This is a genomic window from Pseudomonas sp. LABIM340, from assembly GCF_040017195.2.
Taxonomy (GTDB): Bacteria; Pseudomonadota; Gammaproteobacteria; order Pseudomonadales; family Pseudomonadaceae; genus Pseudomonas.
Map to the genome: position 1 here is coordinate 3266503 of NZ_CM200227.1, position 57671 is coordinate 3324173.

Here is a 57671-nt window from a genome sequence, read left to right on the forward strand (position 1 = left end):
CTATCTTGCGTACCAGCCGCGCGGCCTGCTGCTGACCGGCTTCGACCGCACCGAGAGCGCCCGGCGGATGATCGAGGCCAGCGGTGTGCCAGCGGTCTACATGATGGACCTGGACCCCGGCGCGGGGCTGCATTGCGTGGGCTTCTCGCAGATCCGCGCGGGGGAGGCGGCAGCCAGGCACCTGCTCAAGAGCGGACGCAAGCGCCTGGCGTACATCGGCGCGCAACTGGACCAGCGCACCCTGTTGCGCGGCGAGGGTTACCGCCGCGCGCTGCAGCAGGCCGGCTGCTACGACCCGGCGCTGGAAATCCTCACGCCGCGCCCGTCCTCGGTCGGCCTGGGCGGCGAGCTGTTCCGCCAGTTGCTGGCCAGCCATCCGCAGGTGGAAGGCATCTTCTTCGGCAACGACGACCTGGCCCACGGCGCCTTGCTTGAGGCCATGCGCCACGGCATCCGCATTCCCGAACAGGTGGCGGTACTGGGCTTCAACGACCTGCCCAGCTCCGAGTTCATGGTCCCGCGCCTCTCCAGCATCCGCACCCCGCGCAAGGCCATCGGCACCCATGCGGCCGAGCGCCTGCTCGACCTGATCAACGACAAACCGGTGAATGCGCCGGTGATGGACCTGGGGTTCGAGTTGATGGTGCGGGAGAGCAGCTGACACCCGTCGCAAGGATCGTAGGGCGCATAACGCGCCAGCGTTATCCGCCGTCGGAGGTGAGCGGCGGATAACCTGTTCCAGGTTATCCGCCCTACGGGGTTGGCTCCGGCATTCCCTTGTAGGAGCGGGCCACGCCCGCGATCGCGCGCATGGCGCGCTCCTACAGGTTGCACCGAGTCGCCGGGGGCCCCGTTGTAGGATGGCGTGGAGCGCAGCGATACCCATCGCTCCAGTGCGCAGACAGCATGGGTATCGCTGCGCTCCACCCATCCTACGAAAGCGCTTCCTGCAAACCCTTTGCGCATAAAAAAGCCCGCTGGAGCAGCGGGCGTAGTGCGGAGGCAAAGCTGTTTTCCGGCGGGCAGGCCACCGGAGCAATCACTCAGTACGCATCGCTCATCCCATCGGTGATGGTGATGCCCTGCTTGCGCATTTCCTGGATCAGCCCAGCGCGTGTGCCGGGCAGGTTGAGCAGGGCCTGGTAGCGCGTGGCTTTGACTTCCTCGGCGGTGTAGGGCTTGAACTCGGCGGGCATGCTGTTGCCAGCCATGCCCTCCTTGCGCAGCAGCCAGTTGAGCAGGTCGGCCAGTTGCGCGTCGTTCAGCGCGGACTGGGACATGCCCGGCACGCGCACGAGGAATTGCCGCCCACCCTCCACCTTCAGGAAGTTGCCGACGAAGCCGTGCAGGCGCGGCGTGTCGTTGGCCTTGCTGCCGCTGCCTTCGGTGAGATGGCAACCGGCGCATTGCAGCTGGTAGTTGGTAGCCGGGCTGTAGCTCTGCTGGGAGATCGGCTTCTGCACCTCCTCGTTGCCGGGCGCCGGCCGCTGGTGCGGATCGGGGATCGCACGGGCCTGGGCAATGGGGGCGACCAGACTGCAGAGCAGGGCGCCGACAACGAGACTGCGCATGGGCTTTTCTCCCGACTTCAGACCGCGACGCCGCGGATGATGGTGACGGTGCAGTTGTAGATGCGCGATTCCGCGCCCAGGCACCAGTTGACGTCGTTGTTGTTGAACGGACGGTACAGCGGTTCCTCGCTCTCGTTGCGGGTACAGGCGCACTGGGAGCAGCTGTGCTTACCGCAGCAGTCGTTGTAGGAAATGATGTAGTCCTTGCCGTCTGCCGGGTTGCGGCAGGTGCCGATCCAGGTCACTTGCGAGGCATCGGTGCCGGGCGGGCAGGAGGTGGTGGTGCCGCCGCAGCAGGTGCAGAGGAAACCGTCGATGGAGCAGTAGCGCCAGTAGTCGCAGCTGTTCGGGTCACCCGGATCGCCAGCCTTGGGCGCCTCGGCCGCCAGGGCCTTGGAGGTGCGGTCGATCGGCAGGATGATCGGCAGGGCTGCGCCGGCCACCAGCAGCGAGCCGAAGCGGCCCAGCAGCTTGCGCCGCGAAGTGACGTTGGCCACCTGGCGGGAGGAGCGCTCGAACAGGTTGTCGAGGAATTTCATTCTTGTTCTCTCCGTGATCAGTGGCTGTGGCCGTGGCTGGCGTCGTGGGTGTGCACGCCGTTGTGGCTGTGGCCATTCATGTACTGCTGCAGGGTGGCGCTGCCCAGGTGCTCGACCTCGAACAGGCTGTCCAGATGCTCGCGGGAGTTCACCAGGCCCTTGGCGCGCAGCACGCCCTTGCTGTCGATCAGCGCGGCGTAGGGCAGCTTGCCGATCTGGTAGGTCATGCCCACTTCCGGGCCGACCACGTAGGCGGATTTCTCCAGGCCGTGCTCGGCGATCAGCGCCTGCTGCGCGGCCATGTCGCCGTCGCTGACGTAGATCACTTCCAGCTCGCCGGCCTTGTCCTTGGCGATGGATTTGATCGCCGGCAGCAGCGATTTGCAGATCGGGCAGGTCGGCGAGAGGAAGAACAGCAGCTGGCCGCGCTCGCCTTCATAGCCGAAATTGACCGGACGACCATGGCGGTCGGCGGCGGTGACTTTTGGCGCGGGCTCGTTGACGGCCACGCCCTTGTCGACCATCAGCGCCCCGGCCGGCGCGACGCGGCCGTGGAGGACGCCGATCTGGCGAACCAGCGCCATAACGGTGAAGGCGAGGGCGATGAGCAGCACCCAGAGAAGAATGTTGGAAACGATCAGACCTTCCATTTGTTCACCTTCCGATGAGTTTGAGCAGGCGGGGATGATTGGCCAGCAGGCCATCGGCCGCGGCATACAGGAGCAGGGCGACAGCGCTGGCGGCGAGGATCACGAAGGCGTCGAACACGCCCATCTCGCGGGCCTGCGGAGCGCAGGAGGCGATCAGGGCGAGCGCGGCGATGATCGCGTTGCGCAGCAGCAGTACCGGGCGCAGCGGTTGCATCTGACCGGGGCCGGAACAGCCGCAGTCGATGTCGCGGCGCCCGCGCCAGAGGTTGATGCCGATGGCGCCGGCATAGAACAGGATCAGCGCCGTGGCCGCCAGGGCCGCGCCGTGGCGGCTCGCCGGCACCAGCAGGGCGAAGGCGACAACACCTTCGACCACCGGCAGCACGCGGGCCACCGGGCCGACCAGCGAGGCTGGCAGCAGGCCGTAGTCTTCGACCTGGCGGGCGAAGCGCATCGGCGCGCGCAGCTTGTGGCTGGCGGCGCTGGCGAGCAGCACCGCAACGGCCACCGCACTGGCGATGATCAGGATCGGATCGGAAAACATTTCCGTACCTCTCGGTTGGCTTTCTCGGAATGGATCAGTGGCTCAGGACCAGGATCGGCGTCTTGGCGATCTTGTCCATGGCGCCGTTGTACTTGCCGGTCTTCAGGTCGAAGATCTGCAGGCCACCTTCGATGTCGGTGCCCAGCAGCAGCGGCTTGTCGTCGGTGGTGGCGTGCAGGCTCCACACCGGCTTGGGCGCTTCCAGGGTGCCGATCTTCTTCTGCGTCTTGAGGTCGTAGACCCAGATGAACGGGCTCGGGTCTTCCCATTTGCCGGCGCTGTGCTCTTCATGCATCAGCACGTACATGCGGTTCAGCTTGGGCGCTACGGCCATCAGCTGCCAGCCGCCGGTGCCCCAGCCTTTCTTGCGCTCTTCGTCGGTGGTCAGCGACCAGCTCGGCAGCATCTTCGGCTTGTCGCCGGAGACGTCCACCGGCTTGACCATGCCGTCGGTGGTCACGAAGAAGTAGGTCTCGCCCACGGCCAGGCCGCGTTCGTTGAGCTTCTCCTTGTTCGGATCGAAGAACGGAGTCTGGCTGCGGCCGGTTTCCTTGCCGTCATCACCGATCTTGGTGATCTGCAGCTGGCCGTCACCGCACAGCGAGGCGAAGGCGCGCTTGCCCACCGGGTAGTTGAGCACGCAGCCGCTGATGGCGATTTCGCTGGCGACCTTGTGTTCCTGGGTGTCCACCACGGTGACCGAGGTGGACGGGGTGAAGTTGTAGACGTAGACGAAGCGGTCGTCGGAGCTGGTGCCCAGGGCGTACTTCTGGGTCAGGATCGAGGCGCGCTTGGCCGGGATTTCCACTTCCCACTTCGGACGCAGCTTCGAGGTGTCCCAGGCGGTCAGCACGTCGGTGCGCACGCCGCGGGTCCCGCGGGAGTAGAAGGTGTCGGCGGAGTACAGGGTCTTCGCGTCGTGGCTCAGGGTGGACGGAGCGACGAAGCCGGTGCTGACCATGCCGAGCATCTTCTTCTGCTCGGGGTCGACCACGGTGACGCGGCCGGCGATGAAGTTCTCGAACTCCACGTCGACGATGTAGGCGCGGTGCGGCGAGGGCGGGAACGGCAAGACTGTCTCACCGATGCTCTCGGTCGGCAGCTCGGCGTGGGCTGCGCCCATCGCGAGGCACGTGCTCAGCGCGAGGACCGATGGAGCGAGGAACCTGGCGACGCTCATTGGCGGGTACTCCCTTTTTCTTGTTGGCGGGCTATCTGTTGTTATCGGGCCGTCCACCCGGGGCGGACAGCGGACGGAACATTGAGGAGAGTCTGCCTGCGTCGGTTCGCGCCGGACTTGTTGTCCGTGCCATTTCCTTGTCTGGGGGTGACAGGGTGTCGCAGGGAGAAAGTGCAGACTGCCGTTGCGTTTGGAGGCGGGAAATCCGCCGAACGGCACAGACATGGATCAAGGCTTCGTCAGGTTTTGGTGCGAAAAAGCTGCATCGTGCCCCGAAAATCCGCACAATGCACATTTGAGCTATCTTGAAACGCCGTAACACCCACCGGAAGTGTGCATTGTGAACAGTTCACAATGTTCGACATGCTCAAAATTTCCGCGTCGTTCCTGATTGGCTTTTCCGGCCCGCTATTTGCGTTGTGCCGGGAGTCCTCAACCAATCCTCGCGGAGACATCTGATGAGTTCCCCCAGTGAATTCCCCCTGAGCGCCACGCCCAGGGAAGGGCGCAAAGGCCTGCTGCCCATCGCCATGGTCCTGTTCAGCTTCACCTTCTTCACCGGCACCATGTTCGCCGGCGGCAAGATCGGCATGGCCTTCGACTTCGTCGACATGCTCTGGGTCGCCTTCGTCGGCAACGTGCTGCTCGCCATCTACGCCGCCGCCCTGGGCCTGATCGCCTCGCGCAGCGGCCTGAATACCGTGCTGATGGGGCGCTTCTGCTTCGGCGAGCGCGGCAGCAAGCTGTCCGACTTCCTCCTCGGCTTCGCGGAACTGGGCTGGTACGCCTGGGGCACCGCCACCGTGGCCATCGTGCTGGTGAAGATGCTGTCCCTGCCGGAGTGGCTGAACATCCCGCTGATGGTGGTCTTCGGCCTGCTGTTCTCGATTACCGCGATCATCGGCTTCAAGGGTCTGGACATCATGTCCCGCGTGTCGGTGCCGCTGATGTTCATCCTGCTGGTGGCGTCGATGGTCATCGCTACCACTCATGCTGGAGGCTGGAGCGGCCTGCTGGCGAAGGAGCCGAGCCAGACCCTGACTTTCTCCGCCGCCGTGACCATGGTCTTCGGTACCTTCGCCAGCGGCGCGACCCAGGCCACCAACTGGACCCGCATGGCCCGCAGCGGGCGCATCGCGGTGATCGCCAGCGTGGTCGCCTTCCTCATCGGCAACGGCCTGATGATCGTCGCCGGCGCCTGGTGCGCCATCGTTTACCAGAACGCCGACATCGTCGAAGTGATGGTGCTGCAGGGCCTGTCCTTCGCCGCGGTGATCATGCTCTGCCTGAACCTGTGGACCATCCAGGGCCCGACCATCTACAACGTCTCCGCCGCCGCCTGCCACCTGGTGCGCAGCGAGCGTCGCCGCACCATGACCCTGCTGGCCGCCGGCATCGGCATCATCCTGGCCATCGGCGGCATGTACGAATGGCTGATCCCGTTCCTGGTGCTGCTGGGCTCGATCATCCCGCCGCTGGGTGGCGTGATCATGGCCGACTACTGGTACCGCAACCGCGGTGAGTACCCGGCGCTGGTGGGCAACCACATTCCGGCGTTCAACGTCACCGGTCTGGTGTCCTACGCGGTCGGCGCGGGCCTGGCCTACGCCTCGCCGTGGATCGCGCCGCTGGTGGGCATCGCCGCTTCGGCCATCTGCTACATCCTCCTCACCGAAGTCACCCGCGCCCGCGCGCCGGTGGCCGAGCCGCGCGCTTGAGCCTGAGCGTCGAGGAAATCCTCCGTCTGCCGGGGCTGGAAAGCCTCGCGCTGCGGGCCGGCGCGCGCAACGTGCATCGCAGCGTGCGCTGGTCCTACGTGGCGGAGAACGTCGGCATCGCCGACTGGGTGATGGGCGGCGAGCTGGTGTTCGTCACCGGCATCAACCACACCCGTGATGAAGCCAACCTGCTGCAGCTGGTGCGCGAAGGCGTCGCCAGCGGCATCGCCGGCATCGTCATCCTCACCGGCGACGAGTTCATCCAGCGCATCCCGCGATCCGTGGTTCATCTGGCCGAGACTCAAGGGCTGCCGCTGATCGAGCAGCCCTACGCGCTGAAGATGGTCATCGTCACCCACCTGATCGGCACGGCGCTGGTGCAGATGACCCAGGTGAAGACCTCGCGCCGCGACATCCTAGGCCAGTTGCTCAGCGGCGATTACCCGAGCCTGGAGATCGTCCGCCGCCGCGCCCAGCACCTTGAGTTGCCGTTGGAAACGCCGCGACGTCTGGTGGCGCTGCGGCTCTCCGGCGTCGACTCGCTGTTCCAGCAGCAGGAGCCGGAGGAGGCCGAACGCGCGCTGCAACTGACCCGCCAGCGCCTGCTCGACCACCTGGAGAACTGGCAGCAGGAACGCCCCGAGCGCTTGCCGGTGGTGATCCAGGGGGACCTGTTCGTCCTGCTGCTGGCAGATGCGGAGCGCGCCGAGTTGCATGCCCTGGCTGCCGGCTTGCAGCAGGAACTCGCGCCGTTGCGTGCTTATCTTGGCTTGTCTGCCCGCGCCGAGTCCTGCGCCGAGTTTCCCCGCGCGCTGCTCGAGGCCCGCCAGGCGCTGGACGTCGCCGAAGGCATGCAGGCGCCGGCCGGCTTCTGCGACTACCGTGAGCTGGGCGTGCTGCGCCTGCTGCGGGCGATCCCCGATCGCGCGGTGGTCGAGCAGTTCATGAAGGACACCCTCGGCCCGCTCAATGACGCGGGCCGTAAACAGCCGCACCTGCTGATCGAGACGCTCGACGCGCTCGTCCAGGAGGGCGGCAACGCGCTCCGGGCGGCACAGCGCCTGGGCATCCATCGCAATACCCTGAACCAGCGGATCGCGCGCATCGAGGCCCTCAGCGGCCAGTCCCTGGACGACGCGCAGTTCCGCCTGAATACCTCCGTGGCGCTGCTCATCTGGCGCATGTCCAATGCGCCGCGCCACGAATAGCCTGAAGAGGACCTCCGAGCCCATGAAAATCATCAACGCCTCGCTGCGCAAGCAGACCGGCCTGTTCACCATCCGCTGCGAAGGCGACGTCATCGCCGAGGTCGTGCAGCAAGCCGGCACCGTGGTCGCCAGCGGCGACGACATCGACGCCCGTGGCAACCTGGCCATCGCACCGCTGGTGGAGCCGCACATCCACCTCGACGCCACCCTGACCGCCGGCGAGCCGGAATGGAACATGAGCGGCACCCTGTTCGAGGGCATCGAGCGCTGGGCCCAGCGCAAGGAAACCATTACGCACGAGGACACCAAGTCCCGCGCCCATACCACCATCCGCATGCTGGCCGCCCACGGCATCCAACACGTGCGTACTCACGTCGACGTGACCGATCCGACCCTGGCGGCACTCAAGGCCATGGTGGAAGTGCGTGAAGAGGCGCGGCATCTGGTGGACCTGCAGGTCGTCGCCTTCCCGCAGGAGGGCATCGAGTCCTACGAGGGCGGCCGCGAGCTGATGGAAGAGGCGATCCGCCTGGGTGCGGACGTGGTCGGCGGCATCCCGCACTTCGAGAACACCCGCGAGCAGGGCGTCAGCTCGATCAAGTTCCTGATGGACCTGGCCGAACGCACCGGCTGCCTGGTGGACGTGCACTGCGACGAGACCGACGACCCGAACTCGCGCTTCCTCGAAGTGCTCGCTGAAGAAGCCCGCGTGCGCGGCATGGGCGGTCGCGTCACCGCTAGCCACACCACGGCCATGGGTTCCTACGACAACGCGTACTGCTCGAAGCTGTTCCGCCTGCTCAAGCGCTCGGGCATCAACTTCGTTTCCTGTCCGACCGAGAGCATCCACCTGCAGGGCCGCTTCGATACCTTCCCGAAACGCCGGGGCGTGACCCGCGTGGCCGAGATCGACCGCGCCGGCATGAACGTCTGCTTCGGCCAGGATTCGATCAAGGACCCGTGGTACCCGCTGGGCAACGGCAACATCCTGCGCGTGCTGGATGCCGGCCTGCACATCTGCCACATGATGGGCTTCGACGACCTGCAGCGTGCCCTGGACCTGGTCACCGACAACAGCGCCCGCGCACTGAACCTGGGCGCGCGCTACGGCATCGCCGCCGGCCGCCCGGCCAACCTGCTGGTGCTGGGTGTGGAGAGCGACTACGAAGCGGTACGCCAGCAGACCAAGGCGTTGTACTCGATCCGCAATGGCCGTGTGCTGATGAAGCGCGAGCCGGAGCAGGTGGAGTTGGTCGAGGGCTGATCCGCTGCGGATTCACCTGTAGGAGCGCCCCATGGGCGCGATCGCGGGCATGGCCCGCTCCTACAGGGGAAATGCCGTTCGCACCGCGCGATACGAGCGTGGAATCATCACGAATTCCTGCGCGGCGCCTGCCCTCACCCTAACCCTCTCCCACAGGGAGAGGGGACCGCCCGGTGCAGTGTGAGGCCATGGCGTCAGCCGGCACGGACAGCTCCCTCTCCCTCTGGGAGAGGGCGGGGGTGAGGGACAGCAGCGGCACGAACTTGCTCAGGGCACCATCGCCATGCCGACGCCGAAGCGGTTCCAGGCGTTGATGGTGGCGATCGCCAGGGTCAGGTTGACGATCTCGGCTTCGCTGAACTGCTCGCGCAGGGCGTCGAACTGGTCCTGCGGGGCGTGTTTTTCCGGCAGACGGGTGAGACTTTCCACCCAGGCCAGCGCGGCGCGCTCGCGCTCGGTGAAGAAGCGGGTTTCTTCCCAGACGCTCAGGGTCTGCAGCCGCGCCTCGGTCTCGCCGGCCTTGCGCGCGTCATTGGCGTGCATGTTCACGCAGTAGGCGCAGCCGTTGATTTGCGAGGCGCGCAGGCGCACCAGCTCCAGCAGCGAGGTTTCCAGCCCGGACTTGGCCAGGGCCTGTTCCAGGCCGAGCATGGCCTTGTAGGCGTCAGGGGCGGCCTTGGGCCATTCGATGCGTGCGCTCATGCTGTTCTCCAGTGGGGGCCCGCGGTAGTGCGGGAATGGAGCTAAGTTACTCCCCGAGCCGCCACCTCCGAATAGCCAATTCCCGGCAATACCGGCAGACCAATGGAGCCAATCCCGGCGACCTGCCGGCCATCAGTCCCAACCGCCCGGACAACCCTTGCATCCCACCATGTTGCTGCCCTGGAAGTTGCCGAAGCGCTGGCGGCTGCCACGCAGGTCGGCGTCTTCCAGGTTGGCTTCGCCGAGCTTTGCTTCCTGCAGGTTGGCGTCGCGCAGGTCGGCGCCCTTGAGGTCGGCGCGGGACAGCCAGGTCATCTCCAGGTCCGCCGCACGCAGCGTGGCCTGGTGCAGCTTGCCGCCGCTCAGGCGGGCGAACTCCAGGTAGGCGGCGGTGAGGTCCGCGCCTTGCCATTGCGCACCCTGGGCGAACAGGCCCCAGGCCTGGATGGCCACCAGCCGGGCGCCACTCAGGTCCGCGCCGCGCAGGTTGGCCTGCTGCAGGCTGGCGCGGGTGAGGTCGGCGCCGTTCAGGCGGGTCTGTTGCAGATTGGCCAGGTCGAGCCTGGCGTGACGCAGGTCGGCTCCGGCCAGATTGGCGCCGGAGAGGTTCATGCGCGTCAGGTCCTGGTTGCGCAGGTCGGCACCGCGCAGGTCAGCATTGGCGCACTGGCTGTCCGGTTCGATGCGGCAACCGGCGATGATGGTAACCGCATCGTCATCGGCCACTTCGGCCGGCTGGCTGGTGGCGAAGGCGAGGGCAGAAACGGGGAACAGAAGGCAGGCAAGCAGTCGCATGGCGATCTCCTGGCGAAAGGGAAAAGCCCGCACCGGATCAGGCGCGGGCCCGGGCATCAGCGGCTGGCGGTCTTGTTGTCCCAGCTGGGCAGCTTGAACACCCAGAAGGAACCGCCCTGGGCCACCGGCTTGGTCAGCTCGGCCATGTCGCCACCCCACAGCGGCACCGCGCCGCCGTAGCCGACGGTCACGCCGATGTACTGCTCGCCGTCCTGTTCCCAGGTGATGGGCGGGGAGACGATGCCGCTGCCGGTCTGGAACTGCCAAAGCTCCTTGCCGGTCTTGGCGTCGAAGGCCTTGAGGAAGCCCTCGCCGGTGCCGGTGAACACCAGGTTGCCGGCGGTGGCCAGCACGCCGGCCCACAGCGGCAGGTGGTCCTTGTATTCCCACTCGACCTTGCCGGTGGTGGGGTTCATGGCGCGCAGGGTGCCGACGTGGTCGTCATACATGCGCTTGATGCGGAAGCCCATGCCCAGGTAGGCGCTGCCCTTGGCGTAGTTCACTTCCTCGGTCCAGTAGTCCTCCTTCCAGTGGTTGGCGGGGACGTAGAACAGCCCGGTGTCCTGGCTGTAGGCCATGGGGTTCCAGTTCTTGCCACCGAGGAACGGCGGCGAGACTTCCACGGCCTTGCCCTGTTTCTGCCCGGGCTCCGGCAGCGGCGGGCGCTGGCCTTCGTTCTCCACCGGGCGGCCGCTCTTCAGGTCGATGTGGCTGGCCCAGGTGATGTTGTCAACGAAGGGGAAGGCGTTCTGCAGTTTTCCGTTGGTCCGGTCGACCACGTAGAAGAAGCCGTTGCGGTCGGCGTGGGCGGTGGCCTTGACGATCTTCCCGTCCTTGGCCTTGTAGTCGAACAGCACCAGTTCGTTGTTGCCGGAGAAGTCCCAGGCGTCGTTGGGCGTGTGCTGGTAGAACCATTTCACCTCGCCGGTGCTCGGGTCGACGCCGACCTGCCCGGAGGTGTAGAGGCTGTCGTAGTCGTGCGGATTGCCGCCCTTGGCGGTGCGCGCCCAGGTGTTCCACGGGCCGGGGTTGCCGGCGCCAACGATGATGGTGTTGGTCTCGGCGTCGAAGCTCGCGCTCTGCCATGGGGCGCCGCCGCCGTGGCTCCAGGCTTCCACCTTGCCGGTGGGCGAGTTCTTGTCTTCCGGCCAGGAGGGCGCCTTCACGTCGCCGGTGGGCGTGCTGTCCTTGCCGTTCAGGCGGCCCATGTGGCCTTCGACGAAGGGCCGCATCCACACCTCTTCGCCGGTGTCCGGGTCGCGGGCGAACAGGCGGCCGACCACACCGAACTCGTCGCCGGAGCTGCCGTGGATCAGCAGCACCTTGCCGCTCTTGCCGTCCTTCACGATGGTCGGCGCGCCGGTCATGGTGTAGCCCGCGCCGTGGTCGCCGAACTTCTTCTTCCACACCACCTTGCCGGTCTTCTTGTTCAGCGCCACGACGGAGGCGTCGAGGGTGCCGAAGTAGATCTTGTCGCCATAGATGGCGGCGCCACGGTTGACCACGTCACAGCACGGGCGGATGTCGTCGGGCAGGCGGTGGTTGTAGGTCCACAGGCGCTTGCCGGTCTTCGCGTCGAGGGCGAACAGGCGCGAGTAGGAGGCGGTCACGTAGACCACACCGTCGCTGACGATGGCCTGGGATTCCTGGCCGCGCTGTTTCTCGTCGCCGAAGGAGTAGGACCAGGCCGGGGTCAGCTTGAACACATTATCGGCGTTGACCTGCTTGAGCGGGCTCCAGCGCTGGGCATTGGTGCCCATGCCGTACTGCAGCACGTCGCCGGTGGTCTTGTGGTCGTTGGCGATGTCGTCCCAGGTCACGTCCTTGGCCAGCGCAGCGCCGCCGGCAGTGAGTGCGATGGCGCAGGCGAGGCTGCTGAGGGCGAGGCGCAGGGGAGCGGCGGCGGTGGGGATTGTTGTTCTCATTGGTTGGTTTCCCGTGGTGGATGACGGCAGGCCGCTGCACGTGCCGCGGCGAATCCATGGTGGGAGGAGGGCTGGCCCACGGGGAACGGAAATACTCCCGCAAAGACCGGGAAGACTTCCCGGTGCGGCCATGACTTGGACTTGCTGCCAAAGGGCGGGGAGTGGCCGTCCGCCGTTCTAGTACGAAGGGAGTAGACGGGAGCATCCAAAGCAGGATTCGGCCGCCGGCCGTGCGTTCTTACCATCGTCATCACTGGCGTCGTTCCGGGCGCCGTGCCTTGCCAAGCATCTCGATGAGAGGATGAAGTGATGAACAACAAGAACGTGCTGTGTGGCCTGCTGTTAGTGGCCGGCCTGGGTGTCTCGGGTCTGGCCCTGTCCCACGGCAATGTGACGCCCCAGGCAGTGGATACCACGGGGCTGGAACCGCTGGGCAAGGAATGGCGCGACACCAACCCCTACCGCGAGCCTTACGCCAACCACGCCAAGGCGGTGGAGATCGGCGCCTCGGCGTACAACCAGAACTGTGCGCGCTGCCATGGCCTGGAAGCCAAGTCCGGCGGCATCGCCCCTGACCTGCGCATGCTCGACGTGGGCGCCGAGGGTGACGAGTGGTTCAAGGAGCGCGTGATCAACGGCGCGGTACGCGACGGCGCGGTGTACATGCCGAAGATGGCTGACTTCATCAGCCAGGAAGGCCTCTGGGCGATCCGCACCTACCTGGACAGCGTGCACGTGGAAGAGTGACCGCCATGCGCCTGCCCAGACAGCTGATCGGCGTGCTCCTGAGTCTGGCCCTGTGCCTGCTGGGGCAGGCGCAGGCCGGGGTGCGCCCCTACGAGGACATGGTCTCCAGCGGCGTGCTGCGGGTGGCCGTGTACGAGAACTTCCCGCCCTACAGCTTCATGCAGGGCGGGCAGCCGCGCGGAGTCGACATCGATCTCGCTCAGCGCCTGGCCAGCGGCCTGGGCCTGCGCGTGGAGTTCCTCTGGGTCACGCCCGGCGAACGTCTCGATGACGACCTGCGCAACTTCATCTGGAAAGGCCACTACCTGCGCCCCGGCGTGGTCGCCGACGTAATGCTGCGCGTGCCCTACGACCGCCAGTACGCTAACCGGCGCAACGATGTCGGCGAGTTCGCCAATGAGCAGGTGGTGATGTTCGGCCCGTACCAGCGCGAACGCTGGCAGGTAGTCAGCGACGACCGCCGGCTGCCCGAGGTGGACACCATCGCTGCCTTCCGCGAGCACCCCATCGGGGTCGAGCTGGACAGCGTGCCGTCGTTCTACCTGACCTCGGTGCTGGGCGGCCAGCTCAGCCGCATGACCGTGCACTTCCCCAGTACCCAGGCGGCTTTCGACGGCATGCGCGCGGGCAAGGTGGACGCAGTGATGGCCCTGCGCGGCGAGTTGGACTGGATGCGCGCGCAAGCTGCCGACGAGCACCTGAAGAACGCCGAGAACACCTATCCCAACCTCGGCCAGCCCGAGTGGGACATCGGCATGGCGGTGCATGAAAGCAATCGCCAGCTCTCCAACGCCCTGGACGGCGAGCTGGAAGAGCTGGTGCGCAGTGGCGAGATGGAAAAGCTCTACGCGGTCTACGGCGTGCGCTACGAACTGCCGGGGCTCTATCAGGACGTGCAGTGAGGGAGAAATGATGCACAGGCGCGAACTGCTGCTGGGGATCTGCGCGCTGCCGCTGCTGGCAGCGGCGGTGGAGGGCGACCCGATGCCCTCGGTGATGTGGGAGTACCACCACAAGCGCCTGTTGAACGGCGAGCCCTACGTCTTCGACGAGCGGGTGAAGCTGGGCGTGCCGCCGTTCGCCGAGGACTCCCGCCAGGTGCCGGTGGAAGTGGACGCTCGCGCCTTGCCGGGGCGCTTCGACCGGCTGCTGCTATGGGCCGAGCTGAACCCGATTCCCCATGTGCTGACGCTCTATCCGGGGGAGCATCTGGAGCCGTTGCTGGCGGTGCGCATCCGTATCGAGCAGGCCACGCCGATCCGCGCCGCCCTGCGCGATGAAAAGGGCATCTGGCACGTCGGCTCGGCGTGGATCGACGCCGCCGGTGGCGGCTGCACCGCGCCCAGCGTGGTGCGCGCGCAGCCGGGTTGGGAAGACCGTCTCGGCCAGGTGCACGGCGAGTCCTTCGCCAAGGGCGACTACAGCCGGGTGCGCCTGTCGGTATCGCACCCGATGGACAACGGGCTGGTCGGCGGCATCCCCGAGTTCTACCTGGATCACGCCGAACTGCGCGGGCCGGACGGCGAAGTCTTCGCCCGGCTCGACCTGTTCCCGGCGGTGAGCGAGAACCCGACCTTCACCCTCGAGGTGCGCGGCCATCCGCACACGCAGCTCTGGCTGCACGATAACAACGGCAACGAATTCCAGGCCGCTCTGCGCTGACGTCGCTCTGCACTGAAGAGGTGCCCATGCGTTTCCTCCTGATCGCCCTGGCCTGCCTGTGCCTGCCGGCACTGGCCGAACTGCAGTATCACCTTCAACCTCGGCAGATCGCCGAGGGCACCTGGCTGGTGGAAGGCAGTACCGACAACTTCGCCAGGGACAATGGCGGCGCCATCGTCAATGTCGCCTTCATCGACACCGGCGACGGCGTGCTGGTGATCGATACCGGCCCGTCGAAGCGCTACGGCGAAGCCCTGCGTGCGCTGATCCAGCAGACCACCGGCAAGCCGGTGAAGCGGGTACTGCTGACCCATCACCACCCCGACCATGTGCTGGGCAACCAGGCCTTCACCGACGTGCCCATCGGTGCGCTGGCCGGCACCAGCAAGCTGCTGAAAGAGCAGGGCAATGCCATGGCGGAGAACATGTACCGCCTGGTCGGTGACTGGATGCGCGGCACGGAAGTGTTGCTGCCCAGCGAGACGGTGGCGCCGGCCGAGTTGCAGATGGGCAGTCACCGGTTCCGGCTGGTCGGTCTGCGCGGGCATACCGGCGCAGACCTGGCGATCCTCGACGAGACCACCGGCGTGCTGTTCGCCGGGGACATCGTGTTCTACCAGCGTGCGCTGACCACGCCGAACAGTCCGGGGCTGGACGTGTGGCTGGGCGATATCGATACGCTGCAGAAACTGCCCTGGAAACTTATTGTCCCCGGCCACGGCCCCATCGCCACCGACGCCGCGCCCTTTGCGCAGATGCGCGATTACCTCGGCTGGCTCGACAGCGTGATGCGCGATGGCATCGCCCAGGGCGCCGACATGAACGACCTCCTGCGCACGCCCATCCCCGAGCGCTTCGCCGGCGTCAGCCTGACGCGCTATGAGCTGATCCGCAGCGTCAGCCACCTTTATCCGCGTTACGAGCAGCAGGCGCTGCCTCGCGTCGATGAGCAGTGACGGCGTTCCACCCACATCGTACTCAAACGCTTCCGGACATCCGCGCTGCGAGTCCGACTGTAGGAGCGTGCCATGCACGCGATCCGCCGGCAGGGCCGGCGTTGGCAGCGGCGAAACGTCAGTCCGCAGCCAGCCTGCAGGGGCGCCCCATGGGCGCGATCGCGGGCATGGCCCGCGCCTACAGGTCGACTCCGCTATTTCCGCGCCTTCGAGGCCCGGTATTGCTACCAAGGAACTAGGAAATTCGGCACTGCGTTCAATTGTTGGTGCGGCCCACCAAACCAAGAATCTGCGACAGACCGGGAAATTTTCCCGGGTACAACAACAATCGCAGAGGCGCACCGCCATGAGACAGCTTCAACCTTTCGCCCGCACCGTGCTGTTCACCGCCATCAGCCTGGCCACCCTGGGCGCCCACGCCGGGGTCACTGACCAGGACATCAGCGATTCCGCCAAGCGCACCGACCAGATCGTGGTCAACGGGATCAACCAGCAGGGCCAGCGCTTCAGCCCGCTCAATACGCTGAACAGCGACAACGTGAAAGAACTGCGGCCGGTCTGGGCGCTGTCCTTCGGTGGCGAGAAGCAGCGTGGCCAGCAGGCGCAACCGCTGATCAAGGACGGCGTGATGTATGTCACCGCCTCCTACTCACGGGTATTCGCCGCCGACGCGCGCACCGGTCGCAAGCTCTGGCAGTACGACGCGCGACTGCCCGACGGCATCATGCCCTGCTGCGACGTCATCAACCGTGGCGTGGCCCTGTACGGCGACCTGGTGATCTTCGGCACCCTCGACGCCAAGTTGGTTGCGCTGAACAAGGACACCGGCAAGGTGGTGTGGAAGAAGACCGTGGCGGACTACAAGGCCGGCTACTCCATCTCCGCCGCACCGCTGATCGCCAAGGGCAAGCTGATCACCGGGGTGGCCGGCGGCGAATTCGGCGTGGTCGGCAAGATTGAGGCCTACAACCCCACCAACGGCGAACTGCTGTGGAGCCGCCCGACCGTGGAAGGCCACATGGGCTACGTCTACAAGGACGGCAAGCCGGTCGAGAACGGCATCTCCGGCGGCGAGGCGGGCAAGACCTGGCCGGGCGATCTGTGGAAGACCGGCGGCGCCGCGCCCTGGCTGGGTGGCTACTACGACCCGAGCACCGACTCGCTGTTCATCGGCACCGGCAACCCGTCGCCGTGGAACTCGCACCTGCGTCCGGGCGACAACCTGTTCTCCTCCTCGCGCCTGGCGCTGAACCCGGAAGACGGTTCGATCAAGTGGCACTTCCAGACCACCCCGCACGATGGCTGGGACTTCGACGGCGTCAACGAGCTGGTGTCCTTCGACTACAAGGACGGCGGCAAGACCGTGAAGGCCGCGGCCACCGCCGACCGTAACGGCTTCTTCTACGTGCTCGACCGTACCAACGGCAAGTTCATCCGTGGCTTCCCCTTCGTCGACAAGGTGACCTGGGCCAAGGGCCTGGACGAGAACGGCCGGCCGATCTATGACGACGCCCACCGTCCGGGCGCTCCGAGCGAGGGCGGCGAGAAGGGCACTTCGGTGTTCGTCGCGCCGTCGTTCCTGGGTGGCAAGAACTGGATGCCCATGGCCTACAGCCAGGACACCGGGCTGTTCTACGTGCCGTCCAACGAGTGGGGCATGGACATGTGGAACGAGAACATCGCCTACAAGAAAGGCGCGGCGTACCTCGGCGCGGGCTTCACCATCAAGCCGCTGAACGAGAAGTACATCGGCGTGCTGCGCGCCATCGATCCGAAGACCGGCAAGCAGGTCTGGCGCTACGAGAACTACGCGCCGTTGTGGGGCGGTGTGCTGGCGACCCACGGCAACCTGGTGTTCACCGGCAACCCCGAGGGCTACCTGATGGCCTTCGACGCCAAGACCGGCAAGAAGCTCTACCAGTTCAACACCGGCTCGGGCGTGATCGCTTCGCCGATCACCTGGGAGATGGACGGCGAGCAGTATGTGACCGTGCTTTCCGGCTGGGGCGGCGCGGTGCCGCTGTGGGGTGGCGAGGTGGCCAAGCGCATCAAGGACCTCGACCAGGGCGGGATGATCTGGACCTTCAAGCTGCCCAAGGATCTGGTAGCGAAGAAGTGATTTGAGAGTGCTTTGAACAAAGGGTCGGCAGGCGCCGGCCCTTTGTTTTTACGGCGTCTGTCGACGCCGTTCGCGGGCATGGCCCGCTCCTACGGGAGTAGTTCACCCCGACGCATCTGCTCTCGCTTTTTGCTCTTGAAGTCTTCCAGAGAAACATCCGCATGCTCCGGAGTGCCCCTTTCAGGAGGCCTCGTTGGATCGGAGTTTCAGGGGTTGAGCGGCATGGATGCCGCGAGAGCCGCGATGGGCCAGGGATGGCCCTTCGCGGCGTGCCCCTGAAACTTCGATTCAACGAGGGTATTTTTCGCCTAAGCGAAAAACCGGATGGAGGGGCAAGACCTTTCGGTTCCTTTTGTGTCGTTTGACAAAAGGGACTCGCCCGAGGGGGCGAAACACAATCTCTCAGCGCACGCAGAAGCGGCGCAGGAATGCCGAGCCCAAAAACATCGCGGACAAAGTCCGCTCCTACGAAGAGCCCACGCTCCGCATCTACTACCAAATGAGTAACCCACCACGCCCATGGGTGCATTCCGGGTCGGGAAGGGCGCTGCCTAAGATCGCTCCATGACCTGGCCGATGGAGGCCGGGAACCGACAGGAGAGCATCCCCATGATCTACGCCGCACCCGGAACCCCAGGCGCCGTCGTCACCCTCAAGCCGCGTTACGGCAACTACATCGGTGGCGAATTCGTCGCGCCGGTGCTGGGCCAGTACTTCAGCAACACCTCGCCGGTGAACGGCGAAGTCATCGCCGAGTTCCCGCGCTCCACCGCCGAAGACATCGAACGCGCCCTCGACGCCGCCCACGCCGTGGCCGGCAGCTGGGGCCGCACCTCGGTGCAGGACCGCGCGCTGATCCTGCTGAAGATCGCCGACCGCATCGAACAGAACCTCGAGCAGCTCGCCGTCGCCGAGACCTGGGACAACGGCAAGGCTGTACGCGAGACCCTCAACGCCGACGTGCCGCTGGCCGCCGACCACTTCCGCTACTACGCCGGCTGCATCCGCGCCCAGGAAGGCGGCGCCGCCGAGATCAACGAGAACACCGTCGCCTACCACATCCACGAACCGCTGGGCGTGGTCGGGCAGATCATCCCGTGGAACTTCCCGCTGCTGATGGCCGCCTGGAAACTGGCCCCGGCCCTGGCCGCCGGCAACTGCGTGGTGCTCAAGCCGGCGGAGCAGACGCCGCTGTCGATCATGCTGCTGGCCGAGATCATCGGCGACCTGCTGCCGCCGGGCGTGCTGAACATCGTCCAGGGCTTCGGCAAGGAAGCAGGCCAGGCGCTGGCCACCAGCAAGCGCATCGCCAAGATCGCCTTCACCGGCTCCACCCCGGTCGGCTCGCATATTCTCCATTGCGCGGCGGAGAACATCATCCCGTCCACCGTGGAGCTGGGCGGCAAGAGCCCGAATATCTTCTTCGAAGACATCATGCAGGCCGAGCCGGCCTTTATCGAGAAGGCCGCCGAGGGCCTGGTGTTGGCTTTCTTCAACCAGGGCGAAGTCTGCACCTGCCCGTCGCGTGCGCTGGTGCAGGAGTCGATCTTCGAGCCGTTCATGGTCGAGGTGATGAAGAAGATCAAGGCGATCAAGCGCGGCAACCCGCTGGACACCGACACCATGGTCGGCGCCCAGGCCTCGCAACAGCAGTACGAGAAGATCCTCTCCTACCTCGACATTGCCCAGGGCGAGGGCGCCGAGCTGCTCACCGGCGGTTCCAGCGAGCGCCTGGAGGGCGACCTGGCCAGCGGTTACTACATCCAGCCAACCCTGCTCAAGGGGCACAACGGCATGCGTGTGTTCCAGGAGGAAATCTTCGGCCCGGTGGTGGGCGTGACCACCTTCAAGGACGAAGCCGAAGCCCTGGCGATTGCCAACGACACCGAGTTCGGCCTGGGCGCCGGTGTGTGGACCCGCGACATCAACCGCGCCTGGCGCATGGGCCGGGGCATCCAGTCCGGCCGCGTGTGGACCAACTGCTACCACCTGTATCCGGCGCACGCCGCTTTCGGTGGCTACAAGAAGTCCGGCGTCGGCCGCGAAACCCACAAGATGATGCTCGACCACTACCAGCAGACCAAGAACCTGCTGGTGAGCTACGACATCAACCCGCTGGGCTTCTTCTAAGGCGTTGCTGCAAGCCGGCGGACCTTCCTCCATCGGGTTTGCCGGCTCCCTTCTCTGGTGTACCGCCTGGCACTCCACCAGGCATCCCTTGTGTCGACGCGCCCGTCCGGGCGGCCGTCCGCTTCCGTGCCCACTTTCATGGGCGACGGCCTTCGTCGAACGCGGCTTCTGCCGCGTTTTCTTTTTTCCGGGTGCCTGTACACGCCCTCGATGGCCCGGCGCTCGGGCGGTCGCAGGCATGGCCAGCTCCTACACGTGCGTACCCTGTAGGAGCGGGCCATGCCCGCGAACCGCGGACAACGTCCGCGCCATTACCTCGCACCAATCCCGCCGGCCACCTCGCCGCAGGATGGCGTGGAGCGCAGCGATACCCATCATCTTCCGTGCACCGACAGCATGGGTATCGCTGCGCTCCACCCATCCTGCAAAGCGACCTCGGTGTCCCGGCTGCGCAACACCTGCCTCCGTCCCGCGCAACACCTGTAGCGTCCGCAGCATCTGCGTCACATCCCGTGGAAAATGCTGAAAGCCCCGAATGGCGGAACCTCCAGCTCATTTTGACAACCCTGGCACAGCGGTTGCTCTGAGCCTTCCAAGCCGCGGCGAACGATCCGCGGCACCAACAAGAATCGGAGAACCTCCATGAGATCGATTGGCCTGCACGTGCCTTCCGTTCGCCTGCAACCCACCCTGCGTCACTCCCTGCTGACCGCTTCGCTGCTGATGGCCGGTCTGTCCCCCAATCTCCAGGCGGCTGAAGTCCCGGCCAACGTCGATGGCAAGCGCATCGCCGCTGCCAACAGCGAGCCGGGCAACTGGATGTCCACCGGTCGTACCTACGACGAGCAGCGCTTCAGCCCGCTGAAGAAGATCGACCAGAGCAACGTCGGCAACCTGGGCCTGGCCTGGAGCCATAAGCTGGACATCGACCGTGGCGTGGAAGCCACGCCGATCGTCGTCGATGGCGTGATGTACACCACCGGGCCGTTCTCCATCGTCTACGCGCTGGACGCCCGTACCGGCGAGCAACTGTGGAAGTACGACCCGCAGTCCGACCGCAGCCGCGCCGGCGAAGCCTGCTGCGACGCGGTGAACCGTGGCGTGGCGGTGTGGAAGGGCAAGGTCTATGTCGGCGTGCTCGATGGCCGCCTGGAGGCCATCGACGCCAAGTCCGGCAAGCGCGTGTGGAGCGTCGATACCCGTAGCGACCCGACGCGCAGCATCACCATCACCGGCGCGCCGCGCATCGTCAAAGGCAAGGTCATCATCGGCAACGGCGGCGCCGAGTTCGGCGTGCGCGGCTACATCACCGCCTACGACGCCGAGACCGGCAAGCAGGACTGGCGCTTCTTCACCGTGCCCGGTGATCCCAAGGAAATGCCCAAGGGCAAGGGCATGGAGATCGCCGCCAAGACCTGGTTCGGCGACAACTACCACAAGCAGGGCGGTGGCGGCACCGTGTGGGACTCCATGTCCTACGACCCGGAGCTGAACCTGCTGTACATCGGCGTCGGCAACGGCTCCTCGTGGAACCCGCGCATCCGCAGCGAAGGCAAGGGTGACAACCTGTTCCTCTCGTCCATCGTCGCGATCAACCCCGACAACGGCGAGTACGTCTGGCACTACCAGACCACGCCCGGCGACGCCTGGGACTACACCGCGACCCAGCACATCATGCTGGTGGACCTGGAGATCGACGGCAAACAGCGCAAGGTGCTGATGCAGGCGCCGAAGAACGGCTTCTTCTACGTCATCGACCGTGCGACCGGCGAGCTGCTCTCGGCGAAGAACTTCATCCCGATCAACTGGGCCACCGGCGTCGACATGAAGACCGGCCGGCCGATCCGCAACGAGAAGGTCTCCGACTACTGGAAGGATCCGGAGAAGAAGGCGCGCCTGATCCAGCCGGCCTTCTGGGGCGCCCACGACTGGCAGCCCATGTCTTACAACCCCAACACGGGGCTGGTGTACATCCCCGCGCACATCATGTCGGCGATGTACCAGGACGTCGACGGCGCGCCGCCGCGCTCCAAGTTCAAGAGCATCTACCAGCTCGACGTCAACACCGGGATGATGCCCGAGGACCCCGAAGGCCTGCGCAAGATCGCCGACACCTGGACCGGCAAGCTGATCGCCTGGGACCCGGTGAAGCAGGAAAAACGCTGGGAAGTGCCCTACAGCACCATCTTCAACGGCGGCACCCTGAGCACCGCCGGCAACCTGGTGTTCGAAGGCACCGCCGACGGCCGCGTGGTGGCCTATGCCGCGGAGAACGGCAAGAAGCTCTGGGAATCCCCGGCCAACACCGGTGTGATGGCCGCGCCGATCACCTATGAGGTGGATGGCGAGCAGTACGTGACCTTCATGGCCGGCTGGGGCGGCGCCTTCTCCACCTTCGCCGGCGCCCTGTCGCTGCGCGCCGGGGTCAAGCCCAACGCCCAGGTGCTGACCTACAAGCTGGGCGGCACCGCCAAGCTGCCGGACATCAACTACAAGTGGGCCGACCGCAAGCCCGAGCCGCCGGCGCTGACCGGCACCACCGCACAGATCGACCAGGGCCGCGAGCTGTTCAACGGCAGCTGCTCGCAGTGCCATGGCATCAACGCCATCAGCGGCGGCGTGGTGCCCGACCTGCGCACCCTTAGCGCGGAAAACCACCAGCGCTTCCTCGGCATCATCTACGGCGGCCGCATCCCCGACGGCATGCCGTCGTTCCAGGGCCACCTCGACCTGCAGCAGGCCGAGGCCGTGCACCAGTACCTGATCAAGCGCGCCTACGACCTCAAGGAACAACTGGCCGGCGCGCAGAAGACCGCCGCCAAGTGACCGTCAAACCGGAGAGCAACCCATGACTGACGTGACAACCTACCAGCACTACATCGACAACCGCTTCGTCGCCGGCGAGCCGTTGATCGAGGTACACAACCCGGCCAACGGCGAGCTGCTGGCGCGCATCCCCGAGGCCAGCACGGCTCAGGTGGACAACGCCATCGGCGCCGCCCGCGCGGCGCAGAAGGGCTGGGCGGCCAGGCCGGCCATCGAGCGCGCCGGCTACCTGCGCAAGATCGCCGAGAAGGTCCGCGCCAACGCGCCGCGCCTGGCGAAGATCATCACCGCCGAGCAGGGCAAGGTGCCGGCGCTGGCGGAAGTGGAAGTGAACTTCACCGCCGACTACCTCGACTACATGGCCGAGTGGGCGCGCCGCCTGGAAGGCGAAGTGCTGACCAGCGACCGTGCCGGCGAGCACATCTTCCTGCTGCGCAAACCGCTGGGCGTGGTGGCGGGCATCCTGCCGTGGAACTTCCCGTTCTTCCTGATCGCCCGGAAGATGGCGCCGGCGCTGCTGACCGGCAACACCATCGTCGTCAAGCCCAGCGAAGAAACCCCGATCAACTGCTTCGAGTTCGCCCGCCTGGTGGCGGAGACCGACCTGCCCACTGGCGTCTTCAACGTCGTCGGCGGCACCGGCGCCAGCGCCGGCAGTGCGCTGACCAGCCACGCCGGGGTGGACCTGATCAGCTTCACCGGCAGCGTCGCCACCGGCTCGCGGATCATGGCCGCGGCGGCGCCGAACATCACCAAGCTGAACCTGGAGCTGGGCGGCAAGGCGCCGGCCATCGTCCTCGCCGACGCTGACCTTGAGCTGGCGGTGAACGCCATCAAGGCCTCGCGGGTGATCAACACCGGGCAGGTGTGCAACTGCGCCGAGCGCGTCTACGTACAGCGCCAGGTGGCCGACCAGTTCATCGAGAAGATCGCCGCCGCCATGGCCGCCACCCGCTTCGGCGACCCGAACGTGCAGGCGGACCTGGACATGGGCCCGCTGGTCAACCGCATCGGCCTGGACAAGGTCGCGCAGATGGTCCGCACGGCGACCGGGCAGGGTGCCCAGATCATCACCGGTGGCGCCGTGGCCGACCTCGGCAAGGGCTTCCACTACCAGCCCACCGTGCTCGCCGGCTGCAAGGGCGACATGGAGATCATGCGCAAGGAGATCTTCGGCCCGGTGCTGCCTATCCAGGTGGTGGACGACCTCGACGAAGCCATCGCCCTGGCCAACGACAGCGACTACGGCCTGACCTCGTCGATCTACACCCGCAACCTCAGCGCCGCGCTCAAGGCCAGCCGCGAGCTGGACTTCGGCGAGACCTACATCAACCGCGAGAACTTCGAGGCGATGCAGGGCTTCCATGCCGGCACCCGCAAGTCGGGTATCGGCGGCGCAGATGGCAAGCATGGGTTGTACGAATACACGCATACGCATGTGGTTTATGCGCAGGAGTGACGTGCAAGAGCCCCTCACCCTCTCCCGGAGGGAGAGGGGACTGGTCTGGTGCAGATTGAAATCGCTGCGTCAGCCGGCACGGACGGCTCCCTCTCCCTCAGGGAGAGGGCTGGGGTGAGGGGAATGGTCTGGCACGGACTGCCCTGCGAAAGCGGATCACTGTGCCTGAATATGCATCACCGTTCTGCTTGGGCGGGCCTTCCTTGCCAGGTGAGGCTCGCTCCTTTTTCCCTGCGCCTGGAGAAAGGCCGTAGGGCGCATAACCCGGAACGGGTTATCCGCCGATTGCCTCGAGGCGGATAACGCTGGCGCGTTATGCGCCCTACGATCCTGCAGCGCAGCCACGCTCACTTCGATCAGCGGACGCAGGGAAAAGGGAAAAGATCAATACAGCGCGTTGGGCTGCACGATGCCGTGCTTCTTCATCTTCCGATACAGGGTCGACCGGGCAATGCCGAACTGCTGTGCCACCGCACTGATGTTCCACTGCCGCTCGCGCAGCGCCGCCAGCAGGTGGCGCGCCTCGTCGTCGTCCAGGCGGGCGGCGAGGGCGGTCGTGGTGGCTGTCGGCGGCGCTTCGGCAATGACAATGGGAGCAGCCTGATGCAACTCCATCGGCAGGCAGTCCATGTCTATGCGGCCGTCCTCGGCGAGGGCGGCGGCGTAGCGCAAACAGTTCAGCAACTGGCGGATGTTGCCCGGCCACGGATGGCCGCGCAGCCGCTCGCGCACTGCGCTGTCGAGGTGCAGGTTGCCGCCCAGGCCCGCCAGCAGGCTGTCGATCAGCGCCTCGCGGTCAGTACGCTCGCGCAGCGCCGGCAGCTGCAGGGTCATGCCGGCGAGGCGGTAGAACAGGTCCTCGCGGAAGCCCTTGGCGCGGATCATCTCGGCCAGGTTCTGGTGGGTCGCGGAGACCACCTGCACGTCCAGCGCCACCGGCGCTTCGGCGCCCAGCGGGAGGATTTCCCGCTCGGCCAGCACGCGCAGCAGGCGCGTCTGCAGGTGCGCCGGCATGTCGCCGATCTCGTCGAGGAACAGCGTGCCGCCGTTGGCCAGTTCCAGCTTGCCCTTCATGCCTTTCTTGCTGGCGCCGGTGAAGCTGCCGCCGCGGTAGCCGAAGAGTTCGCTCTCGATCAGGCTTTCCGGGATCGCCGCGCAGTTCAGCGCGACGAAGGGCCCGGCGTGGCGTGCGCTGGCCTGGTGAATGGCGCGGGCGAAGGCTTCCTTGCCGGTGCCGGTCTCGCCGGTCACCAGGATGGAGATGCCCTTGTCGAGCACCTTGCGCAGCTTGCGCACGCCGTCCTGCAGGCGTGGATCGGCACCGGCGAGGCGGGTGAGGTCGGGATGCTCCGGGCTTTTCGACGCAACAGCGGCTGGCGCATTGCGTCGCGGCGGGCTGGCCGGTGTGCGCAGGCCGACATCCACCAGCGCGTGATCGGCCAGGGTGCGCAGGCGAATACCCCGTGCGCCGCCTTTGCTCAGGTCGAGCAACTGGTCGACGTCCGCCTCCAGCAGTTGCTCGATGCGGCTGCCCAGCAGCTCTCCACGGCAGGCGGTGAAGGCGGCGTGGTTGCCGCCGATCACCCGGCCCTGTTCGTCGAGGGCGATCAGCTGTTCATTGGCCAGGTCCGACACCTCGTCGCGGGCCTTCACCGACAGGGTCAGGCGGTCGCGGTAGCGCTGGCGGAAGCTGGCGTTCTCGATCAGCCGCGCATACAGGATCACCAGCTGCAGGGTCAGGTACTGCGCGTCCTTGGGCCCGTCGTTGTACAGGCAGGTGGCGTTCAGGCAGCCGCGCAGGCGGTGCTGGGCGTCGAAGATCGGCGCCACCGAGCAGCTCAGGCGGAAGTTGCTCACCAGGAAGTGCTCCTGGCGGTGGATGGTCAGCGCCTCGCCGGCGGCCAGCGCGGTGCCGATACCGTTGGTGCCGGCGATGGATTCGTCCCAGCGCGCGCCGACGATCAGCCCGGCCTGGGTGTAGCGGTCGCGCTCGCTGGGCAGGCGCGCATCGAGGGTGATGCCGCGCTCGTCGCTGAGCAGCACCGCGAAGCCGGCTGGCAGCACGCGCCGGGCGAGGCCGGTGACGCCCTGGCTGGCAATCGCCAGGTAGTCCTGGTGCAGCCCCTGGTGCTCGCGGATTTCCCCGGCGGTGAGGATGTGTTTTTCCGCCCGCGCGCGGGGGTCGAGATGGTGCTCCATCACGCTGCGGTACCAGGAGCGCGCGATGGCGCCCTCGGGCTGGATGTCACGCTCGCCGAAGTGATCGGCGATGAAGGCGGCAAGGTCGTTCGGGCAGTTTTCCAGGGATTGCGGGTGCATGGTCACTCCCGGCGGCCGTCAGTCGGACTGCGGCGCATTGTTTTTGTAGGGGACCGGCTCCGTGTAGGACCGTTCCTAGGATTGGCTAGTCTAGACCGGTGGGTCACGGGCGACGAGAGCCCGAGCAAGGCCTGTGCCGAAACACTTCGCGCGGGGCGCCGAGCCCCGCGCCAGAGCGCTCGCTGCCAGAGGGCACGGGCGCAACCGGGCAACGGCTGTCGCAGCGATGGGACAGTTGTAGCGGCGGGGCGCGACAGCTGTCGCGGGCCCGCTACCAAATCAGGGGGGAATCTCCTTCGAAAGTATCATTCGGAGTGTCCGACCCTGGTGTTTAACTCGACTTGCCGGGCTTGCCGGCGCCTTCCAACAAGAAAGAGGACAGACCCATGTGGACCAAGCCTAGCTTCACCGACCTGCGCCTTGGCTTCGAAGTGACCCTGTACTTCGCCAACCGCTGATCCACTCGGCCCCGGTCCGCCGGGGCCCCTGCCCACGGGGCACTGTCATGCACATCCGAATTCTCGGGTCGGCCGCCGGTGGCGGCTTTCCCCAGTGGAACTGCAATTGCCGCAACTGTCGCGGCGTCCGCGACGGCAGCGTGATCGCGCAGCCACGCACCCAATCGTCCATCGCGCTGTCCGACGACGGCGAGAACTGGATTCTCTGCAACGCCTCACCCGACATCCGTGCCCAGCTGGCGTCATTCCCGGCGCTGCAGCCGGGGCGGCGCCTGCGCGATTCGGCGATTGCCGCCATCGTCCTGCTGGACAGCCAGATCGACCACACCACCGGCCTGCTCAGCCTGCGTGAAGGCTGCCCGCACGACGTCTGGTGCACGGAAATGGTCCACCAGGACCTGTCCACCGGCTTCCCCCTGTTCCCCATGCTGTCGCACTGGAACGGCGGGCTGAAGCACCGGCTCATCGAGCTGGATGCCGAACCCTTCAGCATCCCGGCCTGCGAAGGCCTGCGCCTCACCGCCATCGCCCTGCGCAGCAGCGCGCCGCCGTATTCGCCGCACCGGGGCAACCCGCATCCGGGGGACAACATCGGCCTGTTCATCGAGGACCTGTCCACCGGCGGCAAGCTGTTCTACGCACCGGGCCTGGGCCAGGTGGACAACGAGCTGCTGGCCTGGATGCGCCGCGCCGACTGCCTGCTGGTGGACGGCACGCTCTGGCGCGACGACGAAATGCGCGTCTGCGAGGTCGGCGACAAGCTCGGCAGCGAGATGGGCCACCTGGCGCAGAGCGGTCCCGGCGGCATGATCGAGGTGCTCGACGGCATCGACGGGCCGCGCAAGGTGCTCATTCACATCAACAACACCAATCCCATCCTCGACATCGCCTCGCCTGAACGCGCCGAACTGGACGCGCGCGGTATCGAGGTGGCGTTCGATGGCATGGGGATTTTCCTTTAATGGCGCTTTTCCCAGAAGGAGCGTCGCGATGACCCGCGAAGCCATGAGCCCCGCCGAATTCGAGCAGGCATTGCGCGCCAAGGGCGCCTGCTACCACATCTTCCACCCGTACCACGTGGCCATGTACGAAGGCCGCGCCAGCCGCGAGCAGATCCAGGGCTGGGTGGCCAACCGCTTCTACTACCAGGTGAACATCCCGCTCAAGGATGCGGCGATACTCGCCAACTGCCCGGACCGCGATGTACGCCGCGAATGGCTGCAGCGCATCCTCGACCACGACGGCGCGCCCGGCGAGGAGGGCGGCATCGAGGCCTGGCTGCGCCTGGCCGAATCTGTCGGGCTGGACCGCGAGCAGGTGCTGTCCCAGGAACTGGTGCTGCCCGGCGTGCGTTTCGCCGTGGACGCCTACGTCAACTTCGCCCGCCGCGCCAGCTGGCAGGAAGCCGCCAGCAGTTCGCTCACCGAGCTGTTCGCCCCACAGATCCACCAGTCGCGCCTGGACAGCTGGCCGCAGCACTACCCGTGGATCGACGCCACCGGCTACGACTACTTCCGCAAGCGCCTGTCCCAGGCGCGCCGCGATGTCGAACACGGCCTGCGCATCACCCTGGAGCATTACCGCACCCGCGAGGCCCAGGAGCGCATGCTGGAAATCCTGCAATTCAAGCTCGACGTGCTCTGGAGCATGCTCGACGCGATGAGCATGGCCTATGAACTGGAGCGCCCGCCGTACCACACGGTGACGAGCGAGCGCGTATGGCACAGGGGGTTGCTGTGATGAGTCTGCCTTCGCTGGACAGCATCCCGGCGCTGCGCCGGGGCTTCCGCCTGCAATTCGAACCGGCCCAGGGCTGCCATGTGCTGCTCTATCCCGAGGGGATGGTGAAGCTCAACGATAGCGCCGGGGCGATCCTCGGCCGGGTCGACGGGCAGGCTGACGTCGCCGGCATCATCGATGGCCTGCGTGCCGATTTCCCCGGCGTGCCGGGCATCGACGAAGACATCCTGGCATTTCTCGAGGTGGCCCATGCGCAATTCTGGATCGAGCTGCGCTGAGGCGCCGGTAGGCCCGCCGCTCTGGCTGCTGGCCGAGCTGACCTACCGCTGCCCGCTGCAGTGCCCGTACTGCTCCAACCCGCTGGACTTCGCCAGGGGCGGCGAGGAGCTTTCCACCCAGCAATGGATCGAAGTGTTCCGCCAGGCCCGCGAGATGGGCGCGGCGCAGCTGGGCTTCTCCGGCGGCGAGCCGCTGGTGCGCCAGGACCTCGCCGAACTGATCGCCGCGGCACGCGGGCTGGGCTTCTATACCAACCTGATCACCTCCGGCATCGGCCTCAACGAGAAGCGCCTAAAGGAGTTCGCCGACGCCGGTCTCGACCATATCCAGATCAGCTTCCAGGCCGCTGACGAGGAGGTGAACAACCTGCTCGCCGGCTCGCGCAAGGCCTTCGCCCAGAAGCTCGCCATGGCCCGCGCGGTGAAGGCCCACGGCTACCCGATGGTGCTGAACTTCGTCACCCACCGGCACAACATCGACAGCATCGAGCGCATCATCGAGCTGTGCATCGAGCTGGAAGCCGACTTCGTCGAACTCGCCACCTGCCAGTTCTACGGCTGGGCCGAGCTGAACCGTGCCGGCCTGCTGCCGACCCGCGAACAACTACAGCGCGCCGAACGCATCACCGCGCAGTACCGTGAACGCCTGGCCGCCGAAGGCAATCCGTGCAAGCTGATCTTCGTGGTGCCCGATTACTACGAGGAGCGCCCCAAGGCCTGCATGGGCGGCTGGGGCAGCGTGTTCCTCGACGTCACCCCGGACGGCACCGCGCTGCCGTGCCACAGTGCGCGACAACTGCCGGTGAAGTTCCCCAACGTGCGCGAGCACAGCCTGCAGCACATCTGGTACGAGTCGTTCGGCTTCAACCGCTTCCGTGGCGACGCCTGGATGCCCGAGCCGTGCCGCTCCTGCGACGAGAAGGAACGCGACTTCGGTGGCTGCCGTTGCCAGGCCTTCATGCTCACCGGTGATGCCGAGGCAACCGACCCGGTGTGCGCCAAGTCGGCCCACCACGGGATCATCCTCGACGCCCGCCGCGAGGCGGAAACCGCCGCCACCCCGCTCAGTGCGCTGACCCTGCGCAACGAGCGGGCCTCGCAACTGATCTGCAAGGCCTGAGGATGCAGCGCAGCGACTGGAGCGCCGAACGCGCGGTAGCCGCCGCGGGGGATTTCGCCGAGCTGCACGTGGCCCACGGCGGATTGCTGTGGGCTGCGTTCGACCCCGCCAGCGCGCGCTGCCGGTTGTTCCTTCGCCGTGACGGGCAGAGCGTCGAGCTGACGCCGCCCGGAGCTTCGGTGCGCAGCCGCGTCTACGAATACGGTGGCGGCTCCTGCTGCGCCACCGCCGACGGCGTGGCCTGGGTGGAAGAGGGCGATCAGCAGGTGCACTGGCTGCGCCTGGGTGGCGCGCCCCGGCCGATCACCCATCGCGACGACTGCCGCTACGGCGACCTGCACTACGTCCCGGCGTGGAATGCGCTGCTGGCAGTGGAAGAGGAGAACGGCAGTGGCGGGGTGAACCACCGCATCGTCCGTCTCGACGCCGATGGCCGCCGCCGGGTGATCGCCTCGGGTGCGGACTTCTACGCCTCGCCAGTGGCCGACAGCAGTGCCGGGCGCATCGCCTGGGTGGAGTGGGACCGCCCGCACCAGCCCTGGACGCGCACCCGCCTGTGCGAGTCCTTCGCCGGGGAAGAGCGCTGCCTGGCCGGGCAGGCCCGCCACGAATCCATCCAGCAGCCGCGCTTCGCCGAGGACGGTCGCCTGCACTGGCTGAGCGACTGCGACGGCTACTGGCAGCCGTACCACGAAGGCCACGACGCCTTGCCCAGCGCTGCCGCCGACCACGCCAGCGCACCCTGGCAACTGGGCGGGCGCACCTTCCTGCCATTGCCGCGCGGCGAGCTGCTGGCGACGCGCTACGAAGAAGGCCGCGGCGTGCTGGTGCTGTATGACGGACGTGGCGGCGAACGCCGGCTGGCGCCGGAGTACAGCCGCTTCCGCTCGCTGGCGGCGGACGAACGCCACTTCTATTGCATCGCCGCTGCGCCGGACCGCCTGCCGACGCTGCTGGCGATCCGCCGGGTGGACGGCTCTACCCAGGTACTGGCCGGTGGCGAGAGGCCGTTGGCGGAGGCCGAACTGTCCCGTGGCGAAGCCTTCCACTACCCGGTGGGCGAGGACGAATGCGGCCATGGATTCTTCTATCCGCCCTGCGCCACGGACGGGGCGCCGCCGCTGGTGGTGTTCCTGCATGGCGGGCCGACCTCGGCCAGCTACCCGGTGTTCGACGGCCGCATCCAGTTCTGGACGCGGCGGGGCTTTGCCGTCGCCGATATCAACTATCGAGGCAGCAGCGGCTATGGCCGCGCCTACCGCGAGCGCCTGCACCTGGGCTGGGGGCAGGTGGAAGTGGAGGACATCGGCGCGGCGCTGGATTGCCTTACCAAGGCCGGGCGCATCGACCGCCAGCGGGTGTTCGTGCGCGGCGCCAGCGCCGGCGGCTACAGCGCGCTGATGGCGCTGGCGCGGCTACCGGGCTTGCGCGGTGGCGCCAGCCTCTATGGCGTCAGCGATCCGCAGGCGCTGGCGCGGGTCACCCACAAGTTCGAGGCGGACTACCTGGACTGGCTGATCGGCGACCCGCAACAGGACGCCGAGCGCTACCGCGAGCGCACGCCGGTGCTGCAGGCCGAACACATCCACGCGCCGATGATCTTCTTCCAGGGGGAGTTGGATGTGGTGGTGGTGCCGGCGCAGACCGACGCCATGGTCGACAGCCTGCGCCAGCGCGGCGTGCCGGTGGAAGTGCACCGCTATGCCGGGGAGCGTCACGGCTTCCGTCACGCTGCCAACCTGGCCCACGCGCTGGAGGCCGAGTGGCGCTTCTATCAGGCGCTTCTGGGGGGCTGATATCCGTCAGAACCGACTGTCAGAACCGTCTGCCAAGGTCGCATTGCAATACCTGACGGATGCAGTAGGCTGCCGGAAATATCCCATAACAATAACGACAGAGCCCCCGATGTCCCACGAGCTCAGCCAGCTGCGCAAATTCGTCTCGCCAGAGATCATTTTCGGTGCCGGATGCCGGCACAATGTCGCTAATTACGTGAAAACCTTCGGCGCCCGCAAGGTCCTGGTCGTGTCGGACCCCGGTGTAGTCGCCGCCGGCTGGGTTGCCGATATCGAGGCCAGCCTGGCCGCCCAGGACATTCCCTTCTGCCGTTACACCGAGGTGTCGCCCAATCCGCGTGTGGAAGAAGTCATGCGCGGCGCCGACGTCTACCGCAGCGAAGGCTGCAACGTGATAGTCGCGGTCGGCGGCGGCAGCCCGATGGACTGCGCCAAGGGCATCGGCATCGTCGCCGCCCACGGCCGCAACATCCTCGAGTTCGAGGGCGTGGACACCCTGCGCGTGCCCAGCCCGCCGCTGATCCTGATCCCCACCACCGCCGGCACCTCCGCCGACGTCTCGCAGTTCGTGATCATCTCCAACCAGGACGAGCGGATGAAGTTCTCCATCGTCAGCAAGGCGGTGGTGCCCGACGTGTCGCTGATCGACCCGGAAACCACCCTGACCATGGACCCGTTCCTCTCCGCCTGCACCGGCATCGACGCGCTGGTGCATGCCATCGAGGCGTTCGTTTCCACCGGCCACGGCCCGCTCACCGACCCCCACGCGCTGGAGGCCATGCGGCTGATCAACGGCAACCTGGTGCAGATGATCGCCAATCCGGCGGACATCGCCCTGCGCGAGAAGATCATGCTGGGCAGCATGCAGGCGGGGCTGGCGTTCTCCAACGCGATCCTCGGCGCGGTGCACGCCATGTCCCACAGCCTGGGCGGCTACCTCGACCTGCCGCACGGGCTGTGCAACGCCGTGCTGGTGGAGCACGTGGTGGCCTTCAACTACAGCGCCGCGCCCGAGCGCTTCAAGGTGATTGCCGAGACCTTCGGCATCGACTGCCGCGGCATGAACCATGCGCAGATCCGCCAGCGCCTGGTGGAACACCTGATCGCCCTGAAGAATGCCGTGGGCTTCCACGAAAGCCTCAGCCTGCATGGCGTGGGCAGTTCCGACATTCCCTTCCTCTCGCGCCACGCGATGCAGGACCCGTGCATCCTCACCAACCCTCGCGAGTCCAGCCAGCGCGATGTCGAGGTGGTGTATGGCGAGGCCCTCTGACGAGCAGCAGCAACAGGCCCTGGCCGGGCTGCTCGGCCTGGGCAGCCATTCCGCGCGCAAGAGCCACTACCCCGAGCTGGTGGCGCGGCTGGACGAGCTGGAAGCCGAGCGCAACCGCTACAAATGGCTGTTCGAACACGCCGTCCACGGCATCTTCCAGGCCAGCCTGAGCCAGGGCCTGCGCGCCGCCAACCCGGCGCTGGCGCGGATGCTCGGCTATGACGACCCGCAGCAGGTGCTGTGGAACCTGCAGGACATGGCCAGCCAGCTGTTCGTCGGCGGCGAGGCGGAGATGCGCCGCATCCGTGCGCTGCTGCGCGAGCGCGACGGCCTGTTCGGCTACGAGACGCGCCTGCGACGCCGCGATGGCAGCCATGTCATCGTCCTCATGAACCTGCTGATCAAGCCGGACGAAGAAGGCCTGGTGGAAGGCTTCGTCGCCGACATCACCGAGCGCGTCCAGGCCCAGCAGCGCCTGCAGAGCCTGAACGAAGAACTGGAGCAGCGTGTCGCCGAGCGCACCCGTGAGCTGGAGGGACTGAACCAGCAGCTGCGCGAGGCCCGCGACGCCGCCGAGGCCGCCAACAACAGCAAGGACAAGTACCTGGCCGCCGCCAGCCATGACCTGCTGCAGCCGTTGAATGCTGCGCGCCTTCTTGTGTCCACCCTGCGCGAACGCAAGCTGCCGAACGCCGAACAGGTGCTGGTGGAGCGCACGCACCAGGCGCTGGAAGGCGCCGAGGACCTGCTCACCGATCTGCTGGAAATCGCTCGCCTGGACCAGAGCGCGATCCGCCCGGACCTGGATGTCTATCCGCTGGACGAACTGCTCGGCCCGCTGGTCTCGGAGTTCGATGAAGTGGCCCGCGCCGCCGGGCTGCGCCTGCGCTCACGGATTCCCGCTCTGGCGGTGCGCACCGATCATCGCCTGCTGTCGCGCATCCTGCGCAATTTCCTCAGTAACGCCTGCCGCTACACCGAGCGCGGCAGCGTGATGCTCGCTGCGCGCCGGCGCGGTGATAGCGTCAGACTGGAAGTCTGGGACACCGGGCGGGGGATTCCGGCGGACCAGCTGCAAGCCATCTTCCTCGAATTCAACCAACTCGATGCCGGCCGCGCGGCCAACCGCCGGGGTGTCGGGCTGGGGCTGGCGATAGTCGACCGCATCGCCGGCATCCTCGGTTGCCGGGTGCAGGTGCGTTCGGTGCCGGGACGTGGTTCGGTGTTCTCCCTCGAGGTGCCGCTGGTGCGCGACCTGCTGCAGCCGGGGCTGGTGGAGAGCGGCCCGCGCCCGGTGACCGGCGACCCGCTGCCGGGCCGGCGCCTGCTGGTGATCGACAACGAGGAAGCGATCCTCGCCAGCATGGCGGCGCTGCTCGGCCAGTGGGGCTGCGAGGTGCTGGTGGCGACCAGCTACGAGGAAGCGCTGCAGGCGCTGGACGGCAAGGCACCGGAAGTGATCCTGGCCGACTACCACCTCGACCATGGCCGCACCGGCTGCGAGGCGGTGCGTGGGTTGCGCGAGTATTTCCGCTGCGAGCTGCCGGCGCTGATGATCAGCGCCGACCGCAGCGATGATTGCCGCCGTGCGTTGCAGCGGCTGGGGATGCCGCTGCTGAACAAACCGGTGAAGCCAGGCAAGCTGCGCGCGACGCTGAGCGTGCTGCTGACTCATTGAAGCCGTTCAGCCGTCCTTGCGCCCGAGCATGCCGTTGACCTTGTCACGCAGCGCGTCGATGGAGAAGGGCTTGGCGATCATCGACATGCGCGTGGCCAGCTCACTGCCATCAATGTGGACGATCTCGGCGTAGCCGGTGGCGAACAGGATCGGCAGCTCCGGCCGCGCCTCGCGTGCAGCCACGGCCAGTTCCTCGCCGTTCATGCCCGGCAGGCCGACGTCGGTGAGCAGCAGGTGGATGGCGGTTTCGCCCTGCAGGATCGGCAGCGCCTCCTCGGCGTCCTCGGCCTGCAGCACCTGGTAGCCGATCTCCTCCAGCACTTCCACGGTGAGCATGCGCACCAGGTCGTTGTCCTCTACGACCAGCACGCACAGCTGCTTGTTGGCCGGTTCATTGTGGGGCGTAGGGGCGTCGGGAATGCTGACCACTGAGGTGCCTCTCGGGAAATAGAGTGTGACGCAGGTGCCCTGGCCGGGTTCGCTGCGCAGGCGGATGTGCCCGCCGGATTGTTTGATGAAGCCGTAGACCATCGACAGGCCCAGCCCGCTGTTGGGGCCGATGCCCTTGGTGGTGAAGAAGGGGTCGAAGACGTGGGTCAGGGTCGCCTGGCTCATGCCCTGGCCGTCGTCCTGCAGGGAGAGGGCGAGGTAGTCGCCGGCCGGCAGGTCGTGGTCGCCGCTGACGATCTCCTGACGCTGCAGGCTGATCTCCAGGCGGCCGCCGCCGGGCATGGCGTCACGGGCGTTCTCCACCAGGTGGAGCATGGCCTTGTGCAACTGGTCGCGGTCGGTCAGGACGCTCTGCGCATCGTTCAGGGTCAGCGTCAGTGCGACATCCGGTCCGGCCCGTTCGATCAGCTCGTCGTGCCAGTCGCGCAGTTGCTGGCCGAGGTCCACCGGGTGCATGGCCAGCGCCTGACGACGGGCAAAAGCCAGCAGGTTGTGGGTCAGCTCGGCGGCGCGCTCGGTGGCCCGGGTGGCGGCATGGAGGATGTGGCTGAGCTCCGGCTGGGAGTTGGCTGGCGCGCGGCGGGTGATCAGGTCGAGGCTGAAGCGAATGCTCGCCAGCAGGTTGTTGAAGTCATGGGCGATGCCACCGGTGAGCTGGCCGACGGCTTCCATGCGCTGGGCGTTGAGCAGCGCGGTCTGCGCCTGCTCCAGCAGTAGTACGCCGCGCTTCTGTTCGGTGATATCGCGGCCGCAGCCGTAGATCACCCCGTTTTCCTCGGTGGCGTGCCAGGAAATCCAGCGGTAGCTGCCATCGGCGTGGCGCAGGCGGTTCTCGAAGTGCTGCAGGCGCTCACCACGGGCGAGGGTGGTGCGTATGTCGATGCTCGGCGCGAGATCGTCCGGGTGCACCAGCTCTTCGCTGTTGCGGCCGGTGAGCTGCTCCTCGCTCCAGCCCAGCAGGCTGCCCCAGGCCGGGTTGACGTTGAGCAGCACCCCCTGGTGATCGAGCACGCAGAGCAGGTCCTGGCTCACCGTCCACACGCGGTCGCGCTCGCGGGTGCGCTGGAGGGCTTCCTCCTGTACTGCGGCCTTCAGCCGGCGCTCTTCCGTACGTTGGCCGGCGGCGGCGAGGGCATGGCCGAGAAGGGCGGCCAGTTCGTTGAAGAAGGTCGCGTAGTTCTCGTCCAGGCGCCGCCGCGGGCTGATGCCAAATACCGCCAGACCGTCTGCGTGGCCATCCAGCGGGGTGGCGTAGGTGCTGTCGAGCACTTCCGGCCAGGGCGCGAAGGCGCGCACGTACTGGCTGCCCAGCGGCGACTGGTGGGCGTCCTTGAGGCCGTTGAACAGGTGCAGGGGGTCGTCGTCCAGCGTCAATTGCGCGGGGGCGAAGTGATCGCTCGTGTCGGTGCCGCAGGCGCCGAGCAGGGTGCCGGCGTGGTAGAGCAGGCAGAAGGGCACGTCGTGGATGGCTTCGGCGAGCAGGGCGAAGGCCAGGGCGCAGATCTGCGCGCTGTCGTCGGCCTGCCCGAGGCGTTCCGCCAGGCGGGTCAGCAGGCGCTGGCGGCGTTGCGCGATGACGTTGCCGGTGGTCTCTACGGCGGTGTTGAACAGGCCGATGGGCTTGCCGTCCTGGCCGAAGATCGGGCTGACGTTATAGGTGAAGTAGGCTTCCTCGACGTAGCCGAAACGCACCATGGGCAGCAGGCGGTCTTCCTCGTGGGCGGCCACGCCGGTCTGCAGGATGCCGTTGTACATGGGGTCGAGGATCGACCAGATGTCCGACCAGGCGACGTGCGCCGGCTGGCCCAGGCAGGCGGGATGCTTGTCGCCGGGGATGGCGCTCCAGGCGTCGTTGTACAGCAGGATGAATTCCGGGCCCCAGTAGATGCACACCGGCAGACGCGAGTTGAGGCCGACTTCGAGGATGCCCTTGAGTGTGGCCGGCCACTGGTCCATCGGACCGAGCGGCGTGGTCGCCCAGTCGTACTGGCGGATCAGCGGTGCCATGGCGCTGCTGCTGTTGAGAAAGTCGCCCTGGCCCTGCACTGGCGAAATGGGGGTTTCCCCCGGGGAGCTTGGCATCGAGCAAACCCTGCGACCGATTGATCTTCTGTTCCTTGTCGGACGTTGGAAAGGCGCACCGGGAGATAATTCCACTTTTCTCCAGGCTTATTCCGAGAAAACTTCGAACGTCCCGCAGGAGTGGCTGTCAATTCGCCAGCTGGTGTGTAGCCTACAACGCTTAACGTTATTATTTCTGCAGTTTTAAGAACGTTCTTACAATAACTTCAAATACTTACCTGGCTTCTGTCGCAATCTCCGCCATGCCGGTCGAGTGCATCCAGGGAAGAAAGACCATCAGGGATCCCGCAGATGAACCAGAAAGCCATCGCCGACGAAAGCGCCTTCCGCCGCATCCTCGCGCGCAACATGGCGCTGCCGCTGGGCATCTGCCTGCTGGGCGCGGTGCTGTTCATCGGCCTGATCCTGTACATGCTCGACGTGCTGGGCTGGGTCGAGCACACCGACCGGGTGATCTCCAGCGCCAACGAGATGCAGCGCCTGAGCGTGGACCAGGAGAGCGGCCTGCGCGGCTTCCTGATTACCGGTGACCCGGGCTTCCTCGAGCCGCTGGAGCAGGCACGGCCGCGCATCAATTCCGGCCTCAAGAGCCTCTCGGAACTGGTGGCGGACAACCCGCCGCAGGTCGAGCGCGTGGGACGCCTGACCTCGATGCAGGACGAGTGGATGGCCTTCGCCCAGCAGATGATCGAGCAGCGCCGCCAGGGCCAGGACACCTCCGACGCCATAAAGGCCGGGCGCGGCAAGAGCATGATGGACGCGATCCGCGCCCAGTACGCCTCGCTGATCAACACCGAGCAGCAGCTGCGCCACGACCGCAACCAGTTCGCTTCCAGCCTCTCCACCGGCGTGGTCATCCTCTACCTGGTGTTCAGCATCGTGGTCGGTACGCTGCTGGCGTACTTCGGCCGCCGGCAGCTGGTCAGCCTGTCCGAGTCCTATGCCGAATCCCTGCGTCGCCAGGTGCAGCACAACGAAACGCTGGCGCGCCAGGCCTGGCTGCGTGATGGCCAGAGCCGCCTGGGCGAACAGTTGATCGGCCAGCAGTCGCTGCCGACCCTCGGGCGCAGCCTGATGGAATTCCTCGGCGAGTTCGTCGCCTCCCCGGTGGGTGCGCTCTATGTGCGCGATGATCGTGGCGGCCTGCGCCTGTCCGGCACCTTCGGCTTCGCCACCAGCGCGCTGGGCGAGGACTATTTCGCCCCGGATGAAAGCCTGATCGCCCAGGCCGCCCGCCAGCGCAAGCTGCGGGTGGTCGACGGCCTGCCGCCGGACTACCTGAAGGTCAACTCGGCGCTGGGCAACGGCCAGCCGGTGAGCGTGGCGCTGCTGCCGCTGCTCAACGATGGCGGCGTGGTCGGCGTGCTGGAGCTGGGCTTCCTGCGCCAGCTGGAAGAGCGCGACCAGGCCTTCCTGCAGAACGTCGGCGAGACGCTCGGCAGCGCCATCGCCGCCGCCCAGCACCGCCAGCGCCAGCAGGACCTGCTGGCGGAGACCCAGCAGCTCAACGAAGAACTGCAGGTGCAGCAGGAGGAGCTGAAGACCGCCAACGAGGAACTGGAGGAACAGTCGCGGGTACTCAAGGAGTCCCAGGCGCACCTCGAGGCCCAGCAGGCGGAACTGGAGCAGACCAACGAGCGCCTCGCCGAGCAGACCCAGGAGCTGGCCGCCCAGCGCGACGATCTCGACGGCAAGAACACCGAGCTGAACCAGGCGCGCCTGGACCTGCAGGGCCGCGCCGACGAGCTGCAGCGTGCCAGCCGCTACAAGTCCGAGTTCCTCGCCAACATGTCCCACGAGCTGCGCACGCCGCTCAACAGCTCGCTGATCCTTGCGCGCCTGCTGGCGGACAACGAACAGGGCAACCTGGACGATGAGCAGGTGAAGTTCGCCGAGTCGATCTACGGCGCCGGCAACGACCTGCTCAACCTGATCAACGACATCCTCGACATCTCCAAGGTCGAGGCCGGCAAGCTGGAAGTGCGCCCGGAGAACGCCAGCGTGCGGCGCCTGGTGGAGGCGCTGGAAGGGCTGTTCCGCCCGCAGGCCGACAACAAGGGCCTGCGCTTCGTTGCCGAAGTCGCCGAGGATGCCCCGGCGCTGCTGTTCAGTGACCGTCAGCGGGTCGAGCAGATCCTCAAGAACCTGCTGTCCAACGCCTTCAAGTTCACCGACAGCGGCGAAGTTGCTCTGCGCGTAAGCGCCGCGCCCGAGGGGCTGCGTTTCGATGTGCGTGACAGCGGCATCGGTATCGCCGAGGACCAGCTCGCGCGCATCTTCGAAGCCTTCCAGCAGGCCGATGGCGCCACCAACCGCCGCTACGGCGGCACTGGCCTGGGTCTGTCGATCTCCCGCGACCTCGCGCACCTGCTGGGCGGCAGCATCATCGTCAGCAGCGAGCCGGGCAAGGGCAGCGTGTTCAGTCTGCTGTTGCCGCTGAATTACCAGGCGCCGGCCGAGGACGAGGCGGTCAGCGCGCCCGCGCCGATCGTTGCGATTGCCCCGGCCGCCATTGCGCCGCCGGTGGTGCGTGCACCTGCTGCCGCGGCCTTCGCCGACGACCGCGAACAGGTCAGCATCGGCCAGCGCTGCGTGCTGGTGGTGGAAGACGAGCCGAAGTTCGCCCGCATCCTCTATGACCTGGCCCGCGAGCTGGGCTATCGCTGCCTGGTGGCCATGGGCGCCGAGGAAGGCCTGCGCCTGGCCGACGAGCACGGCCCGGACGCCATCCTGCTGGACATGCACCTGCCCGACGAATCCGGCCTCGCCGTGCTGCAACGCCTGAAGGCCAACCCGCGCACCCGCCATGTGCCGGTTCACGTGGTCTCCGTGGAGGATCGCAGCGAAGCGGCCCTGCACCTGGGCGCCATCGGCTATGCCTTGAAACCCACCACCCGCGAGCAGCTGCGCGAGGTGTTCGGCAAGCTGGAGGCCAAGCTGACCCAGGAGGTAAAGCGCATCCTGCTGGTCGAGGACGACCCGCTGCAGCGCGACAGCGTCTCGCGCCTGATCGGCGACGACGACATCGAGATCACCGCGGTGGAGCAGGGCGAACAGGCCCTGGAGCTGCTGCGTCGCAACATCTACGACTGCATGATCATCGACCTCAAGCTGCCGGACATGCAGGGCAACGAGCTGCTGCGGCGCATGGGCGAGGAAGACATCTGCTCGTTCCCGCCGGTGATCGTCTACACCGGGCGCAACCTCACCCGCGACGAGGAAACCGAGCTGCTCAAGTACTCGCGCTCGATCATCATCAAGGGCGCGCGCTCGCCCGAGCGCCTGCTCGACGAGGTGACGCTGTTCCTGCACAAGGTCGAGTCGCAGCTGTCCAGCGAGCGGCAGCGCATGCTGCGCACCTCGCGCAACCGTGACCGGGCCTTCGAGGAGCGGCGAATCCTGCTGGTGGACGACGACGTGCGCAACATCTTCGCCCTCACCAGCGCCCTGGAGCACAAGGGTGCCCGCGTGGAAGTGGCGCGCAATGGCCGCGAGGCCCTGGAGAAGCTCGGCGAGGTCGGCGACATCGACCTGGTGCTGATGGACGTGATGATGCCGGAGATGGACGGCTACGAGGCGACCCGCCTGATCCGCCAGGACGCGCGCTGGAAGAAACTGCCGATCCTCGCGGTGACCGCCAAGGCGATGAAGGACGACCACGAACTGTGCCTGCGCGCCGGCGCCAACGACTACCTGGCCAAGCCCATCGACCTCGACCGCCTGTTCTCCCTGATCCGGGTATGGCTACCCAAGCTGGAGCGCATCTGACATGCCTGATCGCAGCCAGGACATCGAGCTGCGCCTCCTGATCGAGGCGATCTACCTGAAGTACAGCTACGACTTCCGCGACTACTCCGGCACCTCGCTCAAGCGCCGCGTGCTGCATGCCACCCAGCTGTTCGAGTGCCGCAGCATCTCGGCGCTGCAGGAGCGCATCCTGCACGACCCGCACGCCTTCCATGAGCTGTTGCAGTACCTGACCATCTCGGTGAGCGAGCTGTTCCGCGACCCCAGCTACTTCCTCGCACTACGCCAGGAAGTGGTGCCGGTGCTGCGCACCTATCCGTCGCTGCGCCTGTGGGTCGCAGGCTGCAGCACCGGCGAAGAGGTGCATTCGCTGGCCATCCTGCTGCACGAGGAGGGCCTGCTCGAACGCACGCTGATCTACGCCACCGACATCAATCCGCGCTCGCTGGAGCAGGCGCGGCGCGGCATCTACGCGGTAGAGGACCTGGCACAGGCCAGCGAGAACTACCGCGCCGCCGGCGGCAAGGGCTCGCTGTCGGACTACTACACGGCGGCCTACGACGGGGCGTTGTTCGACAAGATGCTGCGCGCCAACGTGACCTTCGCCGACCACAGCCTGGCCACCGACAGCGTGTTCTCCGAGACGCACCTGATCTCCTGCCGCAACGTGCTCATCTACTTCAACCGCCAGTTGCAGAACCGTGCCATCGGCCTGTTCCACGAATCGCTGTGCCACCGGGGCTTCCTCGGCCTGGGCAGCAAGGAAAGCCTGGACTTCACCGACTTCGCCTCGGAGTTCGAGGTGGTGAATCGCCGTGAACGGGTGTTCCGCAAGCGATGAGCGCGCAACGCAGCATCCAGGCCGTGGTCATCGGCGCCTCTGCAGGCGGCGTGGACGCGCTGTTCCAGCTGTTCGACGGGTTGCCGGCGAACTTCGCCCTGCCCATGGTGGCGGTGCTGCACCTGCCGGAAAACCACGAGAGCCAGCTGGTCGACCTGTTCGCCCGGCGCCTGGCGATCCCCGTGGAGGAGGCCCGTGACAAGGCGCCGGTGGAGGCGGGCACGCTGTACTTCGCCGCTGCCGGGTATCACCTGTCCATCGAGCGGGAGCGTAGTTTTGCGTTGAGTCGCGAGGCGCCGCGGAATTTCTCCCGGCCGTCCATCGACATCCTTTTCGACTCGGCGGCGGACGCTTACCGGGAGAATCTCGCCGGCATCCTGCTGACCGGAGCCAATCAGGACGGCGCCGAAGGGCTGGCGCATATCCACCGCGAAGGCGGGCTGAGCATCGTCCAGGACCCGGCCGAAGCCGCCGTGTCCACCATGCCGGAGGCGGCCATTGCACTGCACGCCCCGGACCACATTCTTCCGCTGCGTGAGATTCACGCGCTACTGACCCGAATGGGCACCCGACATGCTGCGTAACCAGGGAAGCAAACTGCTGATCGTCGACGACCTGCCGGAGAACCTGCTGGCGCTGGAGGCGTTGATCAAGGGCGAGGGGCGCGAGGTGTTCAAGGCCTCCTCGGCGGACGAGGCGTTGTCGCTGCTGCTGGAGCACGAATTCGCCCTGGCGCTGCTCGACGTACAGATGCCCGGCATGGACGGCTTCGCCCTGGCCGAGCTGATGCGTGGCACCGAGCGCACCAAGAACATCCCCATCGTCTTCGTCACCGCCGCCGGGCGCGAGCAGAACTACGCGTTCAAGGGCTACGAGAGCGGCGCAGTGGACTTCCTCTACAAGCCGCTGGACAACCACGCGGTGCGCAGCAAGGTGAACGTCTTCGTCGATCTGTATCGCCAACGCAAGGTGCTGGCACGGCAGCTGGAAGCGCTGGAGCTGGCGCGCAGCGAGCAGGACGCGCTGCTCGCCGAGCTGCGCGAGACCCAGGTGGAGCTGCAGCGCGCGGTGAAGATGCGCGACGACTTCATGTCCATCGTCTCCCACGAGCTGCGCACGCCGCTCAATGGCCTGATGCTGGATACCCAGCTGCGCCGTCTTTACCTGTCCAAGGGCAAGTTGGAGCACTTCGCGCAGGACCGCCTGGGCGTGCTCTTCGAGCGCGATGAGCGCCAGCTCACCGGGTTGAACCGGCTGATCGAGGACATGCTCGACGTCTCGCGCATCCGCACCGGCAAGCTGTCGATCCGCCCGGAGCCGGCGAACCTGGCTGATATCGCCCGCCGCGTGCTGGGCAACTTCGCCGTGCAGGCCCAGGCGGCCGGCTGCGAACTGAGCCTGGAGACGCCCGAAGCGGTAGAAGGCGTGTGGGACGCCTACCGCCTGGAGCAGGTGATCAGCAACCTGGTCAGCAACGCCCTGCGCTACGGCCCCGGCCAGCCGGTGGAGGTGACGGTCGCGGTGGCGGATGGAAGGGCGCAACTCTGCGTGCGTGACCATGGCGACGGCATCAGCGCCGAAGAGCAGCGGCGCATTTTCCAGCAGTTCGAACGGGGTGCCGGCGCGGCCGGCGTGGCCGGTCTGGGCTTGGGCCTGTACATCTCCGAGCAGATAGTCCAGGCCCACGGCGGCCGCATCGAGGTGCACAGCGAGCCGGGGCAGGGCGCGGCGTTCAGCCTCTATCTGCCGCTGGACTGATTGCCGGTGCTCCCTGCCGACGCGCCGCCTCCCGGCGTTCCGCGCGGCGCCTGAGCTTCTTCGCACGCCGCTCCAGCCACAGGTAGACCAGGCAGGCGAGCAGCAGCGGGATCAGGAAATACAGCACCCGGTAGCCGATCAGCGCGGCCACCAGTTCGCCGCGGGAGAAATGGTCGTGCAGCACCGTGATGAACACCGTCTCGATCACCCCCAGCCCCGCCGGAACGTGCAACACGACGCCGGCGATGCTGCTGATCATCAGGGTCGCCAGCACTTCCGGGTAGCTGGCCGAGGACGGTAGCAGGCTGTAGATCAGCAGTGCCATCATCGACCAGTTGCTGGCCCCGGCAAGGCCCTGCAGCGCTGCCAGGCGCCAAGTGGGAAGGTTCAGCCGGTAGCGCTTCCAGCCCCAGGCGCGGCGGCGGGCGAAGCGGCAGGCCAGCAGGTAGGCAGCGCCCAGCAGCAGGAGCAACACGCCGATGGCGCGCAGGCCGCTCTGGCCCAGCGACCAGCTCTCCGGCAGGTTGGGGAAGCCGCAGACGAACAGCACGCCGGCCAGCAGCAGGTAGCCATACCAGTTGGTGATCAGGCTGAAGGTGAGGATGCGCGTGATGTCCCCCGTGCTCATACCCAGGCGTCCGTAGAGGCGGTAGCGCAGGGCGATGGCACCGACCCAGGAGCTGAGGTTGAGGTTGAACGCGTTGCACACGAAGGCCACGGTGAACACCCGGCGCACCGGCAGCGGATGGCCGATGTAGTAGCGGCTGAGCACGTCGAAGCTGCTGAAGATGCCGTAGCTGCCAAAGGCAATCAGCATCCCCAGCGCCAGGGTGCTGAGCCTGTATTCGCGCAGCAGGCGGAACACCTCGTTCCAGTCGGTGGCGCGCAACAGCAGGAACAGCAGCACCGGCAGGGCGATCAGCAACAGGACGTTGAACGCCCGATTGGCCAGCTTCCAGAAGCGCTTGTGGTTCATGGTTGCACCTGCGACTGGCCGGGCCCATCGTCGACGCTGGCGGGGTGGAGTATCTGCCGGTGTGCCGGCAGCTGCCCGGCGATGGCCGGGAAGTGGCGCAGGAAGTGGAAGCTCAGGAATACCAGTGGCGCGCGCCACCAGGAGCCGCGCCGGGCGTACTGGCGGGTGACGCGGCGGCAGCTGTCGACGGCCAGGCGCTGCAGGTGCTCGTCCAGGCCGCTGGCGAAAGCCTCGTCCTCGATCATCAGGTTGCCTTCCAGGTTCAGCGACAGGCTCAGCGGGTCGAGGTTGCTGGAACCGACCGTGGCCCAGCGCCGGTCCACCACGGCGACCTTGCCGTGCAGCGGGCGGTCGCAGTACTCGTAGATTTCCACGCCGTCGCGCAGCAGCGTGTCGTAGAGCAGCTTGCTGCACAGCCGCACCAGCGGCATGTCCGGCAGGCCCTGGAGGATCAGCCGCACCTTCACCCCGCGCCCGGCCGCATCGCGCAGCGCGCGGAGCAGGCGATAGCCGGGGAAGAAGTAGGCATTGGCGATCAGCAGCCGCTCTTTCGCCTGGCCGATGGCGCGCAGGTAGTGCTGCTCGATCTCGGTACGGCGGTGGAGGTTGTCGCGGATCGCCAGGCAGGTCCGGCACGGGCCGGCGGGGCCGCCAGGGTTCACGGCGTCGGCGGCGGGAATGTCACCGCCCTCAAGGTGAGGAGCAGGGCTGAGCAGCTCCAGGCAGGCGCGGCGGATATCATCCACGCCGGGGCCTTCGACTCTCACCGCGTAGTCCTGCTTGGCCATGGCGCCGAAGTCGGCCAAGTGGTCGGCGCAGAAGTTGATGCCGCCGACGAAGGCCACGGCACCGTCCACCACCACGTGCTTGCGGTGCAGGCGGCGGAACAGGTTGGTGCGCATACCCAGCAGCAGCGGCTGCGGGTCGTACAGGTGCAGGCGTACACCGGCGTCCAGCAGGCCGCCGAGGAAGTTCGCGTCGAGGTCCGGCGTGCCGTAGCCGTCCACGATCACTTCCACACGCGCTCCGCGCCTGGCCGCCTCGATCAGGGCCTGGCGCAAGCCCCGGCCCACCTTGTCGTCGCGCAGGATGAAGGTTTCCAGCAGCACCTCGCTGCGGGCGCTGTCGATGGCGCGCAGGACGCTGGGAAAGAAGTCCTCGCCGTTGATCAGCAGTTCTACCCGGTTGCCGTCGCGCCACACCTCGTTCATAGCGAGACCTCGGTGAGCAGCGGCAGGTGGTCGGAGAGATGGGGCCAGGGTTTGCGGTTGAGCACTTCGCTCAAGGTGACCTTGAGGTGGCGCACGTAGATGCGGTCCAGGCGCAGCAGCGGCCAGCGCGCGGGGAAGCTGCGCGGTTCGCCGCCACGTTCCGGGAACGCCGGGCGCAGCCCGCAGCCGGCGAGAATGCCGGTGGCGCGGCAGCGCCAGTCGTTGAAGTCGCCGGCAACCACCACCGGGTCGTTGGCCGGCAGCTCGTCGACCAGGCTGCACAGCAGTCGAAGCTGCTTTTGCCGTTGCGATTCGTGCAGCCCCAGGTGCACGCACACCGCGTGCAGCGCGCGTTCGCCGGGCAGTTCGATGCGGGCATGGAGTAGGCCGCGTTCCTCCGTGCCGGCCACTGAAATGTCACGGTTGTCCCAGCTGCGGATGGGCAGGCGCGAGAGCAGGGCGTTGCCATGGTGCCCCTCGGGGTAGACCGCGTTGCGCCCGTAGGCAAAGGCCGGCCACATGCTGTCGGCGAGGAATTCGTACTGCGGTGTCGGCGGCCAGTCGGAGTGGCGCTCGGCGTGCAGCTGGTGCTCGCCGTGGACTTCCTGGAGGAATACCAGGTCCGCCGAGGTGGCGCGCACCGCGTCGCGCAGTTCGTGAAGGATGAAGCGACGGTTGAAGGCGTTGAAGCCCTTGTGGGTGTTCACTGTGAGCACGCGCAGCAAGGTGCCGGCCTGCGCCTGGGCAAGGCTCTGCGGACCGGCCTCGGCCTGGGTCATGTGCTTCCTCCCCATGGAGTGGATGTTCCGACACCGGGCCTGCCCTTGGCGACTTCGGGCCGCGGCGCCTACTGGTTCCGACTGGGCCGGGCGGGCGACGTTCAGCCCGATTGCCCGACGGTCAGTCGTCGCTGCGGCGCAGGGTGAACAGCGCCAGCGAGCGCGCGCCCAGCGGGTAGGCAGAGCCGAAGTCCCAGCCGTGCTCATGTCCCGGCGGCTCGGCGCTGTCCAGCAGGTACTGCCAGTCGCGGCCCTGGGCCGTCTCCGGGAGGATGAAGTCGACGCCTTCGTGCCCGGCGTTGAGCAGCAGGAGCAGGGTGGCATCACCGCCGCTGCGGCGGATGCCGGTGGGTTGTGCGCGGCCATCCATGAGCATGCCCAAACTGCGCCGTTGCGGGTCGTGCCAGCGGTCCTCGGTCATTTCCTCGCCCTCGGGCGCGAGCCAGGTGACGTCGCGCACGCCCAGCTCCTCGTTGTACTCGCCGACCAGGAAGCGTCCGCGCCGCAGGATCGGGTAGGCCTGGCGCAGGCGGATCAGACGGCGGGTGAAGGCCAGCAGTTCGCGGCCTTCGTCGTCGAGGTTCCAGTCCACCCAGCCCAGTTCGTTGTCCTGGCAGTAGACGTTGTTGTTGCCCTGCTGGGTGCGGCTGAACTCGTCGCCGGCCAGCAGCATGGGCGTGCCCTGGGAGAGCAGCAGCGTGGCCATCAGGTTGCGCATCTGCTGCACGCGCAGGCGGCGGATGCCCTCGTCGCCGGTGGGGCCTTCGATGCCGTGGTTCCAGGAACGGTTGTCGTCGTGGCCGTCGCGGTTGTCCTCGCCGTTGGCCTGGTTGTGCTTGTGGTCGTAGGTGACCACGTCGCGCAGGGTGAAACCGTCGTGGGCGGTGATGAAATTCACCGAGGCATAGGGCCGCCGGCCACGCTGGTCATAGAGGTCGCCCGAGGCGGTGAGACGCCGCGCCAGGTCTGGCAGCTGGCCTTCATCGCCGCGCCAGAAACTGCGCACGGTGTCGCGGAAGCGGTCGTTCCACTCCACCCAGCCGGGCGGGAAGCCGCCCACCTGGTAGCCGCCGGGGCCGCAGTCCCAGGGTTCGGCGATCAGCTTGCGATGGCTCAGCACCGGGTCCTGGCGGCAGGCGACGAGGAAGCTGTGGCGTTCGTCGAAGCCATCGGCGTAGCGGCCGAGGATCGACGCCAGGTCGAAGCGGAAACCGTCCACGCGCATCTCCGTGGCCCAGTAGCGCAGCGAGTCGGTGACCATCTGCAGCACGCACGGGTGGCTCAGGTCGAGGGTGTTGCCGGTGCCCGAATCGTTGACGTAGTAGCGGCGGTTGTCGGCCTGCAGGCGATAGTAGGAGACGTTGTCGATGCCGCGCATGCACAGCGTCGGGCCCAGCTCGTTGCCTTCGGCGGTGTGGTTGTAGACCACGTCGAGGATCAGCTCGATGCCGGCTGCGTGCAGGTGCGCGACCATTTCCTTGAACTCGTTGACGTGGCCGCTGGCGAGGTAACGGGCCTGGGGCGCGAAGAAGGCGATGCTGTTGTAGCCCCAGTAGTTGCTCATGCCCTTTTCCAGCAGGTGCTTGTCGTCGAGGAAACCGTGCACCGGCAGCAGTTCCAGGCTGGTGATGCCCAGCTGCCGCAGGTGCTGCAGCAGCTCGCTGTTCATCAGCCCGGCACAGGTGCCGCGCAGGCGCTCCGGGACGGCCGGGTGACGCATGCTCAGGCCGCGCAGGTGCGCCTCGTAGATGACGGTCTCGTCCCAGGGCACGCGCACCGGTTGCTGCTCGCCCCAGGTGAACGCGGGGTCTATGACCTTGCACTTGGGCACGAATGCCGCGCTGTCGCGCTCGTCGAAGCTCAGGTCCGCCTCCGGCGAGCCGATGGTGTAGCCGAACAGTGATTCGGACCATTTCAGTTCGCCCACCAGCTGCCGCGCGTAGGGGTCGAGCAGCAGTTTGTTGGGGTTGAAGCGCTGCCCGGCGTCGGGCTCGTAGGGACCATGCACGCGGTAGCCGTAGATCTGCCCCGGATGCGCATCGGGCAGGTAGCCGTGCCAGATTTCGTCGCTGTACTCGGGCAGCTCGATGCGCTCGACCTCGCGCTTGCCCTGGGCGTCGAACAGGCACAATTCGACACGGGTGGCGTGGGCGGAGAACAGCGCGAAGTTGACGCCCAGGCCATCCCAGGTGGCGCCCAGGGGAAAGGGACGGCCTTCGGTAACGCGGGACTGTGCTCGTCGGGTCATGGCCGGCTCCTGGGGTCAGATGCTCTGCTTCTTCGTGCGTGGCCTGGGCGCCGCAGGCTTGCTGGGAACCGCTGCTTCGGCCGGGCTGGGCCTGGGTTTGCGCGTCGCGGTAGGCGTCACGGTCGGCGCGCTCCTGGTCGGCTTGGCCTTGGCTGGCGACTTGCGCTCGGCGGGGCTGGGCGTGGGCGCGACGGTTTCGCCTTCGCCCTGGTCCGGCACTTCCGGGTCAGCCTTGGGCAGGCGTCCCTTGCGCCGGGGCGGCTCCTGCAGCAGGGCGGGCTTCTCCGGTTCGCTGTTGCCTTCGAAGCGGGGTTTCACCGCCTCATCCGCGCCATCGGCATTGGCCGCCTCGGTTTCGGCGAGGCTGCGCGCCATGCGCCAGTGGCGGTCGTGCTGGCCTTCCGGGCGTCCCTCGGACTCCCAGATCTGGTAGGCCAGTTCGCGGACTCTTCGCTCGTTGACCTTCATCGTTCACCTCCGGAAATGAGCAGGTTGACCGGGACCTCGCCGAGCAGCTCTGCCAGGCGGGGTTCTCCGTTGTGTGGTTCGACCGGACCGACCAGTCCGTGCCAGCGGACGGCGGCCAGGGAAGAGGGCAGGTGCAGGCGGGTGTCCGCCCAGCGGCTGGACGGCACCTGTGGCAGTGATGAGTCGCCGAGAAGCCCGGCGGCGCAGCGCGGCACCACCACCAGCAGATGCTGGCCGGCGTGGCTGCGGACGAAGGCGACGACCTGTGCCGCGTGCTCGCCGCGCGCCTCCAGTGGCAGGTAGTCGCCCGCCGAGAACAGCGCTGGCCAGCGCTTGCGCAGGCCGAGGGCGTGGGCGAGCAGCGCCTGTTTTACGTGTCCGCTGCGCCAGTCGCGCAGCAGCGTCGGCCAGTCCGGCGGAGTATCCAGCGCCGCTTCGCGGGCAACGAAGTCGGGGGTACGGCGGTTGTCCGGGTCCACCAGGCTGAAGTCCCAGAATTCGCAGCCCTGGTAGAGATCGGGCACGCCGGGTGTGGTGTTGCGCAGCACGCTTTGCGCCAGTCCGTTGAGCGCGCCGGCGGGCATCAGGCTGCTTGCGGCTTCGGCGATGGACCGACGCAACGCTGCACCGGCGTCCTCCAGCAGGATGCCGCTGAGGAACTGCGCGCAGACGCTCTCGTAGGCATCGTTGGGCGCGCTCCAGTCGCTGTCCAGCTTGGCCTCGCGGATCGCCTTGCGCTGCCACTGCCCGAGGCGCTGGTGATACTCGCGCAGGCCGTCGAGATCATCGGCGGCCAGCTCCAGCGGCCAGCTGCCCAGCAGGGTCTGGTAGAGCATCAGTTCGTCGCCGCCGCTGGGGGCCGGGCCGCGTGCGATGTGCTGGCGCAATGGCGCGGCGAGTTTCCACCAGCTCCAGGCCTGCTCGGCGAACCACTCGGCGCGCTCGCTGAGCACCGCCAGGCGCGCCCGGCAGTCTTCGCCGCGCTTGTGGTCGTGGGTGGCGGTGGCCAGCATTGCGTGGGGGAAGTTGCGCAGGCGTTTCAGGCAGGCGAGGTGGAAGGCGTCGACATCGCCGCCCAGCGTCTGCGGATCGAAGCCGACGTCGTTGCGCCCCAGGGCCGCCGCCGAGCGATAGCAGGCGGTGTCCTCCAGGGACTTGGCGGCAATCGGCGGGGTGAGCTGCTGGAAGCGGTCCAGCGCGAGCTTGCGCAGCTGCCGCATCGGCCCCGGCGGCTGGGTGCGCAGCGCTTCGCCGCCGAGCATCCGGTCGAGCCAGCCGAGGGTGCGCTGATCGCCGGGTTCCAGGTGCTGCACGGCCTGCTCCAGGGCCTGGCTGAAGAAGTGCTCGTCCTGCTCGGAACGGCCCAGCGCGTCGGCGTAGGTGCGGTAGACGGGGAAGGCGGCGAGCAACTGGAACAGCGCGCGGCGGATCGAGCCCAGCGGGATGTCGCGGCTGGCCAGGGCGAAGCGGGCGATGTGCCAGAGCTGTTGCGCCAGACCCTCGACATCGCCGGCGAACAGCGAGCCCAGCACGTGCTTGCGTGCCTGGCGGACTTCCTCGGCAAAGCCGTCCTGGCGGCCGCTGACTTCCAGCCACAGGTGGCGCAATGCCGGTTCGCCACGGGCGTCGTGCAACAGCTGCGACACCTGGTTCATGAAGTCGTAACCGGTGCTGCCTTGCACCTTCCAGTCCGCCGGTAACGCTTCGCCGGGGCCGAGGATCTTCTCGACGTAGACCGGCGCGCCACGGGTGGCGCGCCACAGCCGCCGGCAGTAGCCGCGCGGGTCGGCGAGGCCGTCCACATGGTCGATGCGCAGGCCGTCGATCAGCCCTTCGTCCATCAGTTGCAGCAGGTACGCGTGGCTGGCCTGGAACACGTCCGGGTGTTCGGCGCGCAGGCCCACCAGCTCGTTGATGTCGAAGAAGCGCCGCCAGTTGATGTCGTCCGCCGCTACCCGCCAATTGGCCAGACGGTAGTGCTGCTGCTCGATCAGCCGGTGCAGGCTGTGCCAGTCATCGCGGTAGGACACCAGCAGGGTTTCCAGGCGCCCCGCGTCGCGTAGCGGCACGGCGGCTTCCTGGCACAGCGCCTGTGCCAGATGACGCCCCAGCGGGTGATGGTGCAACTCGACGAAGCGCGGCGCCAGGGCCAACAGCTCGGGGCACTCGGTGTGGCAGAGGATCATTCCGTAGCTGGACGGACAGACCGGGAAGCGTTGCTCGCCGTAGCGCAGCAGGAAGCGCGCGCTGGCGACGTCGTAGTCCAGCTGGATACGCCCGGAAGTCACCTCGTCGATGTAGTCCTCGCCCAGGCAGGGCAGCAGCACCTGCTGGTCCAGCAGCGGGTCGTCGCTGTGCCAGCGGATATCGAAGAAGTGCGCGTAGGCGCTGTCCAGGCCCCATTCGAGGACGTCCTGCCACCAGGGGTTGGCGTCGCCGATGCGCATGTGGTTGGCCACGGTATCGACGATCAGGCCCATGCCGTTGCGCCGCAGGCCCGCCACCAGCCGGCGCAGCGCGGGTTCGCCGCCCAGCTCGGCGCTGATGCGGGTAGGGTCGACCGAGTCGTAGCCGTGGCTTGAACCCGGCTGCGCGGTCAGCAGGGGCGAGGCGTACAGGTGACTGATGCCCAGGCGGGCGAAGTAGTCCAGCCAGGGCAGGGCGTCATCCAGGGTGAACCCGCGATGGAACTGCAGGCGCAGGGTGGCGCGGATCTCAGCCATGTTCGCATCCTCCGTCGCCAGTACTGCCGCGGGCGCGGTGCAGGCGCTCCAGGCGTGCGCGCACCGCCGGGTCGTCGAGCATCTCGCCAGCGTTGCGTTCGAAGCGCCGACGCCAGTTCGGGTGGCTGTCGCCGGGCCCCGGGAGGTTCGGCTGCTCGATGCAGGCCAGGGCGTCTTCCAGTGGCAGCAGGACCAGCGGCGCAGGCGTTGCGCCGAGGAATTCGATAGCGCCATCCAGTACCGGGTCGGGAGTGATGCCGCTCTCGCCCAGCGCCCGGCGCAGCGCAAAGCTTTCGTGCTGGCGGGTGTTGCGCTCGTCGGCGGCGGTCTCGCGGGTGCGCTGGCCGAGCTGCTCGCGCCAGTCGATGTCGCGGCCTTTCTGCCAGCCTTCCAGGGTCGGCAGGTCATGGGTGGTGCTGGTGGCCAGGGCGTTGTCCGGCCAGTGCGCGGGGGCGATGAAGCCGCCGTGCTGCTGCTCGAACAGCAGCACGCGCATGCCGAGGATGCCGCGCTCGGCCAGCGCTTCGCGCAGCCCCGGCGGCACGGTGCCGAGGTCTTCGCCGATGATCACCGCGCGGGCGCGCTCGGCTTCCAGGCAGATCAGCCGCAGCAGGTCCTGGATCGGGTAGTCGAGGTAGGCGCCGTCCTGCGCCTCCGAACCGGCGGGGATCACCCAGAGCCGGCGCAGGCCGAGGATATGGTCGATGCGCAGGCCGCCGACATAGCGCAGGTTGGCCCGCAGCATCTCGATGAAGGCGCGGAAGCCGTGGCGGCGCAGGCCGTCCGGGGAGAAGGCGCAGATGCCCCAGTTCTGCCCGGCGCGGTTGAGGATGTCCGGCGGGCAGCCGACGCTGACGCCGGTAAGCAGTTCGTCCTGGCGCATCCACGCCTGGCTGCCGGCAGGCTCGGCGCCCACCGCGAGATCGGCGATCAGGCCGATGCCCATGTCGGCGGCTTTCGCGTCGCGCTGCACCTGCTGCAGGCCACGGGCGATCAGCCACTGGCCGAAGGCCTGCTGACTGATCGCCTGTTCCTCGTCGACCATGAAGTGCCCCAGCTCGGCGCTGCCGGCGTTGCGGTAATCCTCGGGCCAGAAGCGCCAGTCCAGCCCGTCGCCGGCTTCGGCGCGGCGCAGTTGCAGGACCTGGAAGCAGCAATGCTGCAGCAGCTCGGCGCCGCCGAGGCTGCGGAAGGCGAGGAAGTCTTCGTGCAGCTCGCCAGCCTCGCGCTGGAATTGCCTGTAGAGCTGCGTCAGCAGACGGTCGCGCAGGTGGGCGACGCCCAGCCAGTCGATCAGTGGCAGCGCCTGAAGGCGCGCCAGTTCGGCGTCCAGCCCGGCCGCGGCGACCGCCTGGCGTACCGGTTCGTCACCCAGTACCAGGCCGGGGGCGGCATAGAGTTCGTTGAACAGCAGACGACTGGACGGTGAGTAGGGGCTGTAGATGTCCCGCGAGGCGGCACTCATGGCGTGCAGCGGGCTGATGGCGATGGCGTCGGCGCCTTGCGCGGCCGCCGCGCGCACCAGCTGGGCGAGGGCGGCAATGTCGCCGGCGCCGCCGTCCTGCTCGCGGCGCAGCGAGTACAGCTGGGCGGACAACCCCCAGACGCGCTGGCGACCGCCGCAATACTGAGACACCGAGGGGCAGCGCGGCGGGGCGACAGCGAGGACCAGCTCGTGGGGGCCCAGGTGCAGCAGGTAATAGCCGCTGGCTTCGAGCGGCGGAATGCGCCCGTGCTCATCGACATGCCCTTCGCTGTGGCCGCTGTCGTCTTCGTTGAACAGCTTGTAGCGGGTGCCCGGCGTGACCGGCACGCTGACGGCCTGGCCGAGGTCGGCGGTAAGCAGCGGCGGTACCTCGGCGCGCCGACGTTCCAGCGCCTCCAGGCTCTGGCGGATCTGCTCCGGGCTCTGCGCCGGGAAGCCGAGCGCTTCCAGCACCTTGCGCTGCACCTCGGGGGTGAGCCGCTGCGGGCGGTTGTCGGCGTCCATCCAGTCGATGGCCAGGCCCGCTTCACTGGCCAGGCGTTCCAGTTGCGCGTCGCTCATCAGGTCGTCTCCAGGCTGGCGACCATCGCGGTGCCGCCCAGCCAGCCGTGGCGGTAGTGCGCCACGCCCTGGCCGCAGCAGAACAGCACCTGGGCGGCTTCCCCCGGCGGCTCGACGGTGATGTCGTCCGCGCCGAGGTTGAGGTCGATGCGCCACAGGCTGCCGTCGCCGAGCCGCCACTTCGCGCTCAGCGCGCGCTCGCCCAATGGTTGCGCGTCCAGCGCGCGGCTACCGGGCAGGTGCGGAACCAGCCAGCGCTGACGCAGTTGCAGCAGTTCGCGGCAGTGCGCGCGCCAGGTCTCGTCACCGTGCTCGGGGCGAGGTCGGGAGGCCACGTAGGTCTGGTAATCGTTGGGGTCGGGAATCCAGGCGGCGGCGCCCGGCGAGGAGAACCGGCTGAAGCCCCTGAACTCCTCGCGGCGGCCTTCGGTGACGGCCCGCGCCAGTTCGCCCTGGTAATCGGTGAAAAACAGGAAGGGTTGCTGCTCGCCCCATTCCTCGCCCATGAACAGCATCGGCACCATGGGGCTGAGCAGCACCAGCGAGCTGGCCGCGCGCAGGCGGTCGGCGTGGGAGAGGGTGGTCAGGCGTTCGCCCAGCGCGCGGTTGCCGACCTGGTCGTGGTTCTGCAGGAAGACCACGAAGGCCTGCGGACTCAGCCGGCCGCTGGGCTCGCCACGGGCGATGCCGCGGTAGTCGGTCTCGCCCTGGAAGGCGAAGCCCTCGCGCAGGCAGCGGCACAGCTGCTCGATGGGCTGGTGCGAGTAGTCGACGTAGTAGCCCTCGTCCTCGCCCGTGAGCAGTACGTGCAGGCAGTGGTGCAGGTCGTCATTCCACTGGGCATCGAAGCCGTGCCCGTTTTCAGGAGCATCGGTCTGCAACAGGCTTGCCTCGTTGTTCTCGTTCTCCAGGATCAGGTGCAGCTCGCGGCCATCGGCCGCCTGGCGGGCGCGCCCGGCCAGCTCACGGAGGAAGTCCTTGTCGGAAATGGCATGCACGGCGTCGATGCGCAGGCCGTCCACACGGTACCCGCGCACCCACATCTCGGCGTTGCCGATGAAGAACTCGCGCACCGCCGGGTGGCGGAAGTCGATCGCCGGGCCCCAGGGCGTCTGCTGGTCGGCGCGAAAGAAGGTGCTGGCGTACTGGCCGAGGTAATTGCCCTGCGGGCCGAAGTGGTTGTAGACCACGTCGACGAACACCATCAGGCCCAGGCCGTGGGCCTTGTCGATGAGCCGGCGCAGGGTGTCCGGGTCGCCATAGGCGCAGGAGGGCGCGTAGGGCAGCACGCCGTCGTAGCCCCAGTTGCGCCGACCGGGGAAGGCATTGAGCGGCATCAGTTCGATGGCGGTGATGCCCAGCGCTGCCAGCTCTTCCAGCCGTCCCTGGAGGGCCGAGAAGCCGTCGAACAGCCCGGCATGGACTTCGTAGATCACCGCTTCATGCCAGGGCCGCCCGCGCCAGTCCGGGTACAGCCAGCGGTAGGCGTCGGGATCCACCACCCGGCTTTCACCTTCGACGCCGCCGGCCTGGTCCCGCGAGGCCGGGTCCGCCACCAGCAGGTCGTGGTCGATGCGGTAGCGGTAGGTCTGCCCGACGATGGCCGGGACCTCGGCGCCGAACCAGCCGTCCTGGAGCTGTTCAAGGTCGTGGCGTTTGCCTCCGCCCAGTTCCACTGCCACCCGCTGCGCATCGGGCGCCCACAGCGAGAAGCGCACCCTGCCGCCGGGCAGGACCTGCGCGCCATGTCGCCGATCGGGCTGCACCGTCATCGCACGGCCTGCGCCGGCACCCGCTGCAGCAGGCGCTGGTAGAGAGAGGTATAGGGGCGCACGGCTTCGTCCCAGGGCAGTGGCGACTCCATGGCCTTGCAGCGCATGGCGTGCAGCAGTTCCGGGTAGCGGTAGATGTTCAGCGCACGGCGCACGGCGTCGAAGTAGCTCGCCGGCGTCTCGTCGCGGAACAGCAGGCCGGTCACGCCATCGACGATGGTGTCGGCCAGCCCGCCGGTGTGCCGGGCGATGGGCAGCGAGCCGAAGCGCTGGGCGTACATCTGGCTGAGCCCGCAAGGCTCGTAGCGCGAGGGCATGAGCAGGAAGTCGCTGGCGGCATAGATGCGCCGGGCGGTGGTCTCGTCGAAGCCGACCTGCACGCCGACCCGGCCCGGATAGCGCTCGGCCAGTTCGCGCATGGCCTGCTCCAGCTCGGGCTCGCCGCAACCGATGGAGACCAGCCGGCCACCGGCGGCAACCATCTCGTCGGCGATGGCCAGGGTCAGGTCGATGCCTTTCTGATGGACCAGCCGCGAGACCACGGCGAACAGCGGACCGCGGCCCGGCAGCAGGCCGAACTGCTTCTCCACGTAGTCGGCATTGCGGCGCTTGCCGGCCAGGCGTGCCGAGTCGAAGCCTTCGATCAGGTGCGGGTCGGTCTGCGGGTCCCAGCCGGCATCGATGCCGTGGGTGATGCCGCTGAGCTGGCCACGGTCGCGGCGCTGGGCGAGCACGCCGTGCATGCCGCAGCCCAGTTCCTCGCCGGTGATCTCGCGGGCATAGGTTTCGCTCACCGTGGTGATGTGGCTGGCGTGGCTGATGCCGGCCTTGAGGAAGGACAGCTTGCCGTAGAACTCCATGCTCCCCGGCAGGCCGGCCGCTTCCGGCAGGCCCAGCTCCGCGCAGCAGCCCAGCGGGCAGGAGCCCTGGTAGCCCAGGTTGTGGATGGTCAGCACGCTGGGCGTGGCCTGTCCGCGCCAGGCCATGTAGGCCGGGGCCAGCGCGGTGGGCCAGTCGTTGACGTGGAGCAGGTCGGGGCACCAGCCCAGTTGGCTCATGCCGGCACAGATGTCGGCGGCAGCGAGGCTCAGGCGGGCGAAGCGGATGTGATTGTCGGTCCACTCCTGGCCGTTCTGATCGACGTAGGGCGTGCCGGGGCGGTCGTAGAGTTCCGGGCAGATCACCGCGTAGACCACCAGGCCGTCGGCCAGCTTCAACTCGCCGATATCGCAGGCCGGCAGCCCGGCCCGGCCCGCCAGGCGGCCGACGATACGGCAGGCCACGGCGCCCTTGAGCACCTGCGGGTAGCCGGGCAGCAGCACGCGGATATCGTGCTCGGCCAGCAGCGCGCGGGGCAGGGCGGAGGAAACGTCGCCCAGGCCGCCAGCCTTGACGAAGTCGCTGAATTCGGAAGTGGCGAAGAGTATCCGTTTGCGCCGCTGCGGCGGCGTACCATCGGCCGACGGGATCGGGGTGAGGTTGACTGTGGCTTCTTCCAGGCGCACATCGGCCAGCGGGTTGCGCATCATTGACTCCTCGTTTTCGTCTGAGGGGCTGGCGTCTCCTGTCAGCCCCGCGGGTCTCCAAGGTGTTTGTCCTGTCCTGCGGGGGACCGGCCAGCGCACGGCGAAGTTTCGAATTTCTGCCGGCGCGCACTGACGCTCCGCCTGCATCCCGATAAGCACAGGAGCAGCACTGGTCGAAGGTCGTTCAGGCAGGGGCAGAAGGCGTGACGGGGAAATTCCCTGGTCGACAGGTATTGCTCCAAGCAGGGTCCGTACCAGTCTTCGTCGTGGTCGTAACTGACTGATCGGAAGGAAAAATCAGATCCCGGCGTGGCGATGTGCAACCAGCAGAATGCACGACCGAGCCATCCGCCGATTGCAATACGCCCTGCCGCTACGCTTCCCGG

The 57671-nt window shown here is 67.3% G+C and carries 44 protein-coding genes (1 of these 44 running past the window's edge); 25 read left to right on the top strand and 19 right to left on the bottom strand.

Translation table 11 applies throughout. The annotated features are described in order from the left end of the window. Positions 1-661, top strand: the 3' portion of a protein-coding gene (gene gntR, locus ABKS89_RS15080) for an HTH-type transcriptional regulator GntR (protein ID WP_348589935.1). It extends 383 nt beyond the left edge of the window; only the last 661 of its 1044 coding nucleotides appear in the window; its start codon lies off the left edge, out of view; its stop codon occupies positions 659-661. Between the two features lie 382 nt (positions 662-1043). Here gntR and ABKS89_RS15085 read toward each other — a convergent pair whose 3' ends face one another. Genes ABKS89_RS15085 through ABKS89_RS15105 form a run of 5 tightly spaced genes read right to left on the bottom strand, consistent with a single transcriptional unit; the run spans position 1044 to position 4484 of the window. Continuing rightward, entirely contained in the window at positions 1044-1571 is a 528-nt protein-coding gene (locus ABKS89_RS15085; RefSeq protein ID WP_192296069.1) for a c-type cytochrome, read from the bottom strand. A gap of 17 nt (positions 1572-1588) precedes the next feature. Then, positions 1589-2110 carry a methylamine dehydrogenase light chain gene (locus ABKS89_RS15090; protein ID WP_045217996.1) on the bottom strand — a complete coding sequence of 174 codons (522 nt, stop codon included), beginning with the start codon at positions 2108-2110 and terminating at the stop codon, positions 1589-1591. 17 nt (positions 2111-2127) lie between these two features. Next, entirely contained in the window at positions 2128-2760 is a 633-nt protein-coding gene (mauD, locus tag ABKS89_RS15095; protein WP_138215815.1) for a methylamine dehydrogenase accessory protein MauD, read from the bottom strand. A gap of 4 nt (positions 2761-2764) precedes the next feature. Beyond that, positions 2765-3304: a MauE/DoxX family redox-associated membrane protein gene (locus tag ABKS89_RS15100; RefSeq protein ID WP_348589937.1), complete on the bottom strand. Its 540-nt coding sequence runs from the start codon at positions 3302-3304 to the stop codon at positions 2765-2767. Between the two features lie 34 nt (positions 3305-3338). Then, complete coding sequence (locus ABKS89_RS15105) at positions 3339-4484, bottom strand: amine dehydrogenase large subunit (RefSeq protein ID WP_348589939.1); 1146 nt, start codon at positions 4482-4484, stop codon at positions 3339-3341. A 458-nt stretch (positions 4485-4942) separates the two neighbouring features. On the opposite strand from ABKS89_RS15105, the gene codB reads away from it, so the two are divergent. The 3 genes from codB to codA are packed head-to-tail and all read left to right on the top strand — an operon-like array spanning position 4943 to position 8674. Then, positions 4943-6202, top strand: a complete 1260-nt coding sequence (gene codB / locus ABKS89_RS15110) for a cytosine permease (RefSeq protein WP_348589940.1) — start codon at positions 4943-4945, stop codon at positions 6200-6202. Then, a complete protein-coding gene (locus ABKS89_RS15115; protein WP_138215811.1) occupies positions 6199-7410 on the top strand; it encodes a PucR family transcriptional regulator in 1212 nt (403 codons plus the stop codon). The genes codB and ABKS89_RS15115 overlap by 4 nt, the downstream gene beginning before the upstream one ends. A 22-nt stretch (positions 7411-7432) precedes the next feature. Further along, positions 7433-8674, top strand: a complete 1242-nt coding sequence (codA, locus tag ABKS89_RS15120) for a cytosine deaminase (protein ID WP_348589941.1) — start codon at positions 7433-7435, stop codon at positions 8672-8674. Positions 8675-8941: 267 nt separating this feature from the next. Here the strand turns inward: codA and ABKS89_RS15125 are convergent, their stop codons facing one another. The 3 genes from ABKS89_RS15125 to exaA form a co-directional block, all read right to left on the bottom strand. Beyond that, positions 8942-9376 carry a carboxymuconolactone decarboxylase family protein gene (locus ABKS89_RS15125; RefSeq protein ID WP_088421446.1) on the bottom strand — a complete coding sequence of 145 codons (435 nt, stop codon included), beginning with the start codon at positions 9374-9376 and terminating at the stop codon, positions 8942-8944. A 132-nt stretch (positions 9377-9508) separates the two neighbouring features. Continuing rightward, positions 9509-10171, bottom strand: coding sequence for a pentapeptide repeat-containing protein (locus tag ABKS89_RS15130; RefSeq protein ID WP_348589942.1), 663 nt, complete (start codon positions 10169-10171; stop codon positions 9509-9511). Between the two features lie 56 nt (positions 10172-10227). Further along, positions 10228-12096: a quinoprotein ethanol dehydrogenase gene (exaA, locus tag ABKS89_RS15135; RefSeq protein ID WP_348589943.1), complete on the bottom strand. Its 1869-nt coding sequence runs from the start codon at positions 12094-12096 to the stop codon at positions 10228-10230. A gap of 309 nt (positions 12097-12405) precedes the next feature. Here exaA and pedF point away from each other — a divergent pair, with 309 nt between their 5' ends. The 8 genes from pedF to aldA all read left to right on the top strand — a co-directional run bounded on the left by pedF (position 12406) and on the right by aldA (position 23995). Continuing rightward, positions 12406-12843: a cytochrome c-550 PedF gene (pedF, locus tag ABKS89_RS15140; protein ID WP_138215807.1), complete on the top strand. Its 438-nt coding sequence runs from the start codon at positions 12406-12408 to the stop codon at positions 12841-12843. A gap of 5 nt (positions 12844-12848) precedes the next feature. After that, positions 12849-13745, top strand: coding sequence for a substrate-binding periplasmic protein (locus ABKS89_RS15145; protein ID WP_138215806.1), 897 nt, complete (start codon positions 12849-12851; stop codon positions 13743-13745). Positions 13746-13752: 7 nt separating this feature from the next. Further along, a complete protein-coding gene (locus tag ABKS89_RS15150) occupies positions 13753-14505 on the top strand; it encodes a quinoprotein dehydrogenase-associated SoxYZ-like carrier (protein WP_518301028.1) in 753 nt (250 codons plus the stop codon). A 26-nt stretch (positions 14506-14531) separates the two neighbouring features. Beyond that, a complete protein-coding gene (locus ABKS89_RS15155; protein WP_348589947.1) occupies positions 14532-15461 on the top strand; it encodes a quinoprotein relay system zinc metallohydrolase 1 in 930 nt (309 codons plus the stop codon). A 346-nt stretch (positions 15462-15807) separates the two neighbouring features. Beyond that, on the top strand, positions 15808-17580 hold the full coding sequence (locus tag ABKS89_RS15160; protein WP_348589949.1) for a methanol/ethanol family PQQ-dependent dehydrogenase: 1773 nt from the start codon (positions 15808-15810) through the stop codon (positions 17578-17580). A gap of 609 nt (positions 17581-18189) precedes the next feature. Beyond that, complete coding sequence (gene exaC, locus ABKS89_RS15165; protein WP_081519750.1) at positions 18190-19710, top strand: acetaldehyde dehydrogenase ExaC; 1521 nt, start codon at positions 18190-18192, stop codon at positions 19708-19710. A gap of 642 nt (positions 19711-20352) precedes the next feature. Beyond that, complete coding sequence (locus ABKS89_RS15170; RefSeq protein WP_348589950.1) at positions 20353-22536, top strand: PQQ-dependent dehydrogenase, methanol/ethanol family; 2184 nt, start codon at positions 20353-20355, stop codon at positions 22534-22536. Between the two features lie 22 nt (positions 22537-22558). Continuing rightward, positions 22559-23995: an aldehyde dehydrogenase gene (gene aldA / locus ABKS89_RS15175; protein WP_348589951.1), complete on the top strand. Its 1437-nt coding sequence runs from the start codon at positions 22559-22561 to the stop codon at positions 23993-23995. A 384-nt stretch (positions 23996-24379) separates the two neighbouring features. Here aldA and ABKS89_RS15180 read toward each other — a convergent pair whose 3' ends face one another. Further along, the gene (locus ABKS89_RS15180; protein WP_348589953.1) at positions 24380-26314 is read right to left on the bottom strand and encodes a sigma-54-dependent Fis family transcriptional regulator; all 1935 of its coding nucleotides are present in this window, start codon (positions 26312-26314) and stop codon (positions 24380-24382) included. Between the two features lie 386 nt (positions 26315-26700). On the opposite strand from ABKS89_RS15180, the gene pqqA reads away from it, so the two are divergent. The 8 genes from pqqA to ABKS89_RS15220 all read left to right on the top strand — a co-directional run bounded on the left by pqqA (position 26701) and on the right by ABKS89_RS15220 (position 34657). Further along, on the top strand, positions 26701-26772 hold the full coding sequence (gene pqqA / locus ABKS89_RS15185; RefSeq protein WP_003106462.1) for a pyrroloquinoline quinone precursor peptide PqqA: 72 nt from the start codon (positions 26701-26703) through the stop codon (positions 26770-26772). A 47-nt stretch (positions 26773-26819) separates the two neighbouring features. Then, positions 26820-27734 carry a pyrroloquinoline quinone biosynthesis protein PqqB gene (gene pqqB / locus ABKS89_RS15190; protein WP_348589954.1) on the top strand — a complete coding sequence of 305 codons (915 nt, stop codon included), beginning with the start codon at positions 26820-26822 and terminating at the stop codon, positions 27732-27734. 28 nt (positions 27735-27762) lie between these two features. Next, positions 27763-28512 (top strand): pyrroloquinoline-quinone synthase PqqC, encoded by a 750-nt coding sequence (pqqC, locus tag ABKS89_RS15195; RefSeq protein WP_138215798.1) that lies wholly within the window; start codon positions 27763-27765, stop codon positions 28510-28512. Continuing rightward, on the top strand, positions 28512-28790 hold the full coding sequence (gene pqqD, locus ABKS89_RS15200) for a pyrroloquinoline quinone biosynthesis peptide chaperone PqqD (RefSeq protein WP_024762490.1): 279 nt from the start codon (positions 28512-28514) through the stop codon (positions 28788-28790). The genes pqqC and pqqD overlap by 1 nt, the downstream gene beginning before the upstream one ends. Continuing rightward, positions 28762-29910: a pyrroloquinoline quinone biosynthesis protein PqqE gene (pqqE, locus tag ABKS89_RS15205; protein WP_348589955.1), complete on the top strand. Its 1149-nt coding sequence runs from the start codon at positions 28762-28764 to the stop codon at positions 29908-29910. Before pqqD ends, pqqE begins: the two co-directional genes overlap by 29 nt. A 2-nt stretch (positions 29911-29912) precedes the next feature. Beyond that, complete coding sequence (locus tag ABKS89_RS15210; RefSeq protein WP_348589957.1) at positions 29913-31706, top strand: S9 family peptidase; 1794 nt, start codon at positions 29913-29915, stop codon at positions 31704-31706. 109 nt (positions 31707-31815) lie between these two features. Continuing rightward, complete coding sequence (gene ercA / locus ABKS89_RS15215; protein ID WP_348589958.1) at positions 31816-32979, top strand: alcohol dehydrogenase-like regulatory protein ErcA; 1164 nt, start codon at positions 31816-31818, stop codon at positions 32977-32979. After that, entirely contained in the window at positions 32963-34657 is a 1695-nt protein-coding gene (locus ABKS89_RS15220) for a PAS domain-containing hybrid sensor histidine kinase/response regulator (RefSeq protein WP_348589959.1), read from the top strand. Before ercA ends, ABKS89_RS15220 begins: the two co-directional genes overlap by 17 nt. Before the next feature lie 6 nt (positions 34658-34663). On the opposite strand, the gene ABKS89_RS15225 is transcribed toward ABKS89_RS15220, so the two are convergent. Then, positions 34664-37114, bottom strand: a complete 2451-nt coding sequence (locus tag ABKS89_RS15225; protein WP_348589960.1) for an ATP-binding protein — start codon at positions 37112-37114, stop codon at positions 34664-34666. Between ABKS89_RS15225 and ABKS89_RS15230 the strand changes: the two genes are divergently transcribed. The 5 genes from ABKS89_RS15230 to ABKS89_RS15250 all read left to right on the top strand — a co-directional run bounded on the left by ABKS89_RS15230 (position 37113) and on the right by ABKS89_RS15250 (position 43535). Next, the gene (locus ABKS89_RS15230) at positions 37113-37376 is read left to right on the top strand and encodes a hypothetical protein (protein WP_348589961.1); all 264 of its coding nucleotides are present in this window, start codon (positions 37113-37115) and stop codon (positions 37374-37376) included. The two genes, ABKS89_RS15225 and ABKS89_RS15230, sit on opposite strands and share 2 nt — an antisense overlap. A gap of 104 nt (positions 37377-37480) precedes the next feature. Further along, positions 37481-40957, top strand: coding sequence for a response regulator (locus ABKS89_RS15235; RefSeq protein WP_348589962.1), 3477 nt, complete (start codon positions 37481-37483; stop codon positions 40955-40957). 1 nt (position 40958) lies between these two features. Next, positions 40959-41777 carry a CheR family methyltransferase gene (locus tag ABKS89_RS15240; protein ID WP_138215791.1) on the top strand — a complete coding sequence of 273 codons (819 nt, stop codon included), beginning with the start codon at positions 40959-40961 and terminating at the stop codon, positions 41775-41777. Then, the gene (locus tag ABKS89_RS15245; RefSeq protein WP_348589963.1) at positions 41774-42361 is read left to right on the top strand and encodes a chemotaxis protein CheB; all 588 of its coding nucleotides are present in this window, start codon (positions 41774-41776) and stop codon (positions 42359-42361) included. Before ABKS89_RS15240 ends, ABKS89_RS15245 begins: the two co-directional genes overlap by 4 nt. Beyond that, the gene (locus tag ABKS89_RS15250; protein ID WP_348589965.1) at positions 42351-43535 is read left to right on the top strand and encodes a hybrid sensor histidine kinase/response regulator; all 1185 of its coding nucleotides are present in this window, start codon (positions 42351-42353) and stop codon (positions 43533-43535) included. Before ABKS89_RS15245 ends, ABKS89_RS15250 begins: the two co-directional genes overlap by 11 nt. Here ABKS89_RS15250 and ABKS89_RS15255 read toward each other — a convergent pair. The 9 genes from ABKS89_RS15255 to glgA all read right to left on the bottom strand — a co-directional run bounded on the left by ABKS89_RS15255 (position 43510) and on the right by glgA (position 57285). Then, entirely contained in the window at positions 43510-44511 is a 1002-nt protein-coding gene (locus ABKS89_RS15255; RefSeq protein ID WP_348589966.1) for a lysylphosphatidylglycerol synthase domain-containing protein, read from the bottom strand. The genes ABKS89_RS15250 and ABKS89_RS15255 overlap by 26 nt on opposite strands. Next, positions 44508-45722 carry a cardiolipin synthase ClsB gene (clsB, locus tag ABKS89_RS15260; protein WP_348589968.1) on the bottom strand — a complete coding sequence of 405 codons (1215 nt, stop codon included), beginning with the start codon at positions 45720-45722 and terminating at the stop codon, positions 44508-44510. The genes ABKS89_RS15255 and clsB overlap by 4 nt, the downstream gene beginning before the upstream one ends. Next, positions 45719-46501: an endonuclease/exonuclease/phosphatase family protein gene (locus ABKS89_RS15265; protein WP_348589969.1), complete on the bottom strand. Its 783-nt coding sequence runs from the start codon at positions 46499-46501 to the stop codon at positions 45719-45721. The genes clsB and ABKS89_RS15265 overlap by 4 nt, the downstream gene beginning before the upstream one ends. Positions 46502-46622: 121 nt before the next feature. Beyond that, positions 46623-48749 carry a glycogen debranching protein GlgX gene (glgX, locus tag ABKS89_RS15270; protein ID WP_348589970.1) on the bottom strand — a complete coding sequence of 709 codons (2127 nt, stop codon included), beginning with the start codon at positions 48747-48749 and terminating at the stop codon, positions 46623-46625. 15 nt (positions 48750-48764) lie between these two features. Then, a complete protein-coding gene (locus ABKS89_RS15275; protein ID WP_138215784.1) occupies positions 48765-49217 on the bottom strand; it encodes a DUF2934 domain-containing protein in 453 nt (150 codons plus the stop codon). Continuing rightward, positions 49214-51940, bottom strand: a complete 2727-nt coding sequence (treY, locus tag ABKS89_RS15280) for a malto-oligosyltrehalose synthase (RefSeq protein ID WP_348589972.1) — start codon at positions 51938-51940, stop codon at positions 49214-49216. The genes ABKS89_RS15275 and treY overlap by 4 nt, the downstream gene beginning before the upstream one ends. Further along, the gene (gene malQ, locus ABKS89_RS15285) at positions 51933-53987 is read right to left on the bottom strand and encodes a 4-alpha-glucanotransferase (RefSeq protein WP_348589974.1); all 2055 of its coding nucleotides are present in this window, start codon (positions 53985-53987) and stop codon (positions 51933-51935) included. The genes treY and malQ overlap by 8 nt, the downstream gene beginning before the upstream one ends. Continuing rightward, a complete protein-coding gene (gene treZ, locus ABKS89_RS15290) occupies positions 53987-55759 on the bottom strand; it encodes a malto-oligosyltrehalose trehalohydrolase (RefSeq protein ID WP_348589975.1) in 1773 nt (590 codons plus the stop codon). Before treZ ends, malQ begins: the two co-directional genes overlap by 1 nt. Then, entirely contained in the window at positions 55756-57285 is a 1530-nt protein-coding gene (gene glgA / locus ABKS89_RS15295; RefSeq protein WP_348589977.1) for a glycogen synthase GlgA, read from the bottom strand. The genes treZ and glgA overlap by 4 nt, the downstream gene beginning before the upstream one ends. Between the last annotated feature and the right edge of the window lie 386 nt (positions 57286-57671).

Excerpts from the sequence above, each read along its gene's own strand:
- ABKS89_RS15085 (WP_192296069.1), bottom strand. The coding sequence starts at position 1,571 with ATGCGCAGTCTCGTTGTCGGCGCCCTGCTCTGCAGTCTGGTCGCCCCC.
- ABKS89_RS15090 (WP_045217996.1), bottom strand. The coding sequence starts at position 2,110 with ATGAAATTCCTCGACAACCTGTTCGAGCGCTCCTCCCGCCAGGTGGCC.
- mauD (WP_138215815.1), bottom strand. The coding sequence starts at position 2,760 with ATGGAAGGTCTGATCGTTTCCAACATTCTTCTCTGGGTGCTGCTCATC.
- ABKS89_RS15100 (WP_348589937.1), bottom strand. The coding sequence starts at position 3,304 with ATGTTTTCCGATCCGATCCTGATCATCGCCAGTGCGGTGGCCGTTGCG.
- ABKS89_RS15105 (WP_348589939.1), bottom strand. The coding sequence starts at position 4,484 with ATGAGCGTCGCCAGGTTCCTCGCTCCATCGGTCCTCGCGCTGAGCACG.
- codB (WP_348589940.1), top strand. The coding sequence starts at position 4,943 with ATGAGTTCCCCCAGTGAATTCCCCCTGAGCGCCACGCCCAGGGAAGGG.
- codA (WP_348589941.1), top strand. The coding sequence starts at position 7,433 with ATGAAAATCATCAACGCCTCGCTGCGCAAGCAGACCGGCCTGTTCACC.
- ABKS89_RS15125 (WP_088421446.1), bottom strand. The coding sequence starts at position 9,376 with ATGAGCGCACGCATCGAATGGCCCAAGGCCGCCCCTGACGCCTACAAG.
- ABKS89_RS15130 (WP_348589942.1), bottom strand. The coding sequence starts at position 10,171 with ATGCGACTGCTTGCCTGCCTTCTGTTCCCCGTTTCTGCCCTCGCCTTC.
- exaA (WP_348589943.1), bottom strand. The coding sequence starts at position 12,096 with ATGAGAACAACAATCCCCACCGCCGCCGCTCCCCTGCGCCTCGCCCTC.
- pedF (WP_138215807.1), top strand. The coding sequence starts at position 12,406 with ATGAACAACAAGAACGTGCTGTGTGGCCTGCTGTTAGTGGCCGGCCTG.
- ABKS89_RS15145 (WP_138215806.1), top strand. The coding sequence starts at position 12,849 with ATGCGCCTGCCCAGACAGCTGATCGGCGTGCTCCTGAGTCTGGCCCTG.
- ABKS89_RS15150 (WP_518301028.1), top strand. The coding sequence starts at position 13,753 with ATGATGCACAGGCGCGAACTGCTGCTGGGGATCTGCGCGCTGCCGCTG.
- ABKS89_RS15155 (WP_348589947.1), top strand. The coding sequence starts at position 14,532 with ATGCGTTTCCTCCTGATCGCCCTGGCCTGCCTGTGCCTGCCGGCACTG.
- ABKS89_RS15160 (WP_348589949.1), top strand. The coding sequence starts at position 15,808 with ATGAGACAGCTTCAACCTTTCGCCCGCACCGTGCTGTTCACCGCCATC.
- exaC (WP_081519750.1), top strand. The coding sequence starts at position 18,190 with ATGATCTACGCCGCACCCGGAACCCCAGGCGCCGTCGTCACCCTCAAG.
- ABKS89_RS15170 (WP_348589950.1), top strand. The coding sequence starts at position 20,353 with ATGAGATCGATTGGCCTGCACGTGCCTTCCGTTCGCCTGCAACCCACC.
- aldA (WP_348589951.1), top strand. The coding sequence starts at position 22,559 with ATGACTGACGTGACAACCTACCAGCACTACATCGACAACCGCTTCGTC.
- ABKS89_RS15180 (WP_348589953.1), bottom strand. The coding sequence starts at position 26,314 with ATGCACCCGCAATCCCTGGAAAACTGCCCGAACGACCTTGCCGCCTTC.
- pqqB (WP_348589954.1), top strand. The coding sequence starts at position 26,820 with ATGCACATCCGAATTCTCGGGTCGGCCGCCGGTGGCGGCTTTCCCCAG.
- pqqC (WP_138215798.1), top strand. The coding sequence starts at position 27,763 with ATGACCCGCGAAGCCATGAGCCCCGCCGAATTCGAGCAGGCATTGCGC.
- pqqD (WP_024762490.1), top strand. The coding sequence starts at position 28,512 with ATGAGTCTGCCTTCGCTGGACAGCATCCCGGCGCTGCGCCGGGGCTTC.
- pqqE (WP_348589955.1), top strand. The coding sequence starts at position 28,762 with ATGCGCAATTCTGGATCGAGCTGCGCTGAGGCGCCGGTAGGCCCGCCG.
- ABKS89_RS15210 (WP_348589957.1), top strand. The coding sequence starts at position 29,913 with ATGCAGCGCAGCGACTGGAGCGCCGAACGCGCGGTAGCCGCCGCGGGG.
- ercA (WP_348589958.1), top strand. The coding sequence starts at position 31,816 with ATGTCCCACGAGCTCAGCCAGCTGCGCAAATTCGTCTCGCCAGAGATC.
- ABKS89_RS15220 (WP_348589959.1), top strand. The coding sequence starts at position 32,963 with ATGGCGAGGCCCTCTGACGAGCAGCAGCAACAGGCCCTGGCCGGGCTG.
- ABKS89_RS15230 (WP_348589961.1), top strand. The coding sequence starts at position 37,113 with ATGGCGCTGCTGCTGTTGAGAAAGTCGCCCTGGCCCTGCACTGGCGAA.
- ABKS89_RS15225 (WP_348589960.1), bottom strand. The coding sequence starts at position 37,114 with ATGGCACCGCTGATCCGCCAGTACGACTGGGCGACCACGCCGCTCGGT.
- ABKS89_RS15235 (WP_348589962.1), top strand. The coding sequence starts at position 37,481 with ATGAACCAGAAAGCCATCGCCGACGAAAGCGCCTTCCGCCGCATCCTC.
- ABKS89_RS15240 (WP_138215791.1), top strand. The coding sequence starts at position 40,959 with ATGCCTGATCGCAGCCAGGACATCGAGCTGCGCCTCCTGATCGAGGCG.
- ABKS89_RS15245 (WP_348589963.1), top strand. The coding sequence starts at position 41,774 with ATGAGCGCGCAACGCAGCATCCAGGCCGTGGTCATCGGCGCCTCTGCA.
- ABKS89_RS15250 (WP_348589965.1), top strand. The coding sequence starts at position 42,351 with ATGCTGCGTAACCAGGGAAGCAAACTGCTGATCGTCGACGACCTGCCG.
- ABKS89_RS15255 (WP_348589966.1), bottom strand. The coding sequence starts at position 44,511 with ATGAACCACAAGCGCTTCTGGAAGCTGGCCAATCGGGCGTTCAACGTC.
- clsB (WP_348589968.1), bottom strand. The coding sequence starts at position 45,722 with ATGAACGAGGTGTGGCGCGACGGCAACCGGGTAGAACTGCTGATCAAC.
- ABKS89_RS15265 (WP_348589969.1), bottom strand. The coding sequence starts at position 46,501 with ATGACCCAGGCCGAGGCCGGTCCGCAGAGCCTTGCCCAGGCGCAGGCC.
- glgX (WP_348589970.1), bottom strand. The coding sequence starts at position 48,749 with ATGACCCGACGAGCACAGTCCCGCGTTACCGAAGGCCGTCCCTTTCCC.
- ABKS89_RS15275 (WP_138215784.1), bottom strand. The coding sequence starts at position 49,217 with ATGAAGGTCAACGAGCGAAGAGTCCGCGAACTGGCCTACCAGATCTGG.
- treY (WP_348589972.1), bottom strand. The coding sequence starts at position 51,940 with ATGGCTGAGATCCGCGCCACCCTGCGCCTGCAGTTCCATCGCGGGTTC.
- malQ (WP_348589974.1), bottom strand. The coding sequence starts at position 53,987 with ATGAGCGACGCGCAACTGGAACGCCTGGCCAGTGAAGCGGGCCTGGCC.
- treZ (WP_348589975.1), bottom strand. The coding sequence starts at position 55,759 with ATGACGGTGCAGCCCGATCGGCGACATGGCGCGCAGGTCCTGCCCGGC.
- glgA (WP_348589977.1), bottom strand. The coding sequence starts at position 57,285 with ATGCGCAACCCGCTGGCCGATGTGCGCCTGGAAGAAGCCACAGTCAAC.